At 58.9% G+C, this 53,752-nt stretch carries 62 protein-coding genes and 2 tRNA genes (1 of these 64 cut by a window edge); 37 read left to right on the top strand and 27 right to left on the bottom strand.

Going from position 1 to position 53,752, the window contains the following annotated elements:
* The 9 genes from BW43_RS09575 to BW43_RS09615 all read left to right on the top strand — a co-directional run.
* Positions 1 to 274, top strand: partial view of a deoxynucleotide monophosphate kinase gene (locus BW43_RS09575; RefSeq protein WP_032888583.1) — the end only. It extends 308 nt beyond the left edge of the window; the window shows 274 of its 582 coding nt (coding positions 309-582); its start codon lies beyond the left edge, outside the window; it ends in the stop codon at positions 272 to 274.
* 10 nt (positions 275 to 284) lie between these two features.
* Positions 285 to 560, top strand: a complete 276-nt coding sequence (locus BW43_RS09580; protein WP_032888581.1) for a hypothetical protein — start codon at positions 285 to 287, stop codon at positions 558 to 560.
* Positions 557 to 934: a hypothetical protein gene (locus tag BW43_RS09585; RefSeq protein WP_032888579.1), complete on the top strand. Its 378-nt coding sequence runs from the start codon at positions 557 to 559 to the stop codon at positions 932 to 934. Before BW43_RS09580 ends, BW43_RS09585 begins: the two co-directional genes overlap by 4 nt.
* Positions 931 to 1,173 carry a pyocin activator PrtN family protein gene (locus BW43_RS09590; protein WP_032888577.1) on the top strand — a complete coding sequence of 81 codons (243 nt, stop codon included), beginning with the start codon at positions 931 to 933 and terminating at the stop codon, positions 1,171 to 1,173. The genes BW43_RS09585 and BW43_RS09590 overlap by 4 nt, the downstream gene beginning before the upstream one ends.
* A 54-nt stretch (positions 1,174 to 1,227) precedes the next feature.
* Entirely contained in the window at positions 1,228 to 1,575 is a 348-nt protein-coding gene (locus BW43_RS09595) for a hypothetical protein (RefSeq protein ID WP_032888575.1), read from the top strand.
* A gap of 51 nt (positions 1,576 to 1,626) precedes the next feature.
* Positions 1,627 to 2,448: a YfdQ family protein gene (locus BW43_RS09600; protein WP_032888573.1), complete on the top strand. Its 822-nt coding sequence runs from the start codon at positions 1,627 to 1,629 to the stop codon at positions 2,446 to 2,448.
* A gap of 77 nt (positions 2,449 to 2,525) precedes the next feature.
* The gene (locus BW43_RS09605; protein ID WP_032888571.1) at positions 2,526 to 2,942 is read left to right on the top strand and encodes a hypothetical protein; all 417 of its coding nucleotides are present in this window, start codon (positions 2,526 to 2,528) and stop codon (positions 2,940 to 2,942) included.
* A 166-nt stretch (positions 2,943 to 3,108) separates the two neighbouring features.
* Positions 3,109 to 3,324: an excisionase family protein gene (xisR, locus tag BW43_RS09610; protein WP_032888570.1), complete on the top strand. Its 216-nt coding sequence runs from the start codon at positions 3,109 to 3,111 to the stop codon at positions 3,322 to 3,324.
* Positions 3,321 to 4,571, top strand: a complete 1,251-nt coding sequence (locus BW43_RS09615) for an Arm DNA-binding domain-containing protein (RefSeq protein ID WP_050442848.1) — start codon at positions 3,321 to 3,323, stop codon at positions 4,569 to 4,571. Before xisR ends, BW43_RS09615 begins: the two co-directional genes overlap by 4 nt.
* On the opposite strand, the gene BW43_RS09620 is transcribed toward BW43_RS09615, so the two are convergent.
* From BW43_RS09620 to dapA, 6 genes are all read right to left on the bottom strand, one after another.
* Positions 4,529 to 5,677: a DUF3800 domain-containing protein gene (locus BW43_RS09620; RefSeq protein ID WP_032888566.1), complete on the bottom strand. Its 1,149-nt coding sequence runs from the start codon at positions 5,675 to 5,677 to the stop codon at positions 4,529 to 4,531. The genes BW43_RS09615 and BW43_RS09620 overlap by 43 nt on opposite strands.
* A 212-nt stretch (positions 5,678 to 5,889) precedes the next feature.
* Positions 5,890 to 5,979: transfer RNA gene (locus BW43_RS09625), tRNA-Ser, on the bottom strand.
* An 83-nt stretch (positions 5,980 to 6,062) separates the two neighbouring features.
* Complete coding sequence (gene purC / locus BW43_RS09630; RefSeq protein ID WP_003172493.1) at positions 6,063 to 6,776, bottom strand: phosphoribosylaminoimidazolesuccinocarboxamide synthase; 714 nt, start codon at positions 6,774 to 6,776, stop codon at positions 6,063 to 6,065.
* A gap of 27 nt (positions 6,777 to 6,803) precedes the next feature.
* Entirely contained in the window at positions 6,804 to 7,562 is a 759-nt protein-coding gene (locus BW43_RS09635) for an MBL fold metallo-hydrolase (protein ID WP_032888564.1), read from the bottom strand.
* Positions 7,563 to 7,566: 4 nt separating this feature from the next.
* Positions 7,567 to 8,682: an outer membrane protein assembly factor BamC gene (gene bamC / locus BW43_RS09640; RefSeq protein WP_032888563.1), complete on the bottom strand. Its 1,116-nt coding sequence runs from the start codon at positions 8,680 to 8,682 to the stop codon at positions 7,567 to 7,569.
* A gap of 17 nt (positions 8,683 to 8,699) precedes the next feature.
* Positions 8,700 to 9,578: a 4-hydroxy-tetrahydrodipicolinate synthase gene (gene dapA, locus BW43_RS09645; RefSeq protein WP_032888561.1), complete on the bottom strand. Its 879-nt coding sequence runs from the start codon at positions 9,576 to 9,578 to the stop codon at positions 8,700 to 8,702.
* A 272-nt stretch (positions 9,579 to 9,850) separates the two neighbouring features.
* On the opposite strand from dapA, the gene BW43_RS09650 reads away from it, so the two are divergent.
* Complete coding sequence (locus tag BW43_RS09650) at positions 9,851 to 10,411, top strand: glycine cleavage system protein R (RefSeq protein ID WP_003172487.1); 561 nt, start codon at positions 9,851 to 9,853, stop codon at positions 10,409 to 10,411.
* A gap of 10 nt (positions 10,412 to 10,421) precedes the next feature.
* Positions 10,422 to 10,895, top strand: a complete 474-nt coding sequence (locus BW43_RS09655; RefSeq protein ID WP_032888558.1) for a peroxiredoxin — start codon at positions 10,422 to 10,424, stop codon at positions 10,893 to 10,895.
* Positions 10,896 to 10,931: 36 nt separating this feature from the next.
* Here BW43_RS09655 and BW43_RS09660 read toward each other — a convergent pair whose 3' ends face one another.
* Both BW43_RS09660 and BW43_RS09665 read right to left on the bottom strand, forming a co-directional pair.
* A complete protein-coding gene (locus BW43_RS09660; RefSeq protein ID WP_032888556.1) occupies positions 10,932 to 12,002 on the bottom strand; it encodes an AI-2E family transporter in 1,071 nt (356 codons plus the stop codon).
* A 30-nt stretch (positions 12,003 to 12,032) separates the two neighbouring features.
* The gene (locus BW43_RS09665) at positions 12,033 to 12,272 is read right to left on the bottom strand and encodes a sulfurtransferase TusA family protein (protein WP_032888554.1); all 240 of its coding nucleotides are present in this window, start codon (positions 12,270 to 12,272) and stop codon (positions 12,033 to 12,035) included.
* A gap of 95 nt (positions 12,273 to 12,367) precedes the next feature.
* Here BW43_RS09665 and BW43_RS09670 point away from each other — a divergent pair, with 95 nt between their 5' ends.
* Complete coding sequence (locus BW43_RS09670; RefSeq protein WP_032888551.1) at positions 12,368 to 13,801, top strand: M48 family metalloprotease; 1,434 nt, start codon at positions 12,368 to 12,370, stop codon at positions 13,799 to 13,801.
* 67 nt (positions 13,802 to 13,868) lie between these two features.
* Here BW43_RS09670 and BW43_RS09675 read toward each other — a convergent pair whose 3' ends face one another.
* The 4 genes from BW43_RS09675 to rpoE all read right to left on the bottom strand — a co-directional run bounded on the left by BW43_RS09675 (position 13,869) and on the right by rpoE (position 17,717).
* A complete protein-coding gene (locus BW43_RS09675) occupies positions 13,869 to 15,308 on the bottom strand; it encodes a DegQ family serine endoprotease (RefSeq protein WP_032888548.1) in 1,440 nt (479 codons plus the stop codon).
* 234 nt (positions 15,309 to 15,542) lie between these two features.
* Positions 15,543 to 16,505 carry a MucB/RseB C-terminal domain-containing protein gene (locus tag BW43_RS09680; RefSeq protein ID WP_032888547.1) on the bottom strand — a complete coding sequence of 321 codons (963 nt, stop codon included), beginning with the start codon at positions 16,503 to 16,505 and terminating at the stop codon, positions 15,543 to 15,545.
* A 16-nt stretch (positions 16,506 to 16,521) separates the two neighbouring features.
* Positions 16,522 to 17,103, bottom strand: coding sequence for a sigma-E factor negative regulatory protein (locus tag BW43_RS09685; protein WP_032888545.1), 582 nt, complete (start codon positions 17,101 to 17,103; stop codon positions 16,522 to 16,524).
* 32 nt (positions 17,104 to 17,135) lie between these two features.
* Positions 17,136 to 17,717 carry an RNA polymerase sigma factor RpoE gene (gene rpoE, locus BW43_RS09690; protein WP_003172477.1) on the bottom strand — a complete coding sequence of 194 codons (582 nt, stop codon included), beginning with the start codon at positions 17,715 to 17,717 and terminating at the stop codon, positions 17,136 to 17,138.
* 462 nt (positions 17,718 to 18,179) lie between these two features.
* Between rpoE and nadB the strand changes: the two genes are divergently transcribed.
* Entirely contained in the window at positions 18,180 to 19,796 is a 1,617-nt protein-coding gene (gene nadB, locus BW43_RS09695; RefSeq protein ID WP_032888543.1) for an L-aspartate oxidase, read from the top strand.
* Here the strand turns inward: nadB and BW43_RS09700 are convergent.
* Entirely contained in the window at positions 19,765 to 20,211 is a 447-nt protein-coding gene (locus BW43_RS09700; protein ID WP_032888542.1) for a protein YgfX, read from the bottom strand. The two genes, nadB and BW43_RS09700, sit on opposite strands and share 32 nt — an antisense overlap.
* Positions 20,195 to 20,449 (bottom strand): succinate dehydrogenase assembly factor 2, encoded by a 255-nt coding sequence (locus BW43_RS09705; RefSeq protein ID WP_032888540.1) that lies wholly within the window; start codon positions 20,447 to 20,449, stop codon positions 20,195 to 20,197. The genes BW43_RS09700 and BW43_RS09705 overlap by 17 nt, the downstream gene beginning before the upstream one ends.
* Before the next feature lie 140 nt (positions 20,450 to 20,589).
* Between BW43_RS09705 and BW43_RS09710 the strand changes: the two genes are divergently transcribed.
* Together BW43_RS09710 and BW43_RS09715 are read left to right on the top strand one after the other, a co-directional pair.
* Complete coding sequence (locus tag BW43_RS09710) at positions 20,590 to 21,531, top strand: folate-binding protein YgfZ (protein WP_032888538.1); 942 nt, start codon at positions 20,590 to 20,592, stop codon at positions 21,529 to 21,531.
* Between the two features lie 36 nt (positions 21,532 to 21,567).
* On the top strand, positions 21,568 to 22,389 hold the full coding sequence (locus tag BW43_RS09715; protein WP_032888536.1) for an HDOD domain-containing protein: 822 nt from the start codon (positions 21,568 to 21,570) through the stop codon (positions 22,387 to 22,389).
* Here BW43_RS09715 and BW43_RS09720 read toward each other — a convergent pair whose 3' ends face one another.
* Complete coding sequence (locus BW43_RS09720; protein WP_032888534.1) at positions 22,390 to 23,775, bottom strand: sensor histidine kinase; 1,386 nt, start codon at positions 23,773 to 23,775, stop codon at positions 22,390 to 22,392.
* Positions 23,768 to 24,439: a response regulator gene (locus tag BW43_RS09725; RefSeq protein ID WP_017736361.1), complete on the bottom strand. Its 672-nt coding sequence runs from the start codon at positions 24,437 to 24,439 to the stop codon at positions 23,768 to 23,770. The genes BW43_RS09720 and BW43_RS09725 overlap by 8 nt, the downstream gene beginning before the upstream one ends.
* Positions 24,440 to 24,674: 235 nt before the next feature.
* Between BW43_RS09725 and BW43_RS09730 the strand changes: the two genes are divergently transcribed.
* The 7 genes from BW43_RS09730 to BW43_RS09760 all read left to right on the top strand — a co-directional run bounded on the left by BW43_RS09730 (position 24,675) and on the right by BW43_RS09760 (position 32,291).
* On the top strand, positions 24,675 to 25,967 hold the full coding sequence (locus BW43_RS09730; protein ID WP_032888532.1) for an OprD family porin: 1,293 nt from the start codon (positions 24,675 to 24,677) through the stop codon (positions 25,965 to 25,967).
* 41 nt (positions 25,968 to 26,008) lie between these two features.
* Positions 26,009 to 26,998, top strand: coding sequence for a tripartite tricarboxylate transporter substrate binding protein (locus tag BW43_RS09735; RefSeq protein ID WP_163033161.1), 990 nt, complete (start codon positions 26,009 to 26,011; stop codon positions 26,996 to 26,998).
* A gap of 63 nt (positions 26,999 to 27,061) precedes the next feature.
* Positions 27,062 to 27,520 (top strand): tripartite tricarboxylate transporter TctB family protein, encoded by a 459-nt coding sequence (locus BW43_RS09740; RefSeq protein ID WP_032888529.1) that lies wholly within the window; start codon positions 27,062 to 27,064, stop codon positions 27,518 to 27,520.
* 1 nt (position 27,521) lies between these two features.
* On the top strand, positions 27,522 to 29,036 hold the full coding sequence (locus tag BW43_RS09745) for a tripartite tricarboxylate transporter permease (RefSeq protein WP_032888527.1): 1,515 nt from the start codon (positions 27,522 to 27,524) through the stop codon (positions 29,034 to 29,036).
* Positions 29,029 to 30,063, top strand: a complete 1,035-nt coding sequence (locus BW43_RS09750) for an AbrB family transcriptional regulator (protein WP_032889255.1) — start codon at positions 29,029 to 29,031, stop codon at positions 30,061 to 30,063. Before BW43_RS09745 ends, BW43_RS09750 begins: the two co-directional genes overlap by 8 nt.
* A gap of 69 nt (positions 30,064 to 30,132) precedes the next feature.
* Complete coding sequence (locus BW43_RS09755) at positions 30,133 to 31,443, top strand: AAA family ATPase (protein WP_050442847.1); 1,311 nt, start codon at positions 30,133 to 30,135, stop codon at positions 31,441 to 31,443.
* Positions 31,440 to 32,291: a hypothetical protein gene (locus BW43_RS09760; protein WP_032888525.1), complete on the top strand. Its 852-nt coding sequence runs from the start codon at positions 31,440 to 31,442 to the stop codon at positions 32,289 to 32,291. Before BW43_RS09755 ends, BW43_RS09760 begins: the two co-directional genes overlap by 4 nt.
* An 11-nt stretch (positions 32,292 to 32,302) precedes the next feature.
* Here BW43_RS09760 and ung read toward each other — a convergent pair whose 3' ends face one another.
* Entirely contained in the window at positions 32,303 to 32,995 is a 693-nt protein-coding gene (gene ung / locus BW43_RS09765; protein ID WP_032888523.1) for a uracil-DNA glycosylase, read from the bottom strand.
* A 136-nt stretch (positions 32,996 to 33,131) separates the two neighbouring features.
* Between ung and BW43_RS09770 the strand changes: the two genes are divergently transcribed.
* Positions 33,132 to 34,244: an enoyl-CoA hydratase/isomerase family protein gene (locus BW43_RS09770; protein WP_032888521.1), complete on the top strand. Its 1,113-nt coding sequence runs from the start codon at positions 33,132 to 33,134 to the stop codon at positions 34,242 to 34,244.
* 54 nt (positions 34,245 to 34,298) lie between these two features.
* On the opposite strand, the gene BW43_RS28435 is transcribed toward BW43_RS09770, so the two are convergent.
* Positions 34,299 to 34,682 (bottom strand): hypothetical protein, encoded by a 384-nt coding sequence (locus BW43_RS28435; RefSeq protein ID WP_081797748.1) that lies wholly within the window; start codon positions 34,680 to 34,682, stop codon positions 34,299 to 34,301.
* Positions 34,683 to 34,989: 307 nt separating this feature from the next.
* On the opposite strand from BW43_RS28435, the gene BW43_RS09775 reads away from it, so the two are divergent.
* The 7 genes from BW43_RS09775 (at position 34,990) to BW43_RS09800 (ending at position 39,996) form a co-directional block, all read left to right on the top strand.
* Positions 34,990 to 36,612 carry a methyl-accepting chemotaxis protein gene (locus BW43_RS09775; RefSeq protein ID WP_032888519.1) on the top strand — a complete coding sequence of 541 codons (1,623 nt, stop codon included), beginning with the start codon at positions 34,990 to 34,992 and terminating at the stop codon, positions 36,610 to 36,612.
* 67 nt (positions 36,613 to 36,679) lie between these two features.
* A complete protein-coding gene (locus BW43_RS0127615) occupies positions 36,680 to 36,892 on the top strand; it encodes a cysteine-rich CWC family protein (RefSeq protein WP_032888517.1) in 213 nt (70 codons plus the stop codon).
* The gene (locus tag BW43_RS09780) at positions 36,882 to 37,574 is read left to right on the top strand and encodes a pseudouridine synthase (RefSeq protein ID WP_032888516.1); all 693 of its coding nucleotides are present in this window, start codon (positions 36,882 to 36,884) and stop codon (positions 37,572 to 37,574) included. The genes BW43_RS0127615 and BW43_RS09780 overlap by 11 nt, the downstream gene beginning before the upstream one ends.
* A gap of 306 nt (positions 37,575 to 37,880) precedes the next feature.
* Complete coding sequence (locus BW43_RS09785) at positions 37,881 to 38,765, top strand: alpha/beta fold hydrolase (protein WP_032888514.1); 885 nt, start codon at positions 37,881 to 37,883, stop codon at positions 38,763 to 38,765.
* A 122-nt stretch (positions 38,766 to 38,887) separates the two neighbouring features.
* A tRNA-Gly gene (locus BW43_RS09790) sits at positions 38,888 to 38,961 on the top strand.
* Positions 38,962 to 39,144: 183 nt separating this feature from the next.
* The gene (locus tag BW43_RS09795) at positions 39,145 to 39,669 is read left to right on the top strand and encodes a DUF3833 domain-containing protein (protein ID WP_032888513.1); all 525 of its coding nucleotides are present in this window, start codon (positions 39,145 to 39,147) and stop codon (positions 39,667 to 39,669) included.
* Positions 39,670 to 39,690: 21 nt separating this feature from the next.
* The gene (locus BW43_RS09800; RefSeq protein WP_032888511.1) at positions 39,691 to 39,996 is read left to right on the top strand and encodes a DUF6482 family protein; all 306 of its coding nucleotides are present in this window, start codon (positions 39,691 to 39,693) and stop codon (positions 39,994 to 39,996) included.
* An 84-nt stretch (positions 39,997 to 40,080) separates the two neighbouring features.
* Here BW43_RS09800 and BW43_RS09805 read toward each other — a convergent pair whose 3' ends face one another.
* The gene (locus BW43_RS09805; RefSeq protein ID WP_032888509.1) at positions 40,081 to 41,244 is read right to left on the bottom strand and encodes an MFS transporter; all 1,164 of its coding nucleotides are present in this window, start codon (positions 41,242 to 41,244) and stop codon (positions 40,081 to 40,083) included.
* Between the two features lie 95 nt (positions 41,245 to 41,339).
* Here BW43_RS09805 and BW43_RS09810 point away from each other — a divergent pair, with 95 nt between their 5' ends.
* The 4 genes from BW43_RS09810 (at position 41,340) to BW43_RS09825 (ending at position 43,828) form a co-directional block, all read left to right on the top strand.
* Entirely contained in the window at positions 41,340 to 42,233 is an 894-nt protein-coding gene (locus BW43_RS09810; protein ID WP_032888507.1) for a LysR family transcriptional regulator, read from the top strand.
* 125 nt (positions 42,234 to 42,358) lie between these two features.
* Complete coding sequence (locus tag BW43_RS09815) at positions 42,359 to 42,691, top strand: hypothetical protein (RefSeq protein WP_032888505.1); 333 nt, start codon at positions 42,359 to 42,361, stop codon at positions 42,689 to 42,691.
* A 99-nt stretch (positions 42,692 to 42,790) separates the two neighbouring features.
* The gene (locus BW43_RS09820) at positions 42,791 to 43,291 is read left to right on the top strand and encodes a methylated-DNA--[protein]-cysteine S-methyltransferase (protein ID WP_032888503.1); all 501 of its coding nucleotides are present in this window, start codon (positions 42,791 to 42,793) and stop codon (positions 43,289 to 43,291) included.
* 111 nt (positions 43,292 to 43,402) lie between these two features.
* Positions 43,403 to 43,828 (top strand): low affinity iron permease family protein, encoded by a 426-nt coding sequence (locus tag BW43_RS09825; protein WP_032888502.1) that lies wholly within the window; start codon positions 43,403 to 43,405, stop codon positions 43,826 to 43,828.
* A 54-nt stretch (positions 43,829 to 43,882) separates the two neighbouring features.
* On the opposite strand, the gene BW43_RS09830 is transcribed toward BW43_RS09825, so the two are convergent.
* The 4 genes from BW43_RS09830 to BW43_RS09845 form a co-directional block, all read right to left on the bottom strand.
* A complete protein-coding gene (locus BW43_RS09830; protein WP_005785958.1) occupies positions 43,883 to 44,410 on the bottom strand; it encodes a DUF4142 domain-containing protein in 528 nt (175 codons plus the stop codon).
* Positions 44,411 to 44,528: 118 nt separating this feature from the next.
* On the bottom strand, positions 44,529 to 45,170 hold the full coding sequence (locus tag BW43_RS09835) for a LysE family translocator (protein ID WP_032888500.1): 642 nt from the start codon (positions 45,168 to 45,170) through the stop codon (positions 44,529 to 44,531).
* A 54-nt stretch (positions 45,171 to 45,224) separates the two neighbouring features.
* Positions 45,225 to 45,635: a fosfomycin resistance glutathione transferase gene (gene fos / locus BW43_RS09840; RefSeq protein ID WP_032888498.1), complete on the bottom strand. Its 411-nt coding sequence runs from the start codon at positions 45,633 to 45,635 to the stop codon at positions 45,225 to 45,227.
* A gap of 12 nt (positions 45,636 to 45,647) precedes the next feature.
* Positions 45,648 to 46,574 (bottom strand): LysR family transcriptional regulator, encoded by a 927-nt coding sequence (locus BW43_RS09845; protein ID WP_032888496.1) that lies wholly within the window; start codon positions 46,572 to 46,574, stop codon positions 45,648 to 45,650.
* 68 nt (positions 46,575 to 46,642) lie between these two features.
* On the opposite strand from BW43_RS09845, the gene BW43_RS09850 reads away from it, so the two are divergent.
* On the top strand, positions 46,643 to 47,131 hold the full coding sequence (locus BW43_RS09850) for a DMT family transporter (protein ID WP_032888494.1): 489 nt from the start codon (positions 46,643 to 46,645) through the stop codon (positions 47,129 to 47,131).
* A gap of 73 nt (positions 47,132 to 47,204) precedes the next feature.
* Here the strand turns inward: BW43_RS09850 and BW43_RS09855 are convergent, their stop codons facing one another.
* On the bottom strand, positions 47,205 to 47,879 hold the full coding sequence (locus BW43_RS09855; protein ID WP_032888492.1) for an NAD(P)H-binding protein: 675 nt from the start codon (positions 47,877 to 47,879) through the stop codon (positions 47,205 to 47,207).
* Between the two features lie 91 nt (positions 47,880 to 47,970).
* Positions 47,971 to 49,119 carry an L-threonine dehydrogenase gene (gene yiaY / locus BW43_RS09860; protein ID WP_032888490.1) on the bottom strand — a complete coding sequence of 383 codons (1,149 nt, stop codon included), beginning with the start codon at positions 49,117 to 49,119 and terminating at the stop codon, positions 47,971 to 47,973.
* A 124-nt stretch (positions 49,120 to 49,243) separates the two neighbouring features.
* Between yiaY and BW43_RS09865 the strand changes: the two genes are divergently transcribed.
* Positions 49,244 to 50,260, top strand: coding sequence for a DUF4917 family protein (locus BW43_RS09865; protein ID WP_032888488.1), 1,017 nt, complete (start codon positions 49,244 to 49,246; stop codon positions 50,258 to 50,260).
* A gap of 458 nt (positions 50,261 to 50,718) precedes the next feature.
* Entirely contained in the window at positions 50,719 to 51,618 is a 900-nt protein-coding gene (locus tag BW43_RS09870; protein WP_032888485.1) for a DMT family transporter, read from the top strand.
* A gap of 41 nt (positions 51,619 to 51,659) precedes the next feature.
* On the opposite strand, the gene BW43_RS09875 is transcribed toward BW43_RS09870, so the two are convergent.
* Positions 51,660 to 52,877 carry an SAM-dependent methyltransferase gene (locus BW43_RS09875; RefSeq protein WP_032888483.1) on the bottom strand — a complete coding sequence of 406 codons (1,218 nt, stop codon included), beginning with the start codon at positions 52,875 to 52,877 and terminating at the stop codon, positions 51,660 to 51,662.
* A gap of 208 nt (positions 52,878 to 53,085) precedes the next feature.
* The gene (locus BW43_RS09880; protein ID WP_032888481.1) at positions 53,086 to 53,703 is read right to left on the bottom strand and encodes a TPM domain-containing protein; all 618 of its coding nucleotides are present in this window, start codon (positions 53,701 to 53,703) and stop codon (positions 53,086 to 53,088) included.
* Between the last annotated feature and the right edge of the window lie 49 nt (positions 53,704 to 53,752).

Here is a 53,752-nt window from a genome sequence, read left to right as displayed (position 1 = left end):
GGCTCTCGGGGCGGTACTCGGCTTCGTTGTCAGCGACGTGCGCTTTGAGAATGAAGCTGACCTCATCAGGCGCCGAGGCGGCACGATCGTTCACATAAGCCGGGCCGACGCCCAGGCCGTGAATCCCCACGTCAGCGAAGCCGGTGTCGCGGGCACCAAGCATGACCTGTTGATGTTCAACAACGGCACTATCGAGGAGTTCTTGCGTTCGCTTGATGAGGTATTCCTCATGATTCGGGAACGGCAGCAACAACCAAAACAGCTGTCTGCCTGAGGTCGCTGCCATGAACCGCACCCTGGATCAAACAGCTGCTTTGCTCGGGCTCAAGCCCCGCGCCTTCCGCACCAGGTTGCGGGAACTCGGCGTGATTAATTCATCCGGCGACCTGGCCGCAGCGCACCGCGAGCGCGGCTTCCTGTTCTCCGACCCACGTAGCCGCTGGAATCCAACACTCAGCAACTACACCCACTACTCCGTGGTGATGGTCAAGGAAGCGGGTGTTGAGTGGATCGCCAAGAAGCTGGACATCACCATCACCAAGAAGGACGCAGCAGCATGAAGACGCCGAACGCCATCAACTCCGCTGTAGGCGCTCTGAAATTGGTGCCGATGTACCTCAACCACCCGACGGTGATCAGCCGCGCCACGCTGATTGGCGCCTCAGCCGAAGCTGTCGCATTGCTGGAGTCATTGCCCTGCGTGTCGGTCGAGTTGGCCGAAGTGTTCCGCTGCGTTGACGCAGTGATAGCAGAAGGTCAGGTCGCTTACGTGACGCCGGTCAAGTGCCCGGAATACCCATACGGCGCCGTCGTCGCAGACGCCCTGGGCAACGTCCTGGCAGCGGCCAAGGGCAAAAGCAAAGAAGGCCTCGCCGAATTAATCCGCCTCAAGCTGGTGCCTCAAAAGGAGGGGCATGGGGAGGAACGCGCGTGACCACAACCCTGGAACAACTCCGGCGCCAGTTCGCCACACCGTGCCCAACCTTGACCGCCGTGCGCGAACAATACTTCACGCACATCCGCACCGACCGCTACCTGCTGAGCGAAATCAAGGCCGGTCGGATTGCGCTGGTGGTCAAGCGGCTGCACTGCTCGGCCCGAGCCAAGCCAGTCGTTTACCTGCACGACCTGGCTGACTACCTAGACGCCCAAGCGACGAAGCAAGCGGCCTGATTCAAACGGTAGCCCCTGCCGACCAGGGGCGACACAGCCAATGAGGCACAGCACATGAGCACCAAAGCACGTCCCTTTATGGACACCCTGCGCGACATCGAGGCCGGCGGCCTGCTGGACGAACTGACCGAGGCACAGCACAGCCTGATCGACGCCATACGCATGACCGGCAAAGGCGGCGACCTGACTATCAAGCTCACCTACAAGCCTGATGGTGGCGGCCAGATGACCGTGAAGGCTGACGTTAAAGCCAAAGAGCCTGTTCTGGCTCGCGGCACGTCCCTGTTCTTCCTCACACCCGAAGGCAACATCACCCGTCGCGACCCACGCCAACAGGAAATCCCGCTGCGCAGTGTCGAGGACGAACCCGGGCCTGGAGCTTTGCGCCAGGTCAGCCAGTAACACCCGCCCCACAAACCTCTCACCAAATCGTCATCAACTGGAGCACATCCAATGCAACAAGCCCTACAGCACCTGGTCACCCTGGCTCAGTCCCTCGGCAAACCAATCGAGGTCCCGGGCATCCCTGCGCCGCTGGCACTCGTACCGAACGGGGTCAGCATCGAAAGCCTGGAACACCTGCTGCCTGCACCTTCACGCATCAAACAGAAGCTCACCGTGCTTGATGCCGAGTCGCTAATCAGTTACGTGAATCGCTTTTCCACCCAGGCCACGGCAGTGTTTTGCAACGGCCCCGACGGGCGAACTTTCATCGCGGTCATCGACTATCACGATCCAGCGGCACCCGCCTGGCGCGAACACGTTGCAACGTACCGCTGCCCGACCACCGTTGAATGGGGCAACTGGAAGGAAAAGGATCGAAAGCGCATGGACCAGGCCACCTTCGCCGAATTCATCGAAGACAACGTGAAGGACATCACCCACCACCCCGAGCACGCTAACACCCCAAGCGCTGCTGACATGCTCGAAATCAGCCGCACCCTGGAAGCCAAGAAGAACATCACGTTCCGCCAAGGCACTCGCCTCGACAACGGCCAGGTGCAACTGACCTACAACGAAGAAATCGACGGGCGCGCCGGCGAAGCTGGCCAACTGCGTATCCCCGAAGAATTCTTCATCGCGCTCAAACCATTCCTCGGTGGCGACGCCTTCTGCGTCCCCGCCCGTTTCCGCTACCGCATTCAGGAAGGCCGTCTGGTCATGTGGTACGAGCTGGTGCGAGCCGACAAGGTGCTTGAAGAGGCCTACAACGCCGTTCGCCAAAAGATCCAGAGCGCAATCGGTGACGTTCCTCTGTACGAAGCCACCCTGTAACTAAACCCCATGCAACATCCTGCCGCCGGCCTCTCACCAAAAATCCCGGCGGTGGGCTCTACCGAGGTAAACAGCACATGACCACAGTTCAAGTTTGCGCTTTGATCGTTCTGATCTTACTTGTTGGCCTCACCTATCGGGCAGGCTATCGCGGCGGCCTGATCGATGGCCGCATCGAAGGCATCAACGAAGGCGCGGCCATTAAGCAGTCAGATATCTCGGGGACAATCCAGGACCTGAAGCGATCGCTTAATCAGGCCCAAGACCACTACAAGCAACTGTACGCCCACTATAAGCGCGCCTTAGCAGCCTCAAAACTCGGGGAGTCAGAACGTCAGACCCTGCTGGCCATCGCAGAAAAACTGCGAATCGCGGCCGCGACATTCAGCGCATTCCGTACAGGTAAAAAGCTCGAACGAGACACCCTTATGCTCCGCGACCAAGCACTCGCCATTGCAACCCTTCTGGAGCCGTCAGCACAGGAGGCTGCATGACTGCCCTTCGCCGAACAGTCCGGATCCGCCGCGGGCAAATGCCACCTCTCGATTTACAAACCATCTGCGACAAGTGCGACAAGTCGCGAGCACATGGCAACCACCAAAAATGCAGCAAGCAGCGTCAGGCCGAAAGCATCGCAAGGCGCGTAGGGGAGAAAACACAATGAGCGCAGCAGAAAAACTCGATATTCACATCACCCCAGGCGCCTGGTTCCGCCAGGATCTGCTGTACCCAGTGTTCGGTCTGAGCACGGAAGCTGTACGAAAGTACCGCACCAGAGGGCTCTGGCTCGAAGGCAAGCACTGGCGCAAGGATCCGGCCAACGTGATCGTCTACAACCGCGCGGCCATTGAATGCTGGATGGAAGGGAAACTATGACCGATAAGATGCCGACCGGCGTTGAAATGAACGGCAAGCAGTTGCGCATCTGGTTCATCTTCAACGGCCAACGGTGCCGAGAACCCTTGGACGGGATCTCGAAAGTGAACAAGGCAGCGATCGCCTACGCCGACAACAAGCGCCGTACCATCCTCGCGGAAATCAAAGAGGGCCGTTTCGACTACGCGGCCCACTTTCCAAACTCGCCCAGGGCTGCCATGTTCACTGGCACTGGCGGCCCTTCGCTAAAGCGCACCGTGAAGGAAGGCATTGACCGCTGGCTGGAGGTGCAGCGCGCACTCAAAGCTTCGAGCACCGTCGTCAACTACGTCAGCAAGGCTGGGCACGTAAATAAAAAGTTCGGCAAACGCCGGATCGTCGACATCAGCAAGAGCGATATCGAGTTGTTTCAAGCGCAGTTGCTCAAGCAAGGCTTGGCCCCGAAGACAGTAAACGACATTTTCACCGTTGTCCGAGGGGTCTGGGCTGACGCCTTTGGCGACGGCATCCTGAAGGCCAACCCGCTCGATCGGATCAGCAATATCGGATCTGACGTCGACCTGGAGCATGCTGACCCGTTCAGTCGCACCGAGATTGAGTTAATCGGCAAAGCGGATACAGACCGGAGAGCTGACGCACGGATGATTGAGTTCAACTGCTGGGCCGGACTATCCCTGTCTGAGCTCATCGGGCTTGCCGTTGAAGACATCGATCTTGAAGCCGGCCTGGTACACGTGCGCCGGGCATTAGTCGTGGGAGAATTCAAAGTCCCCAAAGAGCGCTCCAGGGTAAGAGTCGTTGAGCTGATAGAGCCTGCTCTCGCACTTATGAGAGAGATTGTAGCCGCCGCTAAGGATGCACCAGCCGAAGAGATCACTGTTATCCAGCGTGACAACATCACTTCAAAGAAAATGAAAGTGAGGTTTCTATTCCGCAGCTCTACAAGCGGCTTGCTATGGAGTGGGAAGACTATAAGCAACTGGTTTACCGCACATTTGGAAAAAGCAGGGATTCGCCACCGTGGTGCCAACCAGGCCCGCCATACATTCGCTAGCCAGGCACTGTCTAGCTACGTTCCAATTGAGTGGGTAGCCCGTCAACTAGGACACAGTGACACAACAATGGTACGCAAGCACTACGGGCGATGGATCTCAAAGGACACCAAAAGCATGGCAGGCATTGTTTCCAAAATGATGGGAGTCAATCAGGCGACAATTGAATCGTCGTCGACCCCAATCGATAAATAATCCGTTTTCTGCTCGATCAATTGAGTTCGTATATCAGCAAGGCGCGTCGCGTGAAACCAAGCGTCGACCCCATCATAAAAAACTAACGCCATACATTTGCGCGCTGCCAACCAGAAAGCTTTATCATTTGGCGGCGTTTCTTTTTGCACCACACCGACATTATCAAAAAGCTTAATAAAACATGCAGCCATCTTTTTAATATGATCCACCCCATGTACCACATCTCGCTGTAAATACAGGTATTCAACATCAGCAAAGAAGTGCTCTACACGCGCCTTATCCTTCAAAAAATAAGATTTATTGATCACTGTTTGAATATTGGTAATAAACTGCCACAGTATTTCTATTTCGCTAAATTTCGGATCATCGAATTTGCAATGCTCCAAATCGTAACGGCGGGTTTCGAGTGGCTCCGGCTCCAACATCCTTATACTATCGCCTTCCCATCCGCCATCCTCAGTTGTCGTCTTAGACTTGCTCCATCCTGGCAAACGGTCGTACCACTGAGACCGAGCATCCATTCTCGCTTTCTGCGCAGCCCACAGCATAAAGTCAACAACCTGCAGACCGGGCTCTAATTTGTCCGACACCTCAAAGGTAACCTTCGGATAGTACTTAACGATAAACGGCGATACATATGCATTTCGCGCCAGATCAAACCAAAGATCCGGCCACCACTTCGTCAGTAAAGCACCAACATTCAGACTACCTCGCTGTTCAAATACGAATGTTAATTCCGTAGTGCGAGAAAACAAGCCCACTACAGCCAGCTTAGAGGCAAGATCATACAGATCTTCTTTTGATGAGAAAGAGTGTTTGTTTGTGTGGAACACATGAGATTTAAAATCGCCCTTCACGTGCTTAGAAATAGCTTTGCATAAATGAGAGTGTGCATTCTTACTATCATCAGCCGCGTGAAAAAACGATCGCTGCAACGTTCGATCATCCATAGGGGTCTGCACAGAATCGAGCCGATCTGGATCATTTCGAAGATTCTCTAGCGCTTCATCAATGACAGCTCGCTCGATCCTAATGGGCGTGATCAAGCAAGCATATCCACTGAATCGACCTTCTCCGAACTCGGTTTCATCCAGATACACAAACATTCATGCTTCCCTTTCGAAATAACCTACGGCCGAATGGCTGCCAAAGAATACGACCGAACGCACTAAACCGAAACCTCACATGATGGCCAGCAACAGCCTACCGCGGCCCAATGCCAAGAGAATATGCCCTAAAACTGCCCTAACCCTAGCCACTAAAACGAAAAAACCCCCGTAATCACCAATGATTACGGGGGCTTCATCATGTTCAATAATGGCGGAGAGATAGGGATTCGAACCCTAGGTACCGGTGAAGGTACAACGGATTTCGAATCCGTCCCATTCGGCCACTCTGGCATCTCTCCAACGGCGCGCATCATAACAGCATGATTCGTGGATGCAAAGCGCCTAAGCGATTTTTTTCCGTGCTATCAGATGCTTGCGTCGATTACAGCGGTACGCCGAGACGATTGGCGACTTCTTCGTAAGCTTCGATAACGTCACCGAGGCCCTGGCGGAAGCGGTCTTTGTCCATCTTCTTCTTGGTGTCCTTGTCCCACAGGCGGCAGCCGTCCGGGCTGAATTCGTCGCCCAGGACGATGGAACCGTCGTGGAACACACCGAATTCCAGCTTGAAGTCCACCAGCAGCAGGCCTGCGTCGTCGAACAGCTTGCTCAGTACGTCGTTGACCTTGAGGGACAGCTCTTTCATGCGAGCCAGTTGCTCAGCGGTGCCCCAGCCAAATGCCACGACGTGGGATTCGTTGATGAACGGGTCGCCCTTGGCGTCGTCCTTCAGGAACAGTTCGAACGTGTAAGGGTTGAGCTTGAGGCCCTCCTCCACACCCAGGCGCTTGACCAAGCTGCCGGCGGCGTAGTTACGCACGACGCATTCGACCGGGATCATGTCCAGCTTCTTCACCAGGCACTCGTTGTCGCCCAGCAGTTTGTCGAATTGGGTCGGAATGCCGGCCTCTTCGAGTTTCTGCATGATGAAGGCGTTGAACTTGTTGTTCACCATCCCCTTGCGGTCCAGTTGTTCGATGCGCTTGCCGTCGAACGCCGAGGTGTCGTTGCGAAACAGCAGGATCAGGCGGTTGGCGTCGTCGGTCTTGTAAACCGACTTGGCCTTGCCGCGGTAGAGTTCTTCACGTTTTTCCATGATGGGCTCCGCTTTGAGTGAGGTGGGCTAGGCGATATGTCGCCAGTCGAGCCCTGAATCTTGATCGGCCAATTGCAGCCAGTCCGGGTCGCACCCGAGGGTGTCGACAAAACATTGCCGGGCAAGCGTCGGCAGGTTGTTCTTGCTGCTCAGGTGGGCCAGGACCAGGTGTTGCAGGTCTTGCCAGCCCAACTCATACACCAGGTACGCCGCCTGGTGGTTGTTCAAATGTCCCAGTTCGCCGCCCACCCGCTGCTTGAGAAAGTAGGGATAGTGACCGCGAGCCAGCAGGTCTCGGCAGTGGTTGGACTCGATCATCAAGGCATCGAGGTCGCGGTAACCGTCCAGCACCTTGGCGCAGTAGGAGCCCAGGTCGGTCAGCACGCCGAAGCGTCGCTGGCCATCACTGAATACATACTGCGTCGGCTCCTGAGCGTCGTGCGCCACGGCAATCACATCAATGCTCAAGGCACCGATTTGCAGTTGCTCACCGCCAGCCAGGAAACCTGCGGGCTCAATGGGCTTGCGCATCCCGCGCAAGGTGCCGCGACTCAGGTACACCGGAAGATTGTAGCGCCGAGACAGCAAACCCACGCCATGCACGTGATCGGCATGTTCGTGGGTCACTAGAATAGCGCTCAGCTGCGTGGGGTGAACCCCCAGGCGCAGCAGGCGCCGCTCGGTTTCTTTTAACGAGAAACCACAATCCACCAGTACGTACGTGTCGTCGTGGGCGACCAGCGTGCCGTTCCCTTGGCTACCGCTACCGAGAACAGCAAAACGCATCGGATCAGCCCAGGTTGTCCTGAATTACGCCCAACACTTTGCGGGCTGTTTCAGCCGGCGCAACGGTGTTGATGTTCTTCTCAACAGTGACTTGCACAGTCTCGCCAACCTTGCTCAAACGAACCTGATAACGCTCGGCGCGGGTCTCGATTTCTTCCTTGGTCGGCTGGCTGCCAAACAGCTTGCCGAAGAAACCAGGCTCGTCGTCTTTGCGCTCGGCCTTTTCAGCCACGTTGATGTAGTAGAGGCCGAGGCTACGGTTGATGTCTTCAACACGCCAAGGGCCTTGCTCCAACGCGCGACCGACGCTGGCCCAGGCGCGGTCCAGGTCTTCACCCAGGTTCAGCACCACGTTGCCACTGCCGTCCTCGGTGAGGCTGACGCGACTCGGGGTGTCGTAATCACGTGCGGCGAGCAGGGAAACGGAACCGCCCTTCTCGGAAATACGGCTCATGCTGGCCAGCATCTCGTCGACCAGTGCCGAGTCAACGCCGGTATTGACCGAACGGTTGGTGAAGGCGACGTTGGCGGTGCTGCCGGCAGGACGCTCGGCACTCACCACGTAGACTTCACTGGTATTGCGCTGCACGCCTGGCTCGATGCGAACACGCACGCGGGCTTCGCTGTCAGCCGCTACACCACCGGCTTGCAAACGCTTGGCCATGGTGGCGGACAGTTCGCTGCCTTGCTGCCATGCCGTGGTGAATTCGCCGGTCTGCGGGCGCTGCTCGTCGATGCGGAAACCGTTGTCCTGGAAGAACTGCACCGCCACTGGCCAGACTTCAGCAGGTGGGCGCTGAGCAACGATCCAGCGGGAATCACCGCTCTTCTGAAGGCTGTAGTCGCTGGCATCCGCCACGGCCGAGATCGGCTGTGGACGTGGCACTACGTATTCACCCTTGGTGGTGTCGTCGGCAACGTTGCGTGGAATCGGCAGCAACGGGTCAAGACGCTTTGCAACGTTGACGTCCGGCGGCAACTGCATCGGTTTGGTTGCTTGTGCTTCCAGGTAATCGCTGCCGCGGTCACGGAAGTAGCCTTCCGGGCCCCAGATCCAACCGCAGCCACTGGTGCTGGAGATAATCAAGGCAAGTGCGGAAAGTCCGGCCAATCGCTTCATGCGTAGTGCTTCCTCAATTAAACCAGGACGCCGGACTGGCGCAGGGCCTGTCGCAGCGGTTCGTGACAGGCTTCGCTGAGACGGGTGAGCGGCAGACGGATACCGTCCGGCATCAAGCCCATCTCGAACAGCGCCCATTTCACGGGAATAGGGTTGGATTCGATAAAGAGTGTCTTGTTGAGCGGCATCAGCTTCTCGTGGATCGCACGGGCGGTCACGGCGTCGCCAGCGATGGCAGCAGCGCACATGTCACTCATGGCACGTGGGGCCACGTTGGCGGTCACGGAGATGTTGCCCTTGCCACCCAGCAGGATCAGCTCGACAGCCGTGGCGTCGTCACCGGAATACAGCAGGAAGTCGCTGCTCACACCGGCCAGGATGTCCTTGGCGCGCTGCAGGTCGCCAGTGGCTTCCTTGATGCCGATAATGTTCGGCACGGTGGACAGGCGGATCACGGTCTCGGCCTTCATATCGCACGCGGTACGACCCGGCACGTTATAGAGGATCTGCGGGATGTCGACGGCTTCGGCAATGGTGCGGAAGTGCTGGTACAGGCCTTCCTGGGTCGGCTTGTTGTAATACGGAGTCACCAGCAGGCAGGCGTCGGCGCCAGCCTTCTTGGCGTTTTTGGTCAGCTCGATCGCTTCGCGCGTCGAGTTGGCACCCGTACCGGCGATCACGGCGATGCGGCCCGCAACACGCTTGACCACGAACTCAATCACCTGGATGTGTTCTTCCACATCGAGGGTGGCCGACTCACCTGTGGTGCCGACCGCCACAATGGCGTTGGTGCCTTCTTGCAGGTGGAAGTCCACCAGTTTGCCCAGGCTGTCCCAGTCGAGATGACCTTGTGCATCCATGGGTGTGACCAGTGCCACCATACTGCCCGCAATCATGCAACCGCTCCTGCCGGAAAAAGAGAGCCGTAATGGTACTGGCGCCAAGATGCTTGTACAAGCGAAGTACCGCGTGAGGATGCGTTCTGGGGCAACTAAACGATGGGCAATGCCATCATTGGACGAAAGCACGGGTTACAGCAGGCTGGAATCATGCCGTTCACGTAATGAAAACGCCACCTCCTATCCCTTGGCGGCGCTTTTCGCTACCCTTCATGCTTTGATCGATACGGCCCTCATGGTATCGACCGCTCATCGTTTAGGAAGGCTGCATGTCCACCCCCACAGTTCGCGAACAATTCCTTGTTATCAGTGCCCTCGGCGCCAACCCCATGGAGCTGACGAACGTCCTGTGCCGCGCCAGCCATGAAAACCGCTGCGCCGTCGTGACCTCCCGCCTGACACGCCATGGCGAGTGCAGTGCGCTGGTCCTCCAGATCTCCGGCACCTGGGACGCCCTGGCACGCCTGGAAACCGGCCTGCCGGGCCTGGCCAAGAAACATGACTTCACCGTCAATGTAGTGCGTAGCGCCGCGCTGGAAAACCGTCCCCAGGCCCTGCCTTATGTGGCTTACGTCAGCTCGGCGTACCGCTCGGACATCGTCAACGAGTTGTGCCAGTTCTTTATCGACCATAACGTCGAACTGGAAAACCTGACCTGCGACACCTACCAGGCCCCGCAAACCGGCGGCACCATGCTCAACGCCACTTTCACCGTGACCCTGCCAGCCGGCGTGCAGATCAGTTGGCTGCGCGACCAGTTCCTGGATTTCGCCGACGCACTGAACCTCGACGCGTTGATCGAACCATGGCGCCCACAGAACCCAATGTAAGGAAGTATTCATGGCAGTAGTCATCGACCAACCCATAGCCGACTTCGAAGCCCAGGCCACCAGCGGCCAGACTTTTAGCCTTGCGGCCCTCAAGGGTAAGCAGGTGGTGATCTACTTCTATCCGAAGGACAGCACCCCCGGCTGCACCACTGAAGGCCAAGGCTTCCGTGACCAGTACGCCGCGTTCCAAGCGGCCAACACTGAAGTGTTTGGCGTGTCGCGCGACAGTGTGAAGTCCCACGAGAACTTCAAAGGCAAGCAGGAATTCCCTTTCGAGCTGATCAGCGACAAAGACGAGGCGGTTTGCCAGCTGTTTGATGTGATCAAACTGAAGAAGCTTTACGGCAAGGAATACTTGGGTGTGGATCGCAGCACCTTCCTGATCGACAAGGAAGGCGTGCTGCGCCAGGAATGGCGTGGCGTGAAAGTGCCAGGGCACGTGGATGCTGTACTGACAGCAGCGCAGGCTTTGAATAAGGTCTGAGGATGTGAGAGGGGGAGCAGGCTCCCCCTTTCCCTTTCAGAGCAAAGGCGCCACCACTGGCTCCTGGCGCGGCCACGCATCCAGCACTGCCTTGAACAGCGTCGCCAGGGGAATTGCAAAGAACACCCCCCAGAATCCCCATAGCCCACCAAACAACAATACCGCGCAAATGATCGCCACCGGATGCAGGTTGACCGCCTCCGAGAAGAGCAACGGCACCAGCACGTTGCCATCCAGGGTCTGGATGATCCCGTACACCGCCATCAGGTAGATGAACTGGTCGCTCCAGCCCCACTGGAACAAAGCGATCAGCGTAACTGGTACGGTCACCACTACCGCGCCGACATAGGGCACCACCACTGAAATACCGACCAGCAATGCCAACAGGGCCGCGTAATTCAGGTCCAGGGCAATAAAAGCGATGTAGGTAACGCCGCCGCAGATAATGATCTCGATGACTTTGCCACGAATGTAGTTGGCGATCTGCCGGTTCATTTCCTCGGCAACCCGAGTAATTAGCGCTCGCTCACGCGGCAGGTAGCCACTCACCCAGCGACCGATCATTGCGCGATCCTTGAGAAAGAAGAACACCAGGATCGGGACAAGCACCAGGTAGATCATGATATTGACCAGCAGCGGCAAGCTGGACAGGGAAAACGTCAGCGCCCATTGCCCGAATTTCCCGATTTCGCCGCGCGCCACTTCAATGGCCTGCAACACCTGCTCATCCGATACCAGATGCGGGTAGCGCTCCGGCAACAGCAGCAACAGCGACTGCCACTTGGCGAGCATGCCCGGCAACTCGTTGAACAGCGTTATCAGTTGGTGCCACAGCAGCGGCAACACCACCACGATAAACACCACCAGCAGGCCCATGAACAAGGCGAAGACCAGCCCCACTGCCGCACCGCCTGGCAAGCGCAAACGCTCAAGGGTGGTGACCAGGCCCTGCATCAGGTAAGCGAGCACCATCCCCGCAAGTACGGGCGCCAGCATGCCACCCAAGGTGAGGACTGCGGTAAAGGCCAAAAACAACAGGACGGCTAGTACCACGGCTTCTTCATCAGAAAAGTAGCGCTGGATCCAGTCTCGTAACACTTTGAACATCAATCAACCTCGGGTGGTAGGGGCAACGGCTCAGGCCTTGCGCAACCAGTAACGGTACACACCGGCGGCATCTTCTTCATGCAACAACGTGTGGCCGGCCAGTTTGGCAAATGTGCGGAAATCCCTCTGGGAACCTGCGTCCGTTGCGGTCACCTTGAGCACGGCACCGCTGGTCAATCGGTTGAGTTCCAGCTTGGCCTTGAGCAAGGGCAACGGGCAATTGAGGCCGCTGGCGTCGAGCTCGGCATCAAAGGCTACAGCGTCGGTCATGGTTTTACTCCGGGCAAGCGTTCGGGGTGCTTAGAATATCTGGTCCGAAGCTCAGTGTCCGGCTACAGTAAGCTCTTTGTCGAAAGGCTATGTGCATGACTTTTTTGCGCCCCACCCTGCTGACGCTGGCTTGCCTGCTGGCCTCTCCAGGCTTCGCTGACGACCTGCCGTCGCTTGGCGACGCCAGTTCTGCCATTGTCTCGCCACAACAGGAATTCCAACTGGGCCGTGCCTGGCTGGCCTACCTGCGCGGACAGGTTTCCCAACTGAACGACCCGCAACTCAAAGATTACGTCGAAACCAGCGTGTATAAGCTGGTAGAAACCAGCCAGGTGAACGACCGACGCCTGGAGTTCATCCTGATCAACAGCCCGCAACTCAACGCGTTTGCCGCGCCAGGCGGTATTGTCGGCGTGAACGGCGGCCTGTTCCTCAACGCCCAGACCGAAGGAGAATACGCCTCGGTGCTGGCGCACGAATTGGCTCACTTGTCACAGCGTCACTTCGCCCGTGGCGTTGAAGCGCAGCAGCGCATGCAGATCCCGATGATGGCTGCTCTCCTCGGTGGCATCATCGCGGCAGCCGCCGGCGCAGGTGATGCGGGCATTGCTGCGATCGCCGGCACCCAGGCGGCGGCGATCCAGGAACAACGGCGGTTCTCTCGGCAGAATGAACAAGAGGCTGACCGTATCGGTATCGTCAATCTGGAGAAAGCCGGCTACGACCCGCGCTCCATGCCGACCATGTTCGAGCGATTGGGGCGTCAATACCGCTTCGACGCCAAGCCACCAGAATTCCTGTTGACGCACCCGGTCACTGAATCGCGGATCGCCGACACCCGAAACCGAGCCGAGCAATCCAAGCCCGGCGGAAAGGAAGACAGCCTGCGCTATCAACTGATTCGCGCACGGGTGCAGCTGCAATATGAGGACACCTCAGGACTCGCCGCCAAACGCTTCCAGGCGCAACTGGACGAGAATCCGAAAAACGATGTGGCGCGTTATGGCCTGGCCATCGCCCAAATCAAGGCCTCACAATTCAAGCAAGCGAGAGATAGCCTGCAAACGCTGCTGGCCAAAGCGCCCAATGACATCACTTATAACCTGGCGCAAATCCAGCTGGACATAGACAACAGCCGTCTAGCCGACGCCCAGCAACGCACGGATCGGATGCTGACCCAATACCCCGGCAACTATCCGCTGAATCAGATCCGAGTCGACCTGCTGCTTAAACAAAATCGTACCGCGGATGCGGAAAAGGCCCTGGATGGCCTGCTCAAGTCTCGTCCGGACGATCCGGACGTGTGGTATCAAGTCGCCGAGACACGCGGGTTATCCGGCAACATCATCGGCCTGCACCAGGCGCGCGCTGAATACTTTGCTCTGGTGGGCGACTTCCAGCAGGCGATACAGCAACTGGACTTCGCCAAACGCCGCGCCGGCAGTAACTTTCCATTGTCGTCACGTATCGACGCACGCCAGCGTGAGCTGATCGAACAGGAACGCCTGGTAAAAGGGATGATGAGCTAAACCCATCACCCACAAAAAAGCCCCGCCATCGTTGACCGACGGCGGGGCTTTTTATTGGCTTAGCGGATTACTCGGCCAGCTTGAAGGTAATGAAGCTGGCGCGCCCCTGACGCAGCACGCGCATCGACACCGAGCGATTCTTCGGCAACGCCTTGGCGATATCAGTGAACTGCTTGGTGGAGTCAATCGCCTGATTGTTCAGATGGGTGATCACGTCCCCCGGCTGCAGGCCGATCAACGCTGCTGGGCCATCCTGCACTTCCTTGATCACTACGCCGCCCTTGAGGTCGAAGCTTTTCTTCTGCTCTTCGGTCAGCTCAACGACTGCAATGCCCAGACGGTTGCTGCTTCGCTCAGCACCCGATTTGTTATTGCCGAGGGCGTCCAGAGTCGCACCTTCTTCAGGAATAGCGCCTACCGTCAGTTCAACGTTCTGGCGCTTGCCGTCACGAATTACTTCCAGCTTGGCCTTGCTGCCCGCCTTGAGTGCACCGACCAGGTGTGGCAGGTCGGCCGACATGACAATCGGTTGGCCATTCATGGTCAGGATCACGTCGCCGACTTGCAGGCCGCCTTTAGCAGCAGGGCCGTCGTCCTGGATCTGTGCAACCAGAGCACCAGCAGGCTTGTCGAGACCGAAGGACTCAGCGAGGTCTTTGTTCACTTCCTGGATCACTACGCCCAACCAGCCACGGCTAACCTTGCCACCGCTTTTCAATTGGTTGGAAACATCCATGGCCACGTCGATCGGAATAGCAAACGACACGCCCATGAAACCACCGGAGCGGGTGTAGATCTGCGAATTGATACCCACTACTTCACCGGCCAGGTTGAACAGCGGGCCACCGGAGTTACCTGGGTTGATCGGCACGTCGGTCTGGATGAATGGCACGTAGTTCTCATTCGGCAGGCTGCGACCAATGGCGCTGACGATACCCTGAGTCACAGTGTGGTCAAAACCGAACGGCGAGCCGATGGCGACTACCCACTGCCCGGCCTTGAGGTCCTGGGATTTGCCCAGTTTCAAAACGGGAAGGTCCTTACCGTCGATTTTCAGCAGCGCAACGTCGGAACGTGGATCGGTGCCCACCAGCTTGGCTTTCAGCTCGCTGCGGTCGGCCAGGCGCACGAGAATCTCGTCAGCGTCAGCGATCACATGGTTGTTGGTAAGGATGTAGCCATCAGGGGAAATGATGAAGCCCGAGCCCAGGGACTGCGCTTCACGCTGGCCACCACCACCGCCACGAGGCGTGCGCGGTTGTGGCATGCCGCGCTCGAAGAACTCGCGCAGCATTGGCGGCAGGCCTTCCAAGTCAGGCATCTGCTGGTTCGACACTTTGCGATCTGGCAGTTTCTGCGTGGTGCTGATGTTCACCACGGCCGGCGAGGCTTGCTCAACCAATTGGGTGAAATCAGGCAACTCGGCCGCTTGTGCAGGCAAGGCCTGGCCAAGCACCAGTACCGTGGCGACTATGGATAGGTAGGATTTCAAACGTGGTATCGACATACAGCTCCCGTTACGACGAGCAGGGTTGAGCGACAGGGTTCAAGAAACGCCGAAAACTGCGACCGACATTTTTGTTCCGCGAACAAAACAAGGCCAGAGCCGACAAGCCCTGACCTATAAAAAACATGGGAGATTTTTGCAAGTGAAAATGCTGATCCAGACATTTCATGCTCTCGGCAGCCAGCCTGACATGGACGTACAGTGGAAGAGCAGGATGAACATAGGATTAACAACTCACGGCTGGATGGTGGCCTTTTTTTCACCGCGCACCGACAGCGCGATACGCTCGGCGGTGCCTATAGGAATTTCACCAACTACCGTCACCATCATTTCGCCGTCCACCGTATTCAGCCGGCGGGACACAGCAACCGTGGGGCCCAATTGAGTGCGGGTTTCAGTCACGCTCACAGCGCTGATCGGCTCAAGAAATACCGAAAAACGTGCCAGCCCGTCTTCATACATCAAGCTGTCGACAGTGGCTTTGGTCTGAGCATCTTTACGGGCACTGCTATTGGTCAGTTGAAAACCCGGCGGCAACCATTCCAAATGCCAAGCCTGAGTGGGCTCTACTTCCGACGCCTTAGTATCTGAGATCGCGATAGACGTGCATTCACTGCTGGGCTGCAAATCACGATCGGTGGGCGAGGTAGAAGTATTCAAGCGTGTGAATTGAAAGCGCTCCAGTAACTGCCCTTGATCGTTCAGCAACAGGGACTTGAGCGGCAATGCGGTTTCACGATCCAGATGCAGCTCAAAGCCATAACGGTATTGATCACGTGGCGTGATCGAAACGATGACTGCATTACGGCCGGCCACGCGGGACTTGCCGATGATGGCCAATTCGTAAAATTGATTGAGTTTTTGCGGGTCAAGCGCTCGTGAGGGTGCATCACGCGAATTGCCAATGCCAGCAACCAGCGTGCCGCTGACACATTGGGTGCGGCCATCCACTCGCACAACTTCCTGGGCAGAACCATCGAGCTGCAAGAGCCGCTCGCGTACCTGACCATTCTGGACACGATGCCAGATGTCGTGGGTGGAAAAACTGCCGTTACGTTCATAGACGAACGTACCTTCAAAGCTTTGCTGCTGCTCTGCACGCCCAAGTCGAGTCAGCCAGTCTTGGGCTTCATCGGCATGGGCGGGTAGTGCAAACCAACCACTGAGAAACAGCGTAAGGAGCGGTATGGCGCGCATAATGCCCCTTAGCGGTTTAGCGATTTTCCAGGCTTGCAGCGCGAGCGTATGGCAGAGCGCTTTCAGTGCCTTTCAAGGCTGATTCCTGTGCGTGTTGGCGCAAGTAGCCTGGAAGACGCTGGTCCTGCGATTGCCCTTGAAGTACACCGTTGGCCATAGGGCCAGTGGTGTCAGAGCTTTCCTTGTAGCCGGCCAGTACAGCTGGACCTTTGACTTGCGGACCGGCCATGACCGGCTGCTGAGTCTGTTGGGCCAGTTCGGCACCAGCAATTTCGTCTTGGTTGTACAGGCGAACACCAGCAAGCACTGCAACTGTCACCGAGGCAGCGACTGCCAGGCGACCCAGGCTACGCCAAGGACCACGAGCAGCTTTTGCCGGAACGGCTTCATCGGCCAGCGCAGCAGAAACAGCCGCAGCAATATCCAGACGAGGGATTAGAAGATCCTTATGCATCACCGCCCGAGCGACTTGGTAACGAGACCAGGTGTCACGGGTTTCGGCATCATCAAATGCGTTGAGCACTCGACGAAGTTCCAGTTCATCCGCTTCGTTATCCATCACTGCGGACAGCGATTCCTGCAGGGCATCACGACTCATGGCGGTTCCTCTCTTGGCTGTCGCCGCTGTCTTTAGTTTTCCTGCAACAAAGGTTGCAAGGCTTTATCGATGGCTTCCCGGGCCCGGAAAATCCGTGACCTCACAGTCCCCACCGGACACTGCATGACGCTCGCAATGTCTTCGTAACTCAGACCATCGAATTCACGTAAAGTTAACGCCGTACGCAAATCTTCTGGCAGTTGCTGAATTGTGCGATGTACGGTGCCTTCGATCTCGTCGCGCAGCAATGCACGCTCCGGCGACTCGAGATCTTTGAGGCCGTGATCACCATCGTAAAATTCTGCATCTTCTGAACTTACATCGCTATCTGGTGGGCGGCGTCCGCGAGACACCAGATAGTTCTTCGCCGTGTTGATGGCGATGCGGTACAGCCACGTGTAAAACGCACTATCACCGCGGAAATTGCCCAGTGCACGATAAGCCTTGATAAAGGCCTCTTGTGCAACGTCCTGCGCTTCATGGGTGTCGTGCACAAACCGCACGATCAACCCGAGAATTTTGTGCTGGTATTTCAGCACTAGCAGATCAAATGCTCGCTTGTCGCCGCGCTGAACGCGCTCGACGAGCTGCTGATCCTCTTCCTGGGTTAGCATGAACACTCCTCGTTGTACTTGAAGGAGGCTTGCATAACTAAACGATCAGGCTTGCAAACATAGACTCGGACTTTTCGCAAAAGTTCTCCCCCTTCAAGCAAGTTTCCGGCATGCACTGATTTGGCACACACGAAAAACGCAGCGCGGGCAACGCCGGCTGCGCGAATAATCTTGTCGCCGGTTTTCTGACGCGTCCAATGCTCCCGACGGGCCAATAAACTCAACGTTTCCCAGCTTTCGGGCAACCTGCTATTGAGTCGGGGCTTATGCAAAAAGTTCCCGCTTCAACAACCGGCTGATTTTACCCGAGCTGCGCACCGTAATCTCACATTGCCACGAATGCCCGGCTATTGTGCCGCTCCCCCCCTCTATATACTAGTGGCCCGTGTGACCCTTTGATTCGCCGATCCAGGCCTCCTGTCTGCGCCTGACCTTTGGATCGCTTTTTGCGGAATCCTTCAAATGAGCCAACAGTTTCAACACGATGTCCTGGTGATCGGCAGCGGCGCGGCAGGATTGAGCCTAGCGCTGACCCTTCCCAGCCATCTGCGCATTGCGGTCCTGAGCAAAGGCGACTTGGCCAACGGCTCCACATTCTGGGCCCAGGGTGGTGTGGCCGCCGTGCTGGATGATACCGACACGGTGCAATCCCACGTCGAAGACACCCTCAACGCTGGCGGTGGCCTGTGCAACGAAGATGCGGTGCGATTCACCGTCGAGCATAGCCGCGAGGCGATCCAATGGTTGATCGATCAAGGCGTGCCGTTCACCCGCGACGAACACGCGAGCAGTGACGACGGCGGCTTCGAATTCCACCTCACGCGCGAAGGCGGCCACAGCCACCGCCGCATCATCCACGCCGCCGACGCCACCGGCGCCGCGATCTTCAAGACCTTACTCGACCAAGCCCGCCAGCGTCCCAACATCGAGTTGCTGGAGCAGCGCGTCGCCGTTGACCTGATCACCGAAAAACGCCTGGGCCTGGACGGCGAGCGCTGCCTCGGCGCCTACGTGCTCAACCGTTCCAGCGGCGAAGTCGACACCTATGGCGCACGTTTCACCATTCTCGCGTCAGGTGGTGCGGCCAAGGTCTACCTCTACACCAGCAACCCCGACGGCGCTTGCGGCGACGGTATTGCCATGGCCTGGCGTTCGGGCTGCCGGGTGGCGAACCTGGAATTCAACCAATTCCACCCCACCTGCCTTTATCACCCGCAAGCCAAGAGCTTCCTGATCACCGAGGCGCTGCGTGGTGAAGGTGCACACCTGAAACTGCCGAATGGCGAACGCTTCATGCAGCGTTTCGACCCGCGCGCCGAACTGGCCCCGCGCGATATCGTCGCCCGCGCCATCGACCATGAAATGAAGCGCCTGGGTGTCGACTGCGTGTACCTGGACATCAGCCACAAACCCGAAGACTTCATTAAGACCCACTTCCCCACGGTCTATGAGCGCTGTCTGGCGTTCAATATCGACATCACCAAAGGCCCGATCCCCGTCGTGCCCGCCGCGCACTACACCTGCGGTGGCGTGATGGTCGACCAGCACGGCCGCACCGACGTGCCCGGCCTGTACGCGATTGGCGAAACCAGCTTCACCGGCCTGCACGGCGCCAACCGCATGGCCAGCAATTCGTTGCTCGAATGCTTTGTCTACGCGCGCTCGGCGGCGGCAGACATTCTCGACCAACTGCCGCACATCCCGGTGCCGACCGCCCTGCCCCGCTGGGATGCCAGCCAGGTCACAGATTCGGACGAAGACGTGATCATCGCGCACAACTGGGACGAGCTGCGGCGGTTCATGTGGGACTACGTGGGGATCGTGCGCACCAACAAGCGCCTCCAACGGGCTCAGCACCGCGTGCGTTTGCTGCTGGATGAGATCGACGAGTTCTACAGCAACTATAAAGTCAGTCGTGACCTGATCGAATTGCGCAACCTGGCCCAGGTCGCGGAACTGATGATCCGCTCGGCCATGGAACGCAAGGAAAGCCGAGGCCTGCATTACACCCTCGACTATCCGCAGATGCTGCCAGAAGCCCGAGACACTATTCTGGTGCCAACCACCTTCGGCGGCTGAACTTCAGGCGTACCCGCAGGCGCCGATGCACATCGGCGACCTGCGAATCCCGTGGGACACAGACGGAACGCACCCGCCACTCGCCCTGAACCCGATAGCGCAATACGACAATCAGCGGCAACGCCAGGCTGTCGGGGCGCAACTGCACGCTGTGCCAACCGCGCTCATGACTGAACAACTGCCAGCCATCCTCATCGCGACGCAGGCCAACAATCGACGAACGGTGGGTCAACAGGACATGACGCGGCAGCACCCAGGCCGCATGGGCCAGGCATAACAGCACGCCAAGGAAAGCAAAGGGGGAATCGAGGACCAACAACGCACCCAGCGCGAATAGCTGGGCAAGCACATACGCCGCCAGCATTAGCCGTGAGGCCTGCCAGCGGCATTCAAAACGATTACTTGGGCTGAACACGGTCCAGAATGATCCGAACCATACGCTGCAGCTCAGGATCTTCCGATTCGGCGCGTTCCATGAACCAGCCGAACATGTCCTGGTCTTCGCATTCGAGCAGACGGACATAGAGGTCGCGATCTACTTTATTGAGCGTGGCGTACACCTCTTTGGTGAAAGGCACCAACAACACATCCAGCTCCAGCATGCCACGACGACTGTGCCAGTAGAGGCGATTGATTTCTACTTCTTCGACCATGGAGCGCTCCTCAAATAGCGCGCAAGTATACAGGCACCACGGCCCCGGAACAGCCGGCTTTGGTCGCACCATATGGAAACTATCCATTTGCCGGGCGCCCCTCTATGATGCACCCATGACTTTTTGACCTGCGATGACCCATGGCTGACTCCGCTTTTTTCTGCCCGCTGTCCCACGAAGGCGTTCTGGCCGTCCGCGGCTCCGACGCTGCCAAGTTCCTGCAGGGCCAGCTCACCTGCAACCTCAATTACCTGAGTGATACTCAGGCTAGCCTCGGCGCGCGCTGCACGCAAAAAGGCCGCATGCAATCGAGCTTCCGTATCCTCTTGCAAGGTGACGGAGTATTGATGGCGATGGCCACCGATTTGCTGGAACCGCAACTGGCCGACCTGAAGAAATACGCGGTGTTCTCCAAGTCCAAGCTCACCGACGAAAGCGCCGCCTGGGTGCGTTTCGGCCTATCGAACGCTGACCATGCACTCGCCAGCCTGGGTCTTGAACTTCCAGCCGAGACTGACAGCGTAGCGCGTGCCGACTTACTGATCGCCATCCGCGTATCCCCAAGCCGCGCCGAACTCTGGGTGCCTGCCGAGCAAGCCGACACTGTGCGCAGCCAACTGGCCGCTCACGTAAAAGAAGCAGACTTGAATGAATGGCTGCTGGGCCAGATCCGCGCTGGCATCGGCCAGGTCATGCCGCAAACCCGCGAAGTCTTCATCCCGCAAATGCTCAACCTGCAAGCGGTGGGCGGCGTGAGTTTCAAGAAAGGTTGCTACACCGGCCAGGAAATCGTCGCGCGCATGCAGTACCTGGGCAAACTCAAGCGCCGCTTGTACCGCCTGAGCCTCAACGCGGCTGACATGCCCGAGCCAGGCACCCCACTGTTTTCCGCCAGCCACAACAGCTCGATCGGCGAAGTGGTGATTGCCGCAAAAGCTGACCAAGCGATTGAACTTCTGGCCGTATTGCAAGCCGAAGCAGCCGATAGTGGCGATGTGCACTTAGGCACACTGGAAGGCCCAGGTTTACAGCTGCTTGAGCTGCCTTATACCCTCGACCGCGATCGAGAAATCCAGCGTTAGTCGCCGTACCTTTTTGCAGCACCCTAGAGATCATGAATGAACAAACTGGCGGAAAAAGTCCAACAGGCGTTGGTTAAGGCCATCAACAACGATGACCTGGTTCTGCCGACATTGCCGGAAGTGGCCCTGAACATCCGTCAGGCCGCTGAAGACCCGGAAATCAGCATCAGCCACTTGAGCAAAGTTATCGGTCGCGACACCGCGCTGTCGGCGCGCCTGATCAAAGTGGTCAACAGCCCGTTGTTACGCGCCACTCAGGAAGTCACCGACCTGCACACCGCCATCACCCGGCTGGGTACCAACTACAGCAGCAACCTGGCCATCGGCCTGGTGATGGAACAGATCTTCCACGCCCGCTCCGAAACGGTAGAACAGAAAATGCGCGATGTGTGGCGCCGCAGCCTGGAAGTAGCGGGCGTGAGCTATGCGTTGTGCCGCAGCCACAGTCAGCTCAAGCCGGACCAGGCAGCGTTGGGCGGCCTGGTGCACCAGATCGGCGTGCTGCCGATCCTGACCTACGCCGAAGACCACTACGAACTGCTGTCGGACCCGGTCAGCCTCAACCATGTCATCGACAGCATCCACCCGGTATTGGGCGACAAGTTGCTCGGTGGCTGGGACTTCCCGGAAATGCTGGCGAAACTGCCAGGCCAGTACCTGAACCTGGAACGCGACTCCGCCAGCCTCGACTACATCGACCTGGTGCAGATCGCCGTGCTGTATTGCCATCACGGCACCGATCACCCCTTGGCAAAGGTGGAAGTCTCCAACGTGCCGGCGATGAAGAAACTGCGGGTCGACCCCTACAGTGAAAAACTGCGCGCAGAGCTGGATGAAGCCCGCTTGATGTTCGACTGATCAACCGGCGATAAAACTTACCCGCACCTTCAACCCCGCCTGCGCACCATCGTGCAGGCTGATCTGCGCCAGATGGGCGCGGCAGATTTCGCCGACAATCGCCAGCCCCAGGCCTGAGCCCATGCCTTGCTGGCTGCGGCGGTAGAAGCGCTCGAACACCCGGTCGCGTTCATCCAGCGGAATACCTGGGCCGTCATCTTCCACCTCCAGTACCGCAGGCGCCGACACCCGCAAAATCACGTTGCCACCCGGTGGCGTGTGGGCCAGGGCGTTGTCCACCAGGTTGCTCAGCAACTCGTTCAGCAGCGTCGGCTCACCGCGCAACCACACCGGCTCGTCGGCCTCAAGCGCCAATGCCACGCCACGCGCATGGGCCAGGGGCGCCATGGCCATGCCCAGTTCACGGGCCAGCTGGCTCAGATCCAGCAACTGCGCCCCCCCTTCGGCAATCGCCCGCGCGCCATTTTCAATGCGTGCCAGGGACAGCAATTGATTGGCCAGATGGGTCAGGCGGTCGGTGCCCTGGGCGGCGGTTTCCAGGGTGCTGCGCCAGGTCGCCGGATCTTCCGCGCGCAGACCCAGTTCCAGCCGCGCCTTGAGTGCCGCCAACGGTGTACGCAGTTCGTGGGACGCGTCGGCAATAAACTGCGCCTGGCGTTCGAACTGCCCGCGCAGGCGCTCAGTGAAGTGGTTGAGGGAACGCACCAGCGGGCCGAACTCATGCTGCACTTCCACTAACGGCAAGGGCCGCAAGTCGTCGGGCTGGCGTTCTTCCACTGCCGTGCGCAAGCGCTCCAGCGGGCGCAGCGCTGCGCTTACGGCGAACCACACCAATAACAACGCGCCGATCGCAAGCATGCCCAAGCGCAGCAAGGTATCGGCCATCAGGCTGCGGGCCATGCTCACGCGCGCTTCATCGGTTTCGGCCACGCGGATTTCCGCCATGCCGTTCATATTCGGCTCGGAGACGGCCTTGAGCAGGCTGACCACACGCACCTGCTGGCCTTGGTACGTGGCGTTGTAAAACCGCGCCAGCGCCGGATAGTCATCGGTGCGAGGCGTGCCCGGCGGCGGGCCGGGCAGGTTCTCGTAACCGGAGATCAGCTTCTGGTCGATGTCATTGACTTGGTAGTAGATACGCCCGGCGCTGTCGTAGGCAAAGGTGTCCAGGGCGACATAGGGCACGTTGGCGCTGAGGGTGCCGTCCACTTGGGTCAGGCCGGCCGCTATGGTCCGTGCCGAGGCAAGCAAAGTGCGGTCATAGGCGGTGTCGGCCGCTTCGCGACCGTTCCAGTAGGCACTCATGCCACTGGCGAGCATCAACAGCACCAGCAACAGCGCCAAGTTCCACAGCAGGCGCCAGCGCAGGCTGCTGGGCTTATGCATCGCGGGCTTCCAGCAGATAGCCAAGGCCGCGGAAGGTCACGATGGCGATGGGCTGGCCATCGAGTTTCTTGCGCAACCGGTGCACGTAGATTTCGATGGCATCCGGGCTGGCCTCTTCGTCCAGGCCGAACACCTGGGACGCGAGTTGCTCCTTGCTCATTACCCGGCCCGGCCGCGCGATCAAGGCTTCGAGCACGGCTTGCTCGCGAGAGGTCAAGGTCATCAGCTCGCCGCCCACGGTGAAGCGCCGAGTATCGAGGTCGTACACCAACACGCCGCAGGTCTGCTGGCGCTCGCCGCCCAGCACGCTGCGGCGCAGCAGCGCCTTGACCCGGGCTTCCAGCTCCGTCAGTTCGAACGGTTTGGCGAGGTAATCATCGGCGCCCAGGTTCAGGCCATGCACGCGGTCTTTCACATCACTGCGTGCGGTGAGCATCAGCACTGGCAGATTTTTTCCGCGAGCGCGTAGACGCGCCAGCACCTCGAAACCATCCATGCGCGGCAACCCCACATCAAGGATCGCCGCCGCGTATTCCTCGCTGCTCAAGGCCAAGTCCGCGGCCACGCCATCGTGCAGTACGTCGACGGTCAAACCCGTGCTCTTGAGCGCCTGGGCGACACTTTCGGCGAGTTGCAGATGGTCTTCAACCAAGAGGACACGCATGGATTTCTACCTCGTTCATGGGTGGTCGATGCCACGCCTTGGCGGGCAGTTTACAGGCGCCGCCTGCCCTGTGAAGCCCGAAAACATTGAAAGGCAGCTGAAAGGTTAGTGAAAGCTTCGCCCTTTAGCATCCAGCCAAGGTGGGTCATGCCCGCCGAGCGACCAGATGAGTCGCGCCCGAAAAACGCCTCGATGCGTTTTCGCCAAAATAAGAACAATAACGGAGTGCAACACGATGCTGTCGACCCAGCCCCAGGCTTGCCCGCCTGTTCGTTTTTCCCGCCTGACCCACACCGCCCTTGCCAGTGCCGCAGCCCTTGCCGGCTTTTCGCCGCTTGCCCAGGCTGCCTTCTTTGAAGACAGCAGCGCGACCCTGGAAACCCGCAACATGTACTTCAACCGAGACTTTCGCGACGGCACCAGCGCACAGCAATCCAAGCGCGACGAATGGGCCCAGGGCTTCATGCTCAACCTGCAATCGGGCTACACCGACGGCACCGTCGGTTTTGGCGTCGACGCGCTGGGCATGCTCGGAGTCAAACTCGACTCCAGCCCCGACCGCACCGGTACCGGCCTGCTACCGACCCATGACGATGGTCGCGCCGCCGATGAGTACTCCAAGCTGGGTTTGACCGGCAAGGTGAAGATCTCCGCCACCGAGCTGAAGATCGGCTCGCTGATGCCTGAACTGCCGATCCTCAAGCCCAACGACGGCCGCATCCTGCCGCAGACGTTCAACGGCGGCCTGCTGACTTCCAAGGAGTTCAAGAACCTGACGTTCACCGGCGGTCGCCTGGACAAGGCCAAGGACCGCGACGACAGCAATTACGAGGACATCGCCCTCAACAACAAGAACAGCCGCTTCCTCAGCGGAGCCACCGGCAAGCATTTCAACTTCGGTGGCGTGGACTATAAGTTCGCCGACAAGATCACCGGTAGCTACCACTTCGCCCAGCTCGACGACGTTTACCGCCAGCACTTCCTCGGCCTGGTGGCCGCACGCCCGATGGGCCCCGGCACCTTCGCCACCGACCTGCGCCTGGCTATCAGTGATGACACCGGTGCTGCCCGTGGCGGCAAGATCGACAACACCTCCCTCAACGGCCTGTTCAGCTATGCCCTCAATGGCCATAAGCTCAGCGCCGGCTACCAGCACATGTCCGGCGACAGCGCCTTCCCGTATGTGGATGGCAGTGACCCGTACCTGGTCAACTTCGTTCAGATCAACGACTTTGCCGGCGCCGACGAGCACTCCTGGCAGGCGCGCTACGACTACGACTTCGCCAAGCTGGGCATTCCCGGCCTGAGTTTCATGAGCCGTTACCTGTCGGGTGACAACATCAAACTCAAGAACGGCGAGACCGGTAAAGAGTGGGAACGCAACACCGAAATCAAGTACGTGGTGCAAACCGGCACGTTCAAAGACGTCGCTGTACGCCTGCGTAACGCCACGTACCGTTCCAACTATTCAGCCCGTGACGCGGATGAAATGCGCGTGCTGGTCAGCTACAGCGTTGCCCTTTGGTAAGTGTGCTCTGGAAGTAGAACCTCACAACAATAAAGACGGAGATAACCATGACCCTTTCACTGCGTAAATTTGCCCTCGCCGCCGGCTGCATGCTGTTCGCCGGCCAACTGCTGGCTGCCGATGAACCCAAGCGTCCGGAATGCATCGCCCCGGCCTCCCCCGGCGGTGGTTTTGACCTGACCTGCAAACTGGCGCAAAGCGCGTTGGTCAACGAGAAGTTGCTCAGCAAGCCGATGCGCGTGACTTACATGCCGGGCGGCGTGGGCGCGGTGGCGTACAACGCGGTGGTCGCCCAGCGCCCTGCAGATGCCGGCACATTGGTGGCCTGGTCCAGCGGTTCGCTGTTGAACCTGGCGCAAGGCAAGTTCGGTCGTTTTGATGAAAGCGCCGTGCGTTGGTTGGCGGCAGTTGGCACCAGCTACGGCGCCATCGCAGTGAAAAGTGATTCGCCCTACAAGACCCTCGACGATCTCGTCAAAGCCTTGAAGAAAGATCCGGGCAGTGTGGTGATCGGTTCCGGCGGCACCGTCGGCAGCCAGGACTGGATGCAAACGGCACTGATCGCTAAAGCCGCCGGGATCAACCCGCGCGAGCTGCGTTATGTCGCCCTCGAAGGTGGAGGCGAAATCGCTACTGCCCTGCTCGGCGGTCACATCCAAGTGGGCAGTACCGACATCTCCGACTCCATGCCGCACATCCTGAGTGGCGATATGCGCCTGCTGGCGGTGTTCTCCGAGAAGCGGCTGGACGAGCCAGAAATGAAGGACATTCCGACCGCCAAGGAGCAAGGCTACGACATCGTCTGGCCAGTGGTGCGCGGTTTCTACCTGGGGCCAAAAGTCAGCGATGCCGACTATGCCTGGTGGAAAGAGGCGTTCGACAAACTGCTGGCCTCGGACGAGTTCGCCAAGCTGCGTGACCAGCGTGAGCTGTTCCCGTTCGCCATGACCGGCCCGGAGCTGGACACCTACGTGAAGAAACAGGTGGCTGACTACAAAGTACTGGCCAAAGAGTTCGGCCTGATCCAGTAATCGCCCCGCCTTCCAAGTGCGGCCACGCCCTCTTTCACAAGGGGCGCGGCCCAGGAGTTCTACATGCTCTTACAACGCATTTTTGCCGCTGTGCTGTTGCTGGCCTGTGCCGGCCTTGCATTGATGGCTTGGCCGTATCAGGCGGCATTTTCCTACGAGCCGGTGGGGCCTCGTGCCTACCCGCTGCTGATGCTAGGGCTGATGAGCCTGGCACTGATCTACATGCTGTTTCGCCCGCAACCTACCAAGCACACCGAGGAAGAACCGGCGCTGGACCGCCAGACCCTGATCAAGATCTGCATCTGCGTAGCCCTGTTGATCGTGTTTGCCGCCACCTTCGAACCCCTCGGCTTCATTCTCAGCAGCATGCTGATCGGCATTCCCATGGCGCGTCTGTACGGCGGCCGCTGGGTGCCCAGCGTGGTGATCGTCAGCCTGATGGCCATTGGTCTTTATCTGCTGTTCGATAAAGCCATGGATGTTCCGCTGCCCCTCGGCCTGCTCGACGTTCTGGAGAACTGATATGGATACTTTCGGCTATTTGGGCCAGGGCTTCGGCGTTGCACTGTCCCCTTACAACCTGGTGACCGCCCTCTGCGGCACCTTGATCGGCACTGTGGTCGGCCTGTTGCCGGGCCTGGGCCCGATCAACGGCGTAGCACTGTTGATCCCCATCGCATTCGCCCTGGGCCTGCCGCCGGAATCGGCGTTGATCCTGCTGGCGGCCGTGTATCTGGGTTGCGAATACGGCGGCCGTATCAGCTCAATCCTGCTGAACATTCCGGGCGAAGCGTCGACCGTGATGACCACCCTCGACGGCTACCCGATGGCCCGTAAAGGCCTGGCTGGCGTGGCGTTGTCCTTGTCGGCATGGAGCTCGTTCATCGGCGCGTTTATCGCTACCTGCGGCATGGTGCTGTTTGCGCCGCTGCTGGCCAAATGGGCAATTGCCTTCGGTCCGGCGGAATATTTCGTACTGATGGTGTTTGCGATTGTCTGCCTGGGCGGCATGGCCGGTGACAAACCGCTGAAAACGTTTGTTGCGGCGCTGATCGGCCTCTTCCTCTCGGCAGTGGGTATTGACGCCAACAGCGGCGTGTACCGGTTTACCGGCGACAACATCCACCTCACCGACGGCATCCAGTTTGTGGTGTTGGTGCTGGGCCTGTTTTCCATCAGTGAAATCCTGCTGCTGCTGGAAAAAACTCACCGTGGCCAGGAAGCGGTGAAGGCCACCGGCCGGATGATGTTCAACCTCAAAGAAGCGGGTTCGGTGTTCGTGGTGAACATCCGCTGCGGCCTGCTCGGTTTCATCATGGGTGTACTCCCCGGCGCAGGTGCGACATTGGCCTCGGCCGTCGCCTACATGACCGAGAAACGCCTGGCCGGTGCCAGCGGCAAATTCGGCCAGGGCGACATGCGTGGCCTCGCCGCGCCGGAAACGGCCATCGGTGCTTCCGCCTGTGGCGCCCTGGTACCGATGCTGACACTGGGTGTACCGGGTTCGGGCACCACGGCGGTGATGATCGGTGCTCTGTCGCTGTACAACATCACCCCTGGCCCGCTGCTGTTCCAACAGCAACCGGACATCGTCTGGGGCCTGATCGCCTCGTTGTTTATCGCCAACATCATGCTGGTGATCCTCAACATCCCGATGATCCGCATCTTCACGCGCATTCTCGCCGTGCCGAACTGGGCGCTGGTGCCGGTGATCGCCATCATCACAGCGATCGGTGTGTACGCAGTGCACGCCACCACCTTCGATCTGTTCCTGATGGTGGGTATCGGCATCTTCGGCTACATCCTGCGCAAGCTGGATTTCCCGCTGTCGCCGGTACTGCTGGGCTTTATCCTCGGCGGCCTGATGGAGCAGAACCTGCGCCGTGCGCTGTCGATTTCCAACGGTGCGCTGGAAATCCTGTGGTCGAGCCCGATCACCTTTGGCGTCTGGGTACTGACCGCCATCATGCTGTTTGTACCGTTGCTGCGTATCTGGCGTAAACGTGCCCAACAGCGTCGTGCCGTGGCCGATGTCTGAGGTCACCTTTAAACAATGGTGGGGAACGCCGCTGGTCGGTCTGGCCGGCGGTTACCTGGCCAGCCTGGTCGGCTGGCCTTTGCCGTATATGGTCGGTTCGTTGCTGGCGATCATCCTCGTGCGTTGCCTCACGCCATGGCAGTTGGCGGAGATTCCCGGCGGGCGCAAATGCGGTCAATGGGTAGTGGGCATCGGCATCGGCCTGCACTTCACCCCGTTGGTGATTGAACAGGTGATGAGCCACTTCGGCCTGATCTTCTTCGGCGCGCTGGTCACCAGCCTGTCGAGCGTGGTCGGCGTGTGGCTGATGCGCCGCAGCGGTGAAGACCGCGCCACCGCGTTTTTCTCCAGCATGCCGGGCGGTTCCGGTGAGATGGTCAACCTCGGCGCACGCAATGGCGCGGTGCTCAGCCGCGTGGCAGCGGGCCAGAGCCTGCGGGTGCTGGTAGTGGTGTTATGTGTGCCGGCGATTTTCAAGTATTTGCTGGAGGGCGGCGCGCCGCAGTTTCATCCGGCACCGGTGAGTTGGGCGTGGCTGGCGTTGCTGTTTCCTCTGGGTGCGCTGGTAGCCTGGGGCTGGCAGCGTTTGCGTCAGCCAAACCCGTGGTTGTTCGGCCCCTTGTTGGTGAGTGCCACCGCCAGCGTGGTGTGGGACCTGCACATCGGGTTACCTGACGGCGGCAGCCAGATTGGCCAATGGCTGATCGGCAGCGGCTTGGGCTGCCACTTCAACCGTCAGTTCTTCCGGCGCGCTCCGTCGTTCATGGTTCGCACCTTGATCGGCACGGCGTTGACCATGGCGCTGGCGACGCTGGCGGCGGTGGGCTTGAGTGCCCTCACCCACTTGGACCTTCGCTCATTGACCCTGGGCATGATGCCCGGCGGCATCGCCGAGATGAGCCTCACGGCCGAAACCCTGCAACTGTCGGTGCCGCTGGTGACGGCGATGCAGGTAATGCGATTGTTGTTTGTGCTGTTTTTGGCGGAGCCGTTGTTCCGGCATTGGAACCGCCAGCCGATGCACTAAATAGACGCCTTTGCCTGGCACCCAGATGAAACTTTGCTACCATCTGCGGCTTCGGAAGAGGTGGATTCCATGCATATTCAAAAGTTACAGATAGAGAACTTACGGTCTTTTAAGGCCGTAGGGCTCGACTTCAATGTGCCCGCCACAAGTAACTTACAAATCCAATACCCTAACGTGAATGTCTTGCTGGGAGATAACGGCCTCGGCAAGACCAGCGTATTGCGTGCAGTCGCATTGTCGGTGTTGGGGCCTTTGCTCAGCGGAGGGTCCGGCTTTGTTCCCGAAGGCCTGGTTCGTCGTACTGACGCCGCTGAAAAAAAAACGCCTCCCGCCACCATTACTGCAACGCTCCTTTCGACTGACGAAGAAAAAAATCCGAAGCAGACAGACCACCCGCTGCCCGATCAATTTTCGCTGAAGACCCAAATCAGTTCCTTCGGCTCTACTGAGCGCATGCGCAGCAAAGTGTCCCCGCGCGATATCGAGAATACGGTCGAGTTTCTTCAGTTCAACGAAGACAATCCTGCGTTTTTCATTGTGGGTTATGGGGCGAGCAGAAGTGTTGAAGCCTCTGCCAGGGTAGATGAAAGTGCACGTAAAAAATCGCGCCTGCGCCGTTATGAACGGGTTGCCAGCCTCTTCGAAGAACACGTCACACTCATGCCATTGTCCTATTGGCTGCCTGAATACGCCAAAAGCAACAAAGGCCGATACACCCAAGTCATCAACCTGATAAACGATCTGCTGCCTCTGAACTGTCAAATTCAGAAAACGGTTCAGGAAAACGAAAACTTATTTGAAATGAACGGCATTGTGCTGCCATTCCGAGCCTTGTCCGATGGGTTCAGGGCTTATATTGGCTGGATAGGCGACATGCTGTTTCATGTCTGCCAGGGTGTCGCGACAGGGCTGAAACTAAGGGAAATGCGAGGTGTTGTAATGGTCGACGAAATCGATCTGCACTTACACCCTGAATGGCAAAAAGTGGTAGTCCCCACTCTGGCAAAAGCCTTACCCAATGTTCAGTTCATCTTCACCACCCACAGCCCATTGGTGGTGGGTTCATTGATGTCACAAAACCTCTTTTTGCTGAGTCAGGAGGAAGGTTCGACGCTCATAAAGCGGCTGCCCGAACATGTGAGGGGCAAGAGTTCCGAACAGATTCTGCTTTCGCCCTATTTCGGCCTGGACAGTACTCGCGCCGAGTCTACGTCAACCAAACTCAACGAACTGGCACGCAGTGCCGTTTCCGGGAATCGCGACGCCAGCGCCAACTACCTGAAACTTATGGCAACCGGCCTAGGGTTCGACCAGCCCCCGTCACCACCGACCACTTCTGCGCCTAAGCGAAGAAAGAACGGGGAAGGCGTCAAGAAATGATCCGTTATCCAATCCTGGAGAAAGATCTCATTGCACAAATCAAAGAGCGGAATAAAACCTGGCTTGGCCGTGCCAAGGCACGTACTGGAACTTACGTGGCTGCCGGTAAATACACCGGCGGTACTGAGTTCTGGGGCCAGATAAAAACCGTCTATATAGCGCTGCAATATGAAAAATGCGCATATTGCGAAACCAAACTTCAGGGTTCGGTGCTGGCGAGCAAAGTCCACGAAGTGGAGCACTATCGCCCCAAGTCCAGTATCCAGGCCTGGCCCATACACCTTAACTGGGCCACCGGCGCAGCGAGCCCAACGGGGTACTACAAGCTCGCTTATCATCACTTTAACTATGCGATTGCCTGCACCCGTTGCAACTCAACCCTGAAATCAAACTTTTTCCCCATTCGCGGCCATCGCGATGTGCAAGGTTCCGACCCCGCACAAATGGGCAACGAGTTAGCGCTGCTGCTCTATCCGATCTCAACGGTTGACGTGGACGACCCGCAAACGATCATTACTTTTGATGGCGTATTAGCGGTTCCGGCGCAGCAAAACGGGCACGCCTATGAACGGGCGGTCACCAATATCGAATTTTTCCAGCTGAACCATGAGGACCTCACCTCACGGCGAGCGCTTGCACTGATAGAGCTCTGGGTTGCGCTGGAAGCCTTGGCGGCGGACAAAACCGACGTCGCGACGCGAAAGGTCGCACAGCAACTGGTGACCTTCAAATGCAGCGCCCAGAGTGAGTTCACCGCTTGTAACCTTGCTTTCCGACAGCTCTACCAATCCGATTACAACGCCGCCAAACAGATGGCTCTCTTACTGGCGCAAGCCCTCCCGGAATAACCCAAGCCCCCTCACAGCGGCGGCAGCCGCCACTCAATCGGCGTCTCGCCATTCTGCTCAAGAAACTTGTTGGTACGGCTGAAATGCCCGCACCCCAGAAACCCTCGATACGCGGACAGCGGCGACGGATGCACTGACGTCAGTACTAAATGCTTGGTGGCGTCGACCAGTTTCTGCTTGCCTTGTGCATGGGCGCCCCACAACAGGAACACCAAATGCGGCTGGTGCTCGCTGACCACTTCGATAATCCGATCGGTAAAGAACTGCCAACCCTTGCCCGCGTGGGCGTTGGCGTTGGCGCGCTCCACGGTCATGGTGGTGTTGAGCAACAACACGCCTTGGTCGGCCCAGCTTTGCAGGCAGCCATGGTTGGGGATGTCGATGTTCAGGTCGCGCTTGAGCTCTTTATAGATGTTGGCCAATGACGGCGGCGTCGGCACGCCCGGTTGCACCGAGAAACACAAACCGTGGGCCTGGCCGGGGCCGTGGTACGGGTCCTGGCCGAGGATCACGACCTTGACCTTGTCCAGAGGCGTGGAGTTGAGCGCATTGAAAATCAGCGGGCCGGGCGGGTAGATCTCTTTGCCGGCTACGTGCTCCAGGCGCAGGAACTCGCGCAACTGAGCCATGTAGGGCTTATCGAACTCATCACGCAGGGCGTGTTTCCAGCTGGGTTCGAGTTTGATACGGTCGCCTTCGGTCATAGTTGAATTGTCTTGTAAAAAAGAATGAGGCGAACCCTAGGAAAGCCGGCCTTGCTTGTCAATTGATCTGACACACCATCGGCACTTTCCCACGAAGCGATCATACTGATCCTTCACCCTCCCGAATGAGGTCACAATGAACCTGCACTTCGAAGAGCTCACCGGCAGCGACGGCGCCCGCGTCGGCATCGCCAGCCTTGATGCTGAAGCATCCCTCAACGCCCTGTCCCTGCCGATGATCCTGGCCTTGAGCGATCGCCTGGATGCGTGGGCCAAAGACCCGAACATCGTCTGCGTGCTGCTGCGCGGTAACGGGCCCAAGGCCTTTTGCGCCGGTGGCGAGGTACGCAGCCTGGCAATGGCCTGCCTCGAACAACCCGGCGAAGTGCCCGCCCTGGGTGCACAGTTTTTTGCCGCGGAATACCGCCTCGACTACCGCCTGCATACGTACCCTAAACCGCTGATCTGCTGGGGCCACGGGTATGTGCTGGGGGGTGGCATGGGCCTGCTGCAAAGCGCGGCCATACGCATCGTCACGCCGAGCAGTCGCCTGGCGATGCCCGAAATCAGCATCGGCCTGTACCCGGATGTGGGCGCCAGTTGGTTTCTGTCGCGCCTGCCGGGCAAGCTCGGTCTATTCCTGGGCCTCACCGGCGCGTACATCAACGGCCGTGACGCCTTGGACCTGGGTCTGGCCGACCGTTTCCTGCGCGACGATCAACAGGACGAACTGCTTGATGGCCTGCTGCAACTCAATTGGCAGGAACAGACCGCGATGCAACTCAACAGCCTGCTCAAGGCCCTGGCCCAAGAGGCTGTCAGCCAGCAGCCCGAAGCCCAATGGCTGCCGCGCCGAGCGCAAATCGACGAATGGCTGGACGTGGGCAATGTGCGCTGTGCCTGGCGAGCGTTGAGCCCACTGCGGGACCACGCCGACCCGCTGTTCAGCCGCGCCGGCAAGACTCTGAGCGAAGGCTGCCCGCTGACCGCACACCTTGTGTGGGAACAGATCCAGCGCGCACGGCATTTATCCCTGGCCCAAGTGTTCCAGATGGAATACACCCTGAGCCTCAACTGCTGCCGTCACCCTGAATTCAGCGAAGGGGTACGCGCGCGGTTGATCGATAAAGACCAGAAACCCCATTGGCATTGGCCGGATATCAATACAGTCCCGGACGCCGTGGTACAGGCGCACTTTCATAAGGCGTGGGAAGGTCGCCATCCGCTGGCGGACTTGTCCGATTACTGATTGTTTTCTCCCACAAAAAACGGCGCTTCCTGCGCCGTTTGCATTCAACTCAGATCAACGGTGACCGCCGCGGCCACCGCCATGACCTCCATCGCGCCCATCGCGTCCATCGCGTCCGTGCCTGCCATTACCCCCATGTTCGCCCCAGCCCTGGTTCGGATAAGGCCGGTAACCGGCCCTCGGCCCAGCCGGGTAATAGCGTGGTGCCGGCTGGTAATAACGCGGCGCCGAGTAGTAACGCGGTGCTGGTGCGTAATAGCGCGGCGACGGGTAGTAATCACGGCGATATTGATACGCCGAGCCACCCCCGTAGTAATACGCCGGCGCCGGTGAGGTATAGACCTCGGATCGATAGTAGCTCTGGCCTCCATCGTAGTAGGGCACACAAGCGGAAAGGGTCAGACCGAGTAAAGCGCTGAGCAGCAGTCGTCGATACATGGCGGCCTCCTGGACCGCGAAAGAGCACCTCCAGCGACGCGGGAGGGCGGCATTCAGCTTTCACTGAATGACGAAATATCTGACATCAAAAACCGAATCTGGTGCGTTTTGGTAACAGATTGATACATCTGCATCCGCCAGATTTGTCATCCGCCCAAAATTGCCCATTGGTCGGAGTTTTTAACTGGATGGAACATTTTTGGATGTATTGAAACTTTAAATAATTGGATAGTGTCACTATGACATCGCACAATGCCAAGGAGGCTCTAGCGCGAGCACTCTACCCATATGACCTCGGATTTAAGCCATGAAGATTTCAACCAAACTGTTGCTCTCCTTTCTACTGTGCGCAGTCGTCACCCTGGGCGTGGGTTTACTGGGTATCAAGGGTGTGGTTCGCCTCGCCAACGCACTCGAACTGACGTTTTCGAACAATCTGGTTTCCGTGAGCAACACCGCGGCCACCCTCAACGGCCTGGTCGCCCACAACCGGGGCTTATACCGGTTGATGGATGCCAGCCAGGGCAACGTGTCCCAGCAAGACCGCGACCGCGTGCGCCAGGACATCGCCAAAGAACTCACGAACAGCCAGGCTGCCTACAAGATCTACCGCGCCACCCCGTTGGAAGACGACGAACGGGCAGCAGGCGACAAGCTCGACCAGCTGTGGCCCGCTTACATCAGCAGCTCCGAACGCATCATGTCGATGCTCGAAAGCAATCAGCTCGACCAGGCCCGCGCACAGCTCAACAGCACCAACAATGAAATGTTCCGCCAGGCACGCGACTTGATCCGCGTGATGATCGAGTCCAACAACCGCCAGATCAAAGAAGGCTCCATCGCCGCTGATGAGCTGCGCGACAGCGCGTTGACCTGGATGATCAGCGGCATCGTGCTTGCTTTCATCATCGCCATCACCATTGGTGTGTTGATCACCCGCCTGATCACCCGCCCCATCGCCCAGGCCGTGGAGAGCGCACAACGCATTGCCAAAGGTGACCTGACCCAAGCCATCGTCACCGAGCGTACCGATGAAGCCGGGCAACTGCTGATGGCGCTGTCCGATATGCAGGGTGGTTTGAAAAGCACACTGATGGAAATCGCCAACGCTTCTGACCAGTTAGCGTCGGCCGCCGAAGAACTGAGTGCGGTCACCGATGAAAGCAGCCGTGGCCTCACCCGCCAGAATGACGAAATCCAACAAGCCGCCACCGCCGTCAACCAGATGACCGCCGCGGTGGACGAAGTGGCAAGCAACGCCGTGTCCACTTCAGAAGCCTCGCGCCAAGCCACCACCGAAGCCGAAGAGGGCCGTGAGCAAGTGGCCCAGGCCGTGTCCGGCATGGGTTCGATGGTGGTCGAGATCAACGACTCCACCCAATCGGTCGCCGATCTTGCCGGCCAGGTCCGTGAAATCGGCAAGGTGATCGATGTGATCCGCGGCATCGCCGACCAGACCAACCTACTGGCCCTCAACGCGGCCATCGAAGCAGCCCGTGCGGGCGAACAAGGTCGCGGTTTCGCGGTGGTCGCCGATGAAGTCCGCGCCTTGGCTCATCGAACCCAAATCTCCACGGTCGACATCGAAAAAATGATCGGCGAAGTGCAGGTCGGCGCCGATGACGCCGTGGCCGCGATGAACAAGAGCCTGACCTGGGCCAACAACACCCAGACCCTGGCACAGAACGCCGGTGAGGCATTGGAGCGCATCACCGCCAGCGTGGCGAAGATCAATGAGCGCAACCTGGTGATCGCCTCCGCCTCCGAGGAACAGGCGCAAGTGGCCCGTGAAGTGGACCGCAACCTGCTCAACATCCAGGACCTGTCGACCCAGACCGCCGCCGGCGCCCACCAGACCAACGCCTCCAGCCAGGACCTGTCACGCCTGGCCACCTCGTTCAATGTGCTGGTCAGCAAGTTCCAGCTGTAAGTAGCCTGCCGTGGGTTGGCGCTGTATCGTGCAAGGCCAAGCGAACCTTGCCCGATCAGCCCACTCCATGACCACGCTAACCCTATGCCCCGCCTGCGGCGCCCGCAACGATTGCACCCTGGCCGACCCACGCACGGCCGACCAGGCCTGCTGGTGCTACAGCGTCACCATCGAACCCGCCGTGCTTGAGGCGCTGCCGGATGAACTGCGCAACAAAGCCTGCCTGTGCCCGCGCTGCGCCCAAGTCGATGAACAGTTGCGTCGCCGCGATGCGAGTTGACCGTTTCCTCAGCAACCTAGCGCAGTTCAATCGCAAGCAGGTGCGCCTGCTATTGGTAGAGCGGCGCGTGAGCGTCGATGGGGTGATCGTCAGCGACCCTCACCATGACGTACGGGAATTCAGCCGCGTGTGCGTTGACGACAACGTGCTACAGGCGGGCAAACCGGCGCGTTATTTCATGCTGCACAAGCCCCAGGGGTGTGTGAGTGCGACCTCAGACCCGCAACACCCCACGGTGCTGGACCTGCTGCATGAGCCGGACAAAGCGGATTTACATATCGCCGGCCGTTTGGATTTCAACACCACCGGCCTGATGTTGATCACCAATGACGGCCAGTGGTCGCGCCGCTTGACGCAACCGACGACCAAGTTGCCCAAGGTCTATCTCGTTGCCACTGAACAGGCCATTGGCGCCGAGTACGCGACCACGTTCGCGGCGGGCCTGTATTTTGCGTTTGAGGACCTCACCACCCAGCCAGCCAAATTGGAGCTGCTGGGGCCGACGACCGCGCGGCTGAGCATCATCGAGGGCCGCTATCACCAGGTGAAGCGCATGTTCGGACACTTCAATAACAAGGTGACCAGCTTGCATCGCGAACGTATGGGACCGCTTGAGTTGGATGCTGCACTGGCGCCGGGCGAATATCGGCCGTTGACGCTTGAGGAAATCCTTCAGGTCTGATGACCGTTCAGCCGGTGATGGCAAAAACCCATTTATAGGCCTTGCGACATCCCGAGTCTGTGCTTGAATCAAGCTCACCAGTTTAAATATGACTGGCGAGTCGCCTATAACCTCCAAGAAACACCTTGCCCACGCCCGCGCTTTATTCCACGGGCCTTCCAGGCAAACAGCCCGCCATAACAACACCCGTCGGCCAGCCGTCACCGGACCGACATGGGCCTTCATTTTTCAGGCGTATGCCTACCTGTCACAAAGCTCGTGCAGAGTTATCTGCGCGCCCTACCCGCTTGCCAGGAGTCTTACGACATGAGGCCAGAAATCGCTGTGTTGGATATACAGGGTCAGTATCGGGTTTACACGGAGTTCTATCGCGCGGACGAGGCTGAAAAGACCATCATTCTGGTCAACGGCTCAATGGCCACCACGGCATCCTTCGCCCAAACCGTGAAAAGCCTGCACCCGCAGTTCAACGTGGTTTTGTACGACCAGCCCTACGCCGGCCGTTCAAAAATCCATAACCGTCATGAGCAGATGCTGACGAAAGAAGTCGAAGGCCAGATCCTCCTGGAACTCATCGACCACTTTGCCGCCGAGCATGTGCTGTCGTTTTCCTGGGGCGGCGCCGCCACCCTCGTCGCCCTCGCCCAGCGCCCTCGCCGCGTGGAAAAGGCCGTGATCAGCTCGTTCTCCCCGGTGATCAACGCACCCATGCGCGACTATCTGGAGCGCGGTGTCGACTACCTCGGCAACCTTGACCGCGACGGCGTCGGCCACCTTGTTAACAGCACCATCGGCAAACACCTGCCATCGCTGTTCAAGCGTTTCAACTACAAACACGTCAGCAGCCTGGCCGAACACGAATACGGGCAGATGCACTTTCACATCAGCCAAGTGCTCACCAGCGACCGACTGTGCTACCTCAAGGCCGCCAAGGCGATCGATATTCCGGTGCTGTTCCTGAACGGCGAATGGGACGAATACACCAGCGCCCAGGACGCCAGGCAGTTTGGCAACTATGTGGCCAACAGCAGCTTCAGCACTATCCAGGCGACGGGGCATTTTCTGGACATGGAGCATAAGGCAGCGTGCAAGGATAGCCGGGAGGCGGTGGTGGGCTTTTTGAAACCGGAGCGGCAGGTCAGCCGATTGCGTTATCACCAAAGTCAGGCACAGCATGCATTTGCGATTTGAAATGATGATTCATGGCCTGGCTCGTTGTGGCGAAGGATCAGCCGCCTTCGCCGCAACCTGCACATTTTCAAAGAAAAACTTCAAATCCATGTGAACATCTGGTACAAAGTCAGCCGCTCTGAGCGGGTATAGTTTAATGGTAGAACAGTAGCTTCCCAAGCTTCCGACGAGGGTTCGATTCCCTCTACCCGCTCCACTCAGACATAGCACCCACGCCACTATCGTTTTGGCGGGGGATGCCCAAGAAACCGGCCCTTTGAGGCCGGTTTTTTTATGCCCAGGATTTTCTCGGCCGCAAACCTGTACAAATACAAAATTCCGTACAACTATCAACGCTGGAGCGCTGGCACCACGCCTCGCACGATCAAGGAGCCGCGCAATGACGCGTCTGCTGGTTTCACTGTTGCTGGCGTTGAGCTTGGCGAGTTGCAGCCATGTGGAGGTCGATCACTACGCCGACCAGAAACCACAGCTGGACCTTGAGCGCTTCTTCAGCAAACCCGTCAAGGCCTGGGGCATCTTTGAGAAACGCTCGGGCGAAGTCGCCAAGCGTTTTGAAGTGGATATCGCCAGCCATCGCGAGGGCGACAAATTAATTCTCGACGAGAAATTCCTGTACAGCGACGGCACTCGCCAGCGCCGTGTGTGGACCCTTACGCCCGATGGCCCGGGACGCTGGCGCGGACGGGCCGGTGATGTGGTCGGCGAGGCCATCGGCGAGGTCGCCGGGAACGCGTTGCGTTGGCGCTACCGGCTCAACCTCCCGGTGGAGGGCTCGGTTTACGAGGTGAGCTTTGACGATTGGATGTACCTGATGGACGAGGACACGATGATCAACCGGTCGAGCATGACCAAGTTCGGCGTGGAATGGGGCCAGGTCACGTTGTTCTTTCGTCGCCAATAACCCCCAAAGGTAGGGTGAACCATGAATGTACAAAAGCTGACCCAACTGGCCGAGAAAGGTGAAATACGTAGTTTGGAGTTGCTGTCCCTGGAGGGCGGTTTCTATATCGCTCGTGTGAAACTGGATCAGGTCGACATCACATTACTGGACGATAACGGCAAGACACTGCGGCTGCGGTCCAGCACGCATTTGCGCGACCTGTTGCAGGGTGTTCCGCCATTTCCCTGTGTGCTGGTGCAACAGTGCGCCCATGACGAAATGTGTGGCATCCGTGAGGGCGCTATCGGGGCGTTGCGCATTCCATTTTCGCTGGGTGCAACCCTTTAAGATCGTTGCGTGTTTGGCTCTCGTCCCGCTTGGCGTGAGCGCTGCACTCAGTAATCAACGCCCCTCGATGGCTGGCAGGCAACATCACGACGGTAGACCTCGCACAGGTTCGCAGGGTCGCCAACCTGTCAGCGCGATCAACAAGGTCAGCAGTTGGAACACGATGATCAGCACCACACAACCCGCCCAGCCCCATCGCTCCCAAATCAGCGCTGGGACAATCGCACCGCAACTGCCCCCCAAGTAGTAACACGTGAGGTATACGCCGACGGCACCCGCCTTGTTGTCGCGCGCCGTCGCGGTGGTGAAGGCATTGGCCGCGGCCTGGGCGAGGAACACGCCAGTGGAACTGAGGGCCAGGCCCGTCACGATGCACCACAGAGAGGGCACCAGCGTCAGGGCCGATCCACTGACGCCAAGTACGGCAGCAACCGTCAGCAATTGGGCATGTGGACGCGCCTTGCTCAGGCGGCCGGCGATAGGAATCACAATCAGCGCCAGCAAAAACACCATGTACAGCGTCCCCAAGGCCGCAGACCCAAGGTTGAACGGCGGTAAGCCGAGGTACAAACCTGCGTAGGTAAACGCCGCCACCTGGGAAAACAACACGCAAAAGCCTACGGCGTACGCAGCCAATAACGGTTTGCGAAAAACACTCGTAAAGGAAGCCCTGCCCTGCTCCACTCGCGCACGATTGGCGGGCAACAGAAACTGGATAAACCCGCCGACCATCAGGCTCAACACCGCCAGTAACTCAAAGGCTTCACGCCAGCCTACATATTCAGTCATCACCCCCGTGACAAAACGCCCGGCAAACCCGCCCAACACCGTGCCCGCGACATAAAGGCTGGTGACTTCGGTGACGTTGCCACCGCGCCAACGGTCGCCGATGTAGGCCACGCTGGTGGCAAACACCACGGGTATCACCATGCCCTCTACGAAGCGCCACACCAGCACTTCAGCAAAGCTGTCGGCATAGGCGGTCATGAGTGTCGGCCCCGCCAGCAGCAACGCGGCCACGCAGATCACCGTGCGTTGCTCGAAACGCCCGGTCACACGGCTGACAAACGGTGCAGTGATTGCCACGGCCAAGGTAGTCACGGTGATGCTCCATCCCGCTGCGTTGGCGCTGAGATGAAACTGCGCGGCAAAGGTCTGGAGGATGCTCTGGGTCGCATACAGGTTGAGAAATGCCGCACAGCCACACAGGAACAGGGCAAGGCGGGCACAATGCAGACGCGGCTTCATGAAACCTCTCGTTTTATTTTGAAAGGTCTTTATAGAATGGCCGGCAGGTCTGGAACCAATACCGAATTCAGACCGATTGATACCCAAGGATCAGGATGCTCGACCTACGCAAGCTGCGTTACTTTCTGACGGTCGCTGAAGAATTGCACTTCGGCCGTGCAGCCATTCGCCTGCACCTTGCGCAACCACCGCTGACCCGGCAGATTTCAGCGTTGGAAGCGCAGTTGGGTTTCAAACTGTTTGACCGCACCAGCCGCACCGTGACGCTCACCGCCCAAGGCCGGTCGTTCCTGCCCTACGCACGCGGGGTGTTGGAACAGGTGGACTTGGCCCAAGCGATCGCAGACAAATTGGCTGCGGGTACCGCCGGACAACTGTCCGTCGGTTATGCCAGCTCAATCGCCCTGTCAGATCTGTTCAGCCAAGCGATCCAGTCTTTTGCCCGGCAATTTCCGGATGTGCAGCTGACGCTGGTCGAAAGTGCCTCCGGCAGCCTGTGTGCTCAGGTAGCGGATGGGCGGCTGGATATCGGGTTGAGCCGCATGGTGCCGCAACGTCCAGAAGTGCAGGCGCTATCCCTCGCAGAAGAGCGCTTACTGGCGGCGGTGTCCAAAGACAGCCCACTGGCGACTCTGGCCGAGGTCAGCCTGGCGCAGCTCAGTGCCTACCCGTTGATATTATTTCCGGCGGATTATGGCTCGGGGCTTAACCAGTCCATCGAACAGCTTTACCGACACCACGACGTGCGCCTGCACCTTGGGCCGACTGGGCGGCAGATCACCTCGATCATTGCGCTGGTGGCGGCCGGCCAAGGTGTGGCGTTGGTACCGGAATGCACACAAAGCTTGATGAACAAAGGCGTGACGTACAGGCCGTTGGTCGAGGGGGATGCTTACGCGCAGTTGTTAGTGTTGACCCCGGCTGAAACAAAAAGCGTGCTGGTGGAGCCCTTCCTCAGCGTGATCGCGGGAATCTCCCATAACCGGTAACACCTGCGGAAAACCTCGCCACACCTCACAGGATCGCTCGCCTCATGTCAGCAATGACTGACAGCGGCAAATAACAAGTGCCCCGACAATCCCGGTTGGCCGGCCAGAAATGCGGAACCACAGCCATGCTTGAACCTGGACAAGCCACACCAAAGCCCCTATTGCGCCAAATACTCGGCTGGGTGCTGGTATTACCCCTGCTGATCTCGTTTGTACGGTTGCCATTCCCTCTAGGACTGGTGCTGGCACTGGGCGTCATGGCCGGATCGGTCTACGGCTTACGGCTAGCCCATCGTCATGCAACCCGACGAGTCACCCTGTTCGCCTTGATCGTCACCCTGCTGAATGGCATCTCATTGATCGCAATGGGGACAGCTTCACTGCTTAAAGCCGTGTTTTATCTTGTGTGGCTCTACGCGTATCCGCATTACACCAACTGGGTGTACTGGAATTTCTAAGCCCTGAAGAATTCGATCGCAAGAAACGTAGTTTCCAGTGCAGCGCAGGGAGCTACAGTCTCGATCACGTATCGACACGGCCTGACGAGGACCTCAACCATGCCCTACGAATACAAGCTCATGCCCTCCCCCGTCGGCCAACTCACCCTGGTGGCGCGCAATGGCAAGCTAAGCGCCATCCTCTGGGAGACAGAACGCGCCAACCGCGTGCGCCTGGGGGAGTTGCACGAGGCCAACCAGAATCCGGTGCTGCTGGAGACCGAGCGCCAGTTGCAGGAGTACTTCGCCGGCACGCGCAGCACCTTCGAGCTGGAACTGGATTTCAACGGCACCGCGTTCCAAAAGCAGGTCTGGCAGGCGTTGCTCACCATTCCTTTCGGCGAAACCCGCAGTTACAGCCAGATCGCCCGGCAGATCGGCAACCCCAAAGCCGTGCGCGCCGTCGGCGCTGCGAATGGGCGAAACCCGATTTCGATCGTTGCCCCATGCCATCGGGTCATTGGTGCGGCGGGCAGCCTGACCGGATTTGCCGGTGGACTGGAAGCCAAACACTACTTGCTCACGCTGGAAGGCACCGGCCAGGCCCAATTGGCGTTCTAGGATTACGCGACAAAATCGTACACATGTGTTCAGGCGCACAATTGTAAAAAGAAATTTCAGCGAGCCACTGCGGTCCATCATTTCATCGCCATCTCAATAAGGAACCCGGTCATGAAATTCTCCGCAGTCTCGCAATCCCTGTCTCGCTGGGCTGGCAGCCCGCGCACGTTCTACGCAGCGGTGGCGTTGATCTTGGCATGGAGCCTGAGCGGGCCGTACTTTCACTACAACGACACCTGGCAACTGATCATCAACACTTCGACCACGATCATCACCTTCCTGATGGTGTTCCTGATCCAAAACACACAAAACCGCGACAACGACATCCTGCATATCAAGATCGACGAGTTGCTGCGTGTGTCCAAGGATGCGCAGAACGCCGTACTCAGCCTGGACGGCCTGGACCGCAAAGAGCTGGAAAAACTGCGCCAGGAATACCGCAGCATTGGCAATACCGGCACCGTCAACCTGAACAGCAGTTGCGGCCACGCCGCCGACGACGCGGCGCCCGCCAAAACCGATCTGAACCAGGCATAAAAAAACGGCGGTTGGAGAAGATCCAACCGCCGTTTTTCAATTCAGGTAACGGCTTCAACCGTCGCCTTGATGACCTTTACCGTAGGTGGACGCCAAGGCTCGGGCCTTCTGCAGGCGCTCCTCCAATTTGGGCAGTGTCTCATCCACCAACGCTTTTATTTCCGGCACATCCGACGCAGCGCCTTCCTTCTTGAACAGCGCGATGGCGTCTTCGTTTTCCTTCACCTGCTGCGCGGTGTAAGCGGCATCGAACGAGTCACCGTCCTTGAGTTCGGGCATCAGGGTTTCAGCTTTGTCGACGATTTTTTCGCGGGGCGCCACGGGCAGGTCAAGCTTCTTGGCGATAGCCGCCAAGTGCTGGTTGGCCAAGGTGCGCTCGTTGATCACCTCGATGGTGTAGTCCTTGATTTCCTGGGACGAGGTTTTCGCGTGTGCCATGCGGCTGGTCTCGATATCGGCCATGCCTTTGGCAGAAGCCTGCTCGATGAATTCAGCAGGCGACTGGGCGAAAGCATTGCTGGCGCCGAGGCCCAGCAGCATCGCGAAACTGGCGGTGCGTAACCGGATAGCCATGCGGCTCATGATGGGTTCCTCCAGGGCAAAAATAAGTACGGGGAACACACCCCGCCCTGAATTCGAATTTTCAGGGCGGTAAAGGTTTAGAAAAAACTCGCCGGTGCGACGAACGGTCGTCGGCGCATCAAGCGGATTTGCTGGCAAACAGGCCCGGTAACGCATGGGCCAGGGCATTGATGGCGAAGCCGATAAACATCACGCCACAGAGCCTGGTGATGAGGATTTCATGGCGCTGATACACCGTGCGTACGCGCTGGGCGCCGACCACGCCGATCAGGATTGCGTAGGCCAACACACCACCGACGAAGCTCAGGAAGATCAACGCCGGCAGCATCGACCAGGTCAGCAATTCGGCACGACTGGACAGCAACGCCGTAAACGTCGCCACCGCGACTGGATACGCCTTGGGGTTGGTCAAGCCGAACACAATGCCGTGCCAGAACGGATGCCGCGCGGCGCCCTGAGGGGCATCACTGCTGCGACGCTGGGTGCGGATGGCCCGCCAGCCAAGCCAGAACAGATACAGGCCACTGAGCACGCCGAGCACATCGAACGCGCTGCTGCCGACTTCCCGCGCGCCCACAATCGCGACCAACGCCGTACTGCACCACAGCACATCGCCGAGCAAGTGCCCACACAGAAACCCCGCCCCGGCACGACGGCCGCGGGCGGCGCCGATGCCAAACACTGCCAAGACTCCGGGGCCGGGCGTAATACCGTAGATAAAACCCGACGCGAGGACGGCGAGCAGCAGGGATAGGGTCATGGGCGTGACTCAAACAAAGCGTGGGAAGGTGGAGCGATTCTGCACGTTCCTACGCTAAGGGTAAAACCTCATTCCCGAATAGGGTTTTTCGCGGCAAGCCAACAGACGCGAAGCCAGGTCGCCGACATGGGCTTCGAGCTTATGACCGTCGGGATCAAGGAAATAGAACGAGGCGCCTTCGCTTCGGTTATCGCGCCACTCCTGCACCTCGGCGGCGCGCAGACGCGAGACCAGCGCAGCGAACTCACTCGATCCGACGGTGAACGCATAGTGGGTGTAATCGGCACCTGGCTTCGACTCGCGTAGCGGATCAAGCGACAGGCATAGCCATAGACCCGGCAATGACAAATAGGCGCCGCTGTCCCAAGTGGCGTCGAGTTTGAGCTGCAACAGCTCATGGTAAAAAGTGACGCTACGACTCAAGTCGGTGATGGCCAGGGTCAAGTGATTGAAGCCTGAGAGCATGTCTTTTTCCTGTTATCTGCGGCCTTCGGACAACATACCCTGCACCTGCCCAATCAACCACTGCAACCCAGAATCCCCTCCCCGTCGCGCATGCCACGCCAGCTCGAAGGCAAACGACGGAATATGAAATGGCGGCGCCACGGCGACCAGATGCTGGTGATCAATATTCAGCAAACCTCGCGACGATACGGTCAGGATCAAGTCCGTGCCCTCAATCAACTGCGGCGCCACGCCCCAGTGCGGCAGGCTGATCGCCACATGCCGCCGCTGACGAATCGCCGTCAGCGCTCGTTCGATTTCCGGCGTGCCGCTGCCGCGCATTTCCAGCAGCACATGGGGGCGCGAGAGGTAGGTGGGCAGGTCGAGAGAGCCGTCATGCGGCAGGCTGCTACGGTCCACCAGACAGGTGTAATGCTCGTCGAACAAGGGCGTAGTACGCAGTTCAGCAGGCATATCGGGGAACACGCCAGCGGCCAGGTCAAGGTCGCCATTGAGCACGCCGTCAACCATGCCTTCGCGGCTGGTCTGGATGATTTGCAGGTCGATGCCCGGTGCTTCACGGCGCAGTACACGAACCAACCTCGGTAAGAAAATCGCCGCGCTGTAGTCCGACATCGCCACACGAAAACGACGCTTCGCCGATGCCGGATCAAAGCGATTCGGCGCCAGTAGCGCCTGCACCTGCGCCAACGCTTCGGCCAGCGGTGCCGCCAATTCCAACGCACGGGCGGTGGGCACCAGCGTGCCGCCCTGACGCACCAGCAACGGATCACCCAGCACATCCCGCAACCGCGCCAGCGCATGGCTGACCGCCGGCTGGCTCAGGTGCACGCGCTCGGCGGCGCGGGTGACGTGTTGCTCACTGAGCAAGGCGTCGAGGATCACCAACAGGTTGAGGTCAATACGGCGCAGATCATTCATCAGCTGCATATCCAGCATAAGAATTTGGAATTTAAATTTGATCGACGAATGACCTAGAGTCCAGCAAAACCTCTGGGAGATCCAACATGACAACGTTGCAGTGGGCAGGTTTATTGGCGCTAGCGGTAATCGCCGGGGCGGTGGTGCCGTTTCAGAGTGCAATCAATGCCAACCTTGGGCGCGGGCTCGGCCACCCGCTGTGGGCCACCCTGGCGTCACTGCTGGTGAGCATGATGGTGTTGCTGCCGGTGATCGTGGCGCTGCGTCTGCCACTGCCCAGCCTCACGTTTATGGTCAAGGCGCCGCTGTGGATGTGGGCCGGTGGCGCGTTTGGTGTGTGCTTTATCGCGCTGGCGTTGATGCTGCTGCCCAAGCTGGGTGCGTCGGGGTTTATCGCCCTGGCGTTGGCGGGACAGATGCTTGCATCACTGCTGCTCGATCACTTTGGGTTGTTCGGTCTGGTGGAGCGTCAACTGACAACGCCACGGGTGCTTGGGGCGTTGTTGTTGATGGGAGGTGTGGCGCTGATTCAGTTTGGCAACACGTCCGCACGCGCACTGGCAACAGCGAGCTGATCAGCCTTTGGCATCGATTTCGTTGATGTCATCCGGTGCGCAAGGCAACTCACAGTTGCGCTCGGCCACAGCATCAGCAGCGCTCAGCCGCCAGGCGATTGATCTCGCCCTGCTCCACCACCGGTTGCGGCGCGCCATGGCGCACTGCTTGCAACATGGCTCGGCCGACAGTTTCCGTACTCACCACCCAGCCCGGCTTAACCCGACGCACCAACGAAAGCACTGGCCCGAGCACGGAGTAAAACGCTTGATAGAGCGGCGTCTTAGAGCGCACACCGTGCAGCGGCTGAATGATCCCCGGCCGAAACAGGTACACCGCCTTGAACGGCAAGCGCAGCAACGCGTTCTCGGTCTTGCCTTTGACCCGCGCCCACATCGAATGGCCCGCCTCGGAGCTGTCGGTGCCAGCGCCGGACACGTAGATAAACGTCATCTGTGGATTGAGCCGCGCCAAGGTGCTGGCAGCTACGAGCGTCAGGTCATAGGTGAGATGGGTGTACGTGGTTTCATTCATGCCGGCCGACGACACACCGAGGCAGAAGAAGCAGGCATCAAAGCCTTGCAGCAGGTTTTCCAGGGGTTGGAAATCCAGCATGTCGCTGTGCAATACCTGATGCAGCTTGCCGTGTTCCTGGGTCAGGGGCGTGCGGCCAACGGCGACGATTTCCTGGACATCGGCAGCCAACAGGCATTCACGCAGAACGCCTTGGCCAACCATGCCGGTGGCTCCGAATAACAGAACTCTCATAAGGTGACCTCAGCGGCAAGCCACAAGCTTCATGCTCAAGTTGAATGCATCCAACCTGTAGCTTAACGCTTGCGGCTTGAGGCTGCCCCACTCAAAACGCGCTGCGAAAGATCTCCTCGATCTGACGCTGATCCGCGCGCCGTGGGTTGGTCAGGCCGCACGCATCCTTCAACGCATTGGTCGCCAGCAGCGGAATATCCTGCAACTTGGCACCCAGCTCACGCAGGCCCGCCGGAATTTCAACGTCTTGGGCCAGGCTACGAATGGCGGCGATGGCAGCTTGGGCGCCCTCTTCATCGGTGATGCCCTTGATGTCTGCCCCCAGCGCTCGGCCTACATCGCTCAAGCGTTTGGCGCTTACGCTGGCGTTGAAGCTTTGCACATGGGGCAGCAGCACCGCGTTGCACACGCCGTGGGGCAGGTCGTAGAACCCGCCCAGTTGGTGAGCCATGGCGTGCACAAAACCCAGGGACGCGTTGTTGAACGCCATGCCGGCGAGGAACTGCGCGTAAGCCATGTTTTCCCGCGCGACCTTGTCACTGCCATCACGGACAGCCAGGCGCAGGTTGGCGCTGATCAGTTCGATGGCCTTGATCGCGCAGGCGTCAGTGATCGGCGTGGCGGCGGTGGAGACATAGGCTTCGATGGCGTGAGTCAGGGCGTCCATGCCGGTGGCGGCGGTGAGCCCCTTAGGCATGCCAACCATCAGCGATGGGTCGTTGACCGACAGCAGTGGCGTGACGTTGCGGTCAACGATGGCCATTTTCACGTGACGGGTTTCGTCGGTGATGATGCAGAAGCGGGTCATCTCGCTGGCCGTGCCGGCAGTGGTGTTGATGGCTACCAGCGGCAGTTGCGGCTTGGCCGATTGGTCCACGCCTTCGTAGTCGCCGATATGCCCGCCGTTGGTGGCGCACAGGGCGATGCCCTTGGCGCAGTCATGGGGCGAGCCGCCGCCCAGCGACACCACAAAATCACACGCACTTTGCTGCAACAGCGCCAGGCCTTTCTCGACGTTTTCCACATTGGGGTTGGGTTTGGCACCGTCATAGATCACCGAGTCGATGTCTTGCATCGCCAGTTTCTCGGCGATCATGCTGCCGACGCCCGCCTTGGCCAGACCGGCGTCGGTGACAATCAGCGCCTTGCGAAAACCGTAGTTGCGGATGGCGTTCATGGCTTCGTCGAGGCAGTCGGTGCCCATGATGTTGACGGCTGGGATGAAGAAGGTGCTGCTCATGGCGAATCCTCGGATAACGTTTCTGCCTCTAGCATCGGCCTCAGTTGTCTGCGGCATCTTGATCAGGATCAACGTCAGCTCGTGATAAAGTCACCGCCCAGCCGATTTCGAGTAGCCCGCCGCAATGAAGGATTTCCAGGATATTGACGCCCACCTTGAAGACTGGAGTGCCCTGCGCAGCACCATCGACTTCACTGGGATTCTGATCGGCAACGGCGCGAGCCGTACGGTTTGGGAAGACTTTGCCTACGACTCGCTGTTCGAAAACGCCCGCACCGTCGAAGAAAAACCCCTCAGCCCATCCGAACTCAGTGTGTTCGACGCCCTGCAAACCCGCAGTTTCGAACAAGCACTGGGCGCGCTGAAAACCACCAGCCGGGTCAACAAGGCCCTGGCGGTCAGCTCGGCGGCGCCGCGTAATCGCTACTACGCGATCAAGGAAGCATTGATCAACACCATCCACGCCGTGCATATCCCGTGGCGCTTGGTGAAGCCATCGACACTGGCGACGGTCAACGCGGAACTGGCCGGTTACTCCACCGTATTCACCAGCAACTATGACCTGCTCAACTATTGGGCGATCCTGCACACGCCGGGCATCGACGATCTGTTCCGCAGCGCCGACGCCAGCTTCGACCTGCGCAACACCCGCACCGACGCCACACGCATCCTGTACCTGCACGGCGGCTTGCACCTGGTGCGAAACCTCGACGGCACCGCACGCAAATTACCCACGACTGACAGCACCTTGCTCAGCAGCTTTGCCATCAACAACACGATCAAGACCCTGGACGATGTGCCGCTGTTTGTCAGCGAAGGCACCGTGCAGGAGAAGCTCAAGACCATCCGCAGTTCGGACTACCTGTCGTTCTGCTATGAGCAGTTGCTGACCTATGAAGGCGCGCTGTGCATCTTTGGGCACGGCCTGGGGCCTCAGGATCAGCACTTGGTGGATGCCATTCGCCACGCCAATTTGAGCACCCTGGCGATCTCGGTGTCGGGGCGCAGTGACGGGTTTATTCGCCAGCAGAAGCGGCGCTATTCGGAGTTATTTGACGGCAGCGGCGTGGAGCTGAAGTTTTTTGCGGCGCGCACGCATCCACTGGGTGATCCAGCACTCTCAGTACCTGTGGAACGCTGATCAAGCCCGCCTTATCAAACTTAAATAAGTTACTGACTTTAAAGGCTTAAATACCGACCCTTAAGTCTAGAGTCTTGGATGAGTCATTTCAGTCCAGCGCCTTCTTGTAGCGAGCGGGCTTGTCCCGCGTAGGGCTGCGCAGCAGCCTAAAAACCAGGCGCAGAGGAGCGCCTGATACACCGCATTCGTCTTCATCAGGAAGCACTTCGCCCCAAAGCGGGATAAGCCCGACCCGTTGTCGTCCTATGCCTTTCGCGGGTTCTATGGCGGGGCTAGCGCGCCCGCCATGCAGACACCCCGGTGTGTCAGTGACCACGACATGATGCAATCGCAGGCAAGCCAGCGCCCACACAAGATCAACTGTACGGATAAATCCGTATCCAGCTGTAGGCCCGCGTTCGACGGGGGTTGTGGCTATATGGGCTTCCCTTGAAGCCCTCTAGATTTCGGTTGCCCCCATGAGCTCGCGCGAAAACACCGGCATGGCCCTCGGCCTGCTGGGCGTCATCATCTTCAGCCTGACCCTGCCCTTCACCCGTATCGTGGTGCAGGAAATCCACCCGTTGCTCAATGGCCTGGGCCGAGCGTTGTTCGCGGCGGTACCGGCGGCGGCGCTGTTGCTGTGGCGCCGTGAGCGCTGGCCGACCTGGCGCCAAGTGCGGGGTTTGTGCCTGGTGATCGCCGGGGTCATTCTCGGTTTCCCGGTGCTGTCGGCGTGGGCCATGCAAACCTTGCCGGCGTCCCATGGTGCGCTGGTCAACGGTCTGCAACCGCTTTGCGTGGCGCTGTATGCAGCATGGCTGTCCCATGAACGGCCGTCGAAAGCCTTCTGGGCCTGCGCCGCATTGGGCAGTGCGTTGGTATTGAGTTATGCGTTGATCACCGGCGCCGGAAGCATCCAGGCGGGGGATCTCTTGATGCTCGGCGCGATTGCCGTGGGCGGTTTGGGTTATGCCGAGGGCGGCCGATTAGCCAAGGAGATGGGCGGCTGGCAGGTGATCTGTTGGGCGCTGGTGCTGTCCACGCCGGTGCTGATCGGGCCGGTGTGGTACTTGGCGGCGCAGCATCAAGGTGCGATTTCCATGCGTACCTGGTGGGCGTTTGGGTATGTGTCGCTGTTCTCGCAGTTCCTGGGGTTCTTTGCCTGGTACGCCGGGTTGGCCATGGGCGGCATTGCGCGGGTCAGCCAGATCCAGCTGTTGCAGATCTTCTTCACCATCGCGTTTTCGGCGTTGTTCTTTGGGGAACATATCGAGCCAATTACATGGGTGTTTGCGTGCGGGGTGATTGTGACGGTAATGCTGGGGCGCAAGACGGCGGTGCAACCTGCGCCGGTTCCCAAGCCAAGTGCAGTCTAAATGTGGAAGGGGGCAAGCCCCCTTCCACATTTGAGCAGTGTTCAGGCCAGGTAGCCATCCGCGCGCAGCAGGGTTTCCAGGCAGTGTTCAGTGATGTGGTAGAACGCCTTGAGTTCCTGAATCTTCTCCAGCAACTGCGTATTGTCCACCGGCTCGTTACGCTTGACCGCGAGGATCATCTTGTTCTTGTTGGTGTGTTCCAACGAGATGAACTCGAACACTTTCGTCTCGTATCCACAGGCTTCGAGAAACAATGCTCGCAAACTGTCGGTAACCATTTCCGCTTGCTGGCCCAGGTGTAAACCGTATTGCAGCATCGGTTTGAGCAGCACCGGGCTCTGGATCTGCAAGCGGATCTGCTTATGGCAGCACGGCGAACACATGATGATCGACGCGCCGGAGCGGATACCGGTGTGGATCGCATAGTCGGTGGCGATATCGCAGGCATGCAGGGCGATCATCACGTCCAGCTCGCTCGGCGCTACGCTGCGTACGTCGCCGCATTTGAACACCAGACCCGGGTGTTCCAGGCGCGCAGCGGCGGTGTTGCACAGGGTCACCATGTCTTCGCGCAATTCAACGCCGGTAACTTCGCCTTCGGCCTTGAGGGTGTTGCGCAGGTAGTCGTGGATCGCAAACGTGAGGTAGCCCTTGCCCGAACCAAAGTCGGCGACACGCACCGGTTGATCCAGCTTCAGCGGTGACGAGGTCAGTGCATGGCTGAACACTTCGATGAACTTGTTGATCTGCTTCCACTTGCGCGACATCGACGGGATCAGCGCCTGCTTGGCGTCGGTCACGCCCAGATCGGCGAGGAACGGCCGGCTCAAGTCGAGGAAGCGGTTCTTCTCACGGTTATGCTCCGCCGAAGGTGCCTCGCGCAGTTGCTGTGGCTTGCTTTTGAACAGCGAGCTTTTGTTCTTCTTGCTGTATTCCAACTGGGCTTCGTCGGTCAGCGACAGCAAGTGCGCATTCTTGAACGACGCCGGCAGCAGCTCGGCAATCGCCGCCACGCCGTCGGCCAGCGGCAAGTTCTTGGTGATGTCACGGGTCTTGTAGCGGTAGACGAAGGACAGGCATGGCTGCTCCTTGACGGTCACCGCCTTGATGATCAGCCGCTGAAGCTCGGCTTCGTCACCGACGTACTTGGCCAGCACCAGCTTGATAAAGGCGTTCTGCGCAAGGCTTGTGCTCAACAGTTCGATGAACTGGGCGTGATGATCCGGCGCAGGGCGGACAGGTTGAGCGGTGACGGACATGAACAAAAACGCCTCGGGCTGGGAATGCCGGGCATTTTAGGGGGGATAGTCCACCAGGGCACGGAGTTATTTGACCAGTGGTCACCGCAGACTCAAATGTGGGAGGGGGCTTGCCCCCGATAGCCGTGGATCAGTTGGAACATCGTTGACTGACACTCTGCAATCGGGGGCAAGCCCCCTCCCACATTTTCAGCCAGTGGTGGCGGGGCTATTCCAGTACGACCAGCCGGTTTGGCAGTTCATTGCGGGTCTGCGTTACCGGCACATGCACCTTCAGCAATTCACCGCATGCATCGATACACGCAATAAACCCAGCCAGCGTCTGCCCCTGTTTCACCTGCTGGGTAAACGCCCTGACGATCCCATCCCAATGACTGTCATCCAGGCGGCTGGAGATGCCATCGTCCACCAGGATTTCCACATAACGCTCCGCCTCGCTGACAAAAATCAGCACCCCGGTACTGCCCAGCGTGTGGTGCAGGTTCTGCTCCAGAAACTGCCGGCGCGCCAGGTTGGAAGCGCGCCAGTGCCGCACGGAGCGCGGGATCAAGCGGGTCGTGACCTTGGGCAAGCGGAACACCAGGCACAACACGATGAACGTCGCCCATTGCGCCAGCAGCAAGGTGTACATGGTCAGGTAGCCGGACAGGTAATGCACCACACCCGGCACCACCAAGGCGATCAAGCTGGCCCACAACAAGGGGATGTAGGCGTAATCGTCGGCACGCGCGGCCAGCACGGTGACCAACTCGGCGTCGGTCTGTTGCTCGACCCGGGCAATCGCCTCAGCGACTTGGCGTTGCTCGTGTTCAGTCAGTAATGCCATGGTTGTACATGCTCTTTTCTAGTTATTGTCATCACCAGCCACCTGAAGC

Origin of the sequence: Pseudomonas sp. RIT357 (assembly GCF_000632245.1) — a bacterium.
GTDB classification, from domain to species: domain Bacteria; phylum Pseudomonadota; class Gammaproteobacteria; order Pseudomonadales; family Pseudomonadaceae; genus Aquipseudomonas; species Aquipseudomonas sivasensis.
The sequence above is the reverse complement of the archived record's forward strand: the minus strand, read 5'-3'. Positions and strand labels throughout refer to the sequence as shown.

Bases quoted from the DNA above. Each gene is read 5' to 3' on its own strand.
- BW43_RS09580 (WP_032888581.1), top strand. From the start codon at position 285: ATGAACCGCACCCTGGATCAAACAGCTGCTTTGCTCGGGCTCAAGCCC.
- BW43_RS09585 (WP_032888579.1), top strand. From the start codon at position 557: ATGAAGACGCCGAACGCCATCAACTCCGCTGTAGGCGCTCTGAAATTG.
- BW43_RS09595 (WP_032888575.1), top strand. From the start codon at position 1,228: ATGAGCACCAAAGCACGTCCCTTTATGGACACCCTGCGCGACATCGAG.
- BW43_RS09600 (WP_032888573.1), top strand. From the start codon at position 1,627: ATGCAACAAGCCCTACAGCACCTGGTCACCCTGGCTCAGTCCCTCGGC.
- BW43_RS09605 (WP_032888571.1), top strand. From the start codon at position 2,526: ATGACCACAGTTCAAGTTTGCGCTTTGATCGTTCTGATCTTACTTGTT.
- xisR (WP_032888570.1), top strand. From the start codon at position 3,109: ATGAGCGCAGCAGAAAAACTCGATATTCACATCACCCCAGGCGCCTGG.
- BW43_RS09615 (WP_050442848.1), top strand. From the start codon at position 3,321: ATGACCGATAAGATGCCGACCGGCGTTGAAATGAACGGCAAGCAGTTG.
- BW43_RS09620 (WP_032888566.1), bottom strand. From the start codon at position 5,677: ATGTTTGTGTATCTGGATGAAACCGAGTTCGGAGAAGGTCGATTCAGT.
- purC (WP_003172493.1), bottom strand. From the start codon at position 6,776: ATGGAAAAACGTGAAGAACTCTACCGCGGCAAGGCCAAGTCGGTTTAC.
- BW43_RS09635 (WP_032888564.1), bottom strand. From the start codon at position 7,562: ATGCGTTTTGCTGTTCTCGGTAGCGGTAGCCAAGGGAACGGCACGCTG.
- bamC (WP_032888563.1), bottom strand. From the start codon at position 8,682: ATGAAGCGATTGGCCGGACTTTCCGCACTTGCCTTGATTATCTCCAGC.
- dapA (WP_032888561.1), bottom strand. From the start codon at position 9,578: ATGATTGCGGGCAGTATGGTGGCACTGGTCACACCCATGGATGCACAA.
- BW43_RS09650 (WP_003172487.1), top strand. From the start codon at position 9,851: ATGTCCACCCCCACAGTTCGCGAACAATTCCTTGTTATCAGTGCCCTC.
- BW43_RS09655 (WP_032888558.1), top strand. From the start codon at position 10,422: ATGGCAGTAGTCATCGACCAACCCATAGCCGACTTCGAAGCCCAGGCC.
- BW43_RS09660 (WP_032888556.1), bottom strand. From the start codon at position 12,002: ATGTTCAAAGTGTTACGAGACTGGATCCAGCGCTACTTTTCTGATGAA.
- BW43_RS09665 (WP_032888554.1), bottom strand. From the start codon at position 12,272: ATGACCGACGCTGTAGCCTTTGATGCCGAGCTCGACGCCAGCGGCCTC.
- BW43_RS09670 (WP_032888551.1), top strand. From the start codon at position 12,368: ATGACTTTTTTGCGCCCCACCCTGCTGACGCTGGCTTGCCTGCTGGCC.
- BW43_RS09675 (WP_032888548.1), bottom strand. From the start codon at position 15,308: ATGTCGATACCACGTTTGAAATCCTACCTATCCATAGTCGCCACGGTA.
- BW43_RS09680 (WP_032888547.1), bottom strand. From the start codon at position 16,505: ATGCGCGCCATACCGCTCCTTACGCTGTTTCTCAGTGGTTGGTTTGCA.
- BW43_RS09685 (WP_032888545.1), bottom strand. From the start codon at position 17,103: ATGAGTCGTGATGCCCTGCAGGAATCGCTGTCCGCAGTGATGGATAAC.
- rpoE (WP_003172477.1), bottom strand. From the start codon at position 17,717: ATGCTAACCCAGGAAGAGGATCAGCAGCTCGTCGAGCGCGTTCAGCGC.
- nadB (WP_032888543.1), top strand. From the start codon at position 18,180: ATGAGCCAACAGTTTCAACACGATGTCCTGGTGATCGGCAGCGGCGCG.
- BW43_RS09705 (WP_032888540.1), bottom strand. From the start codon at position 20,449: ATGGTCGAAGAAGTAGAAATCAATCGCCTCTACTGGCACAGTCGTCGT.
- BW43_RS09710 (WP_032888538.1), top strand. From the start codon at position 20,590: ATGGCTGACTCCGCTTTTTTCTGCCCGCTGTCCCACGAAGGCGTTCTG.
- BW43_RS09715 (WP_032888536.1), top strand. From the start codon at position 21,568: ATGAACAAACTGGCGGAAAAAGTCCAACAGGCGTTGGTTAAGGCCATC.
- BW43_RS09720 (WP_032888534.1), bottom strand. From the start codon at position 23,775: ATGCATAAGCCCAGCAGCCTGCGCTGGCGCCTGCTGTGGAACTTGGCG.
- BW43_RS09725 (WP_017736361.1), bottom strand. From the start codon at position 24,439: ATGCGTGTCCTCTTGGTTGAAGACCATCTGCAACTCGCCGAAAGTGTC.
- BW43_RS09730 (WP_032888532.1), top strand. From the start codon at position 24,675: ATGCTGTCGACCCAGCCCCAGGCTTGCCCGCCTGTTCGTTTTTCCCGC.
- BW43_RS09740 (WP_032888529.1), top strand. From the start codon at position 27,062: ATGCTCTTACAACGCATTTTTGCCGCTGTGCTGTTGCTGGCCTGTGCC.
- BW43_RS09745 (WP_032888527.1), top strand. From the start codon at position 27,522: ATGGATACTTTCGGCTATTTGGGCCAGGGCTTCGGCGTTGCACTGTCC.
- BW43_RS09750 (WP_032889255.1), top strand. From the start codon at position 29,029: ATGTCTGAGGTCACCTTTAAACAATGGTGGGGAACGCCGCTGGTCGGT.
- BW43_RS09755 (WP_050442847.1), top strand. From the start codon at position 30,133: ATGCATATTCAAAAGTTACAGATAGAGAACTTACGGTCTTTTAAGGCC.
- BW43_RS09760 (WP_032888525.1), top strand. From the start codon at position 31,440: ATGATCCGTTATCCAATCCTGGAGAAAGATCTCATTGCACAAATCAAA.
- ung (WP_032888523.1), bottom strand. From the start codon at position 32,995: ATGACCGAAGGCGACCGTATCAAACTCGAACCCAGCTGGAAACACGCC.
- BW43_RS09770 (WP_032888521.1), top strand. From the start codon at position 33,132: ATGAACCTGCACTTCGAAGAGCTCACCGGCAGCGACGGCGCCCGCGTC.
- BW43_RS28435 (WP_081797748.1), bottom strand. From the start codon at position 34,682: ATGTATCGACGACTGCTGCTCAGCGCTTTACTCGGTCTGACCCTTTCC.
- BW43_RS09775 (WP_032888519.1), top strand. From the start codon at position 34,990: ATGAAGATTTCAACCAAACTGTTGCTCTCCTTTCTACTGTGCGCAGTC.
- BW43_RS0127615 (WP_032888517.1), top strand. From the start codon at position 36,680: ATGACCACGCTAACCCTATGCCCCGCCTGCGGCGCCCGCAACGATTGC.
- BW43_RS09780 (WP_032888516.1), top strand. From the start codon at position 36,882: ATGCGAGTTGACCGTTTCCTCAGCAACCTAGCGCAGTTCAATCGCAAG.
- BW43_RS09785 (WP_032888514.1), top strand. From the start codon at position 37,881: ATGAGGCCAGAAATCGCTGTGTTGGATATACAGGGTCAGTATCGGGTT.
- BW43_RS09795 (WP_032888513.1), top strand. From the start codon at position 39,145: ATGACGCGTCTGCTGGTTTCACTGTTGCTGGCGTTGAGCTTGGCGAGT.
- BW43_RS09800 (WP_032888511.1), top strand. From the start codon at position 39,691: ATGAATGTACAAAAGCTGACCCAACTGGCCGAGAAAGGTGAAATACGT.
- BW43_RS09805 (WP_032888509.1), bottom strand. From the start codon at position 41,244: ATGAAGCCGCGTCTGCATTGTGCCCGCCTTGCCCTGTTCCTGTGTGGC.
- BW43_RS09810 (WP_032888507.1), top strand. From the start codon at position 41,340: ATGCTCGACCTACGCAAGCTGCGTTACTTTCTGACGGTCGCTGAAGAA.
- BW43_RS09815 (WP_032888505.1), top strand. From the start codon at position 42,359: ATGCTTGAACCTGGACAAGCCACACCAAAGCCCCTATTGCGCCAAATA.
- BW43_RS09820 (WP_032888503.1), top strand. From the start codon at position 42,791: ATGCCCTACGAATACAAGCTCATGCCCTCCCCCGTCGGCCAACTCACC.
- BW43_RS09825 (WP_032888502.1), top strand. From the start codon at position 43,403: ATGAAATTCTCCGCAGTCTCGCAATCCCTGTCTCGCTGGGCTGGCAGC.
- BW43_RS09830 (WP_005785958.1), bottom strand. From the start codon at position 44,410: ATGAGCCGCATGGCTATCCGGTTACGCACCGCCAGTTTCGCGATGCTG.
- BW43_RS09835 (WP_032888500.1), bottom strand. From the start codon at position 45,170: ATGACCCTATCCCTGCTGCTCGCCGTCCTCGCGTCGGGTTTTATCTAC.
- fos (WP_032888498.1), bottom strand. From the start codon at position 45,635: ATGCTCTCAGGCTTCAATCACTTGACCCTGGCCATCACCGACTTGAGT.
- BW43_RS09845 (WP_032888496.1), bottom strand. From the start codon at position 46,574: ATGCTGGATATGCAGCTGATGAATGATCTGCGCCGTATTGACCTCAAC.
- BW43_RS09850 (WP_032888494.1), top strand. From the start codon at position 46,643: ATGACAACGTTGCAGTGGGCAGGTTTATTGGCGCTAGCGGTAATCGCC.
- BW43_RS09855 (WP_032888492.1), bottom strand. From the start codon at position 47,879: ATGAGAGTTCTGTTATTCGGAGCCACCGGCATGGTTGGCCAAGGCGTT.
- yiaY (WP_032888490.1), bottom strand. From the start codon at position 49,119: ATGAGCAGCACCTTCTTCATCCCAGCCGTCAACATCATGGGCACCGAC.
- BW43_RS09865 (WP_032888488.1), top strand. From the start codon at position 49,244: ATGAAGGATTTCCAGGATATTGACGCCCACCTTGAAGACTGGAGTGCC.
- BW43_RS09870 (WP_032888485.1), top strand. From the start codon at position 50,719: ATGAGCTCGCGCGAAAACACCGGCATGGCCCTCGGCCTGCTGGGCGTC.
- BW43_RS09875 (WP_032888483.1), bottom strand. From the start codon at position 52,877: ATGTCCGTCACCGCTCAACCTGTCCGCCCTGCGCCGGATCATCACGCC.
- BW43_RS09880 (WP_032888481.1), bottom strand. From the start codon at position 53,703: ATGGCATTACTGACTGAACACGAGCAACGCCAAGTCGCTGAGGCGATT.